Raw genomic sequence first — 57671 nt, forward strand, 5'->3', positions numbered from 1 at the left:
GATGGTAGTGTGGGGTCTCCCCATGTGAGAGTAGGGAACTGCCAGGCATCAAATCAGTAAGAAGCCCATCCTCGCGGATGGGCTTTTTGCGTTTTCAGCCAATGGAAAACCCGCTACGATCTCGCTCGCTATAGCGGGTGCATATCCACTCTTCTGTCGCCCCCGCGCACTTGATTCCGCAGATCTTATCTTCTTAGCCATTGCAGAATAAATGCCGTAATCTGCGGAACATTATTTAAATCGAGCAGCGGTAGTGAAGTTTCCACATAGGTATCGCTGGCCACGGCAATAACGTGCTCATCCACAACAAGATCGTCGACACTATGCCCGCTGTCCTGGCGAAAAAGCAGGATCTTCGCCACCGGTTCATGCTTAAATCCTTCGACCAGAACTAAATCCAGTTTTGAGGCGTCCATTCTGCTGACCAACCACGTCAAATCAGGTTCTTCTGCATCTGGTGTTTCGGTCATTAGCGCCCAGCGCTGCGAACTGGCTACGATAGTCTGTGCTGCCCCGGCTTTGCGCAATTCATAGCTGTCTTTTCCGGGTTTATCGACGTCCATATTATGATGGGTATGCTTTATCAGACCGGGACGCAGGCCTTCCGCACATAATGCCGGGATCAGTTTTTTTAGCAGCGTTGTTTTGCCGCTGCCGCTCCAGGCGGAAATGGCGAGAACGGGGATCATGGTTACTCCTGCATATTCTGCAAATCATCAAGGGTGTTGACGTTAATGAATGCCGATCTCACATCGCTAAAATCGACGCTATGCCCACCGCTGTTGCGCATAAAGACCATCACTCGTCGCTCACCGGCGGCAAGATAGGCGGCCAGCGAGGGAATTAAGCGTCGATGCATCAGGGCGATGGCCGGATGATCCCGCTCTCCATCATGCGCCCAGACGACGGCGGCGGATTTTTTCTGCTGTATAAAGCGCTCAACTAAAAACGCGGGGATAAACGGCGTATCGCAAGGACAAAACACAAACCATTCACCCTCTATCTGCTGCATGATGGATAGCATACCGGCCAGCGGTCCGGGAAAGTCGGTGAGGGTATCGCGATAAATCGGGTAACCACTGGCGTGCCAGCTATCGAGATTACGGTTGGCGCTGATCGCCAGGCTTGTTACCTGAGGAGCCAGCGTATCGGCGACATACCGCCACAATGGTTTACCCTTGAGTAGCTGTAACCCTTTATCCGCTCCCCCCATCCGGGTGGCCCTCCCACCCGCTAACACGACGCCGGTTATTGCCTCGCCTTGCATATGAATATCGCCTCTTTCTTTGTGGGATTGACCCTGTTAACTTGTCCCTATCAAGAGTAAGGAGCATGACCATGAAATGTAAACGTCTGAATGAAGTAATTGAACTCCTCCAGCCTGCCTGGCAAAAAGAGCCCGAACTGAACCTGATGCAATTCTTGCAGAAACTGGCAAAAGAGGCCGGTTACGATGGCGAACTGACCGATCTTTCCGACGATATCCTGATTTATCACCTGAAAATGCGTGACTCGGCAAAAGAAGCGGTTATTCCAGGGATTCAGAAAGATTATGAAGAGGATTTCAAAACGGCGTTACTACGCGCTCGCGGTGTGATTAAAGAGTAAAAGGTTGTAAGTGCTGCCGCGGAACGCGTTATGAGATGATATCCTGAACTATTCGTACGATTATCGGATGTCAGGATGCACGATAAGGCTTTTAATTTTCAGACGCTTCACCCGGATACCATTATTGATGGGCTATTTGATCTGGGTATGCGGGTAGATTCTGGTCTCACCCCGCTTAACAGCTATGAAAACCGGGTTTACCAGTTTCAGGACGAAGATCGCCGCCGCTATGTGGTGAAGTTCTATCGTCCTGAACGTTGGTCTGCTGAACAGATCCTCGAAGAACACCAGTTCACTCTCCAGCTCGAACAGGATGATGTTCCTGTCGCTGCGCCATTATTGTTCAATGACACTACCCTTCATCAACACCAGGGTTTCTATTTTGCCGTGTTCCCGAGCCTTGGCGGACGCCAGTTTGAGTCCGATAACCTCGATCAAATGGAGTCGGTCGGGCGTTATCTGGGGCGTTTACACCAGACCGGGCGCAAACAGCGCTTCGTGGCACGTCCGGAAATTGGAGTGGATGAATATTTACTCGCACCGCGAGAAGTCTTTGAACACGCAAAATTGATACCGGCGGGCCTGAAGGAGAGCTTTCTCCGTGCCGCAGATAAACTGATTGCAGCCGTCATGGCGCAGTGGCATGGCAATGCGGATACGCTGCGCCTGCACGGCGATTGCCACGCCGGAAATATTCTCTGGCGCGATGGCCCGCTGTTTGTCGATTTAGACGATGCCCGCACCGGCCCGGCGATCCAGGATCTGTGGATGCTGCTAAACGGCGATAAAGCCGAGCAGCGCATGCAGCTGGAGATGATCGTTGAGGCTTACGAAGAATTCAGTCCCTTTAATGCCGATGAGCTCGCGCTTATCGAACCTTTACGTGCCATGCGGTTAGTTTATTATCTGGCATGGTTGCTCAGACGCTGGGACGATCCTGCTTTCCCTATCAATTTCCCGTGGTTAACCGGGGAAGATTACTGGCGTGGGCAGATAACAACTTTTCTTGAGCAGGTGAAGGTTCTGCAAGAACCCCCTCTTCAGTTAACGCCAATGTATTAATCTGATATTTCCAGGAGAGAGTTAAAAATGAAAAAAATTTGGCTGGCGCTGGCTGGTATGATTCTGGCTTTTAGTGCATCCGCTGCCCAGATCACCGACGGTAAGCAGTATATCACCCTTGATAAGCCGGTGGCCGGGGAGCCTCAGGTACTTGAGTTCTTCTCGTTCTACTGCCCACACTGCTATCAGTTTGAAGAGGTGCTGCACGTTTCTGATAACGTGAAGAAAAAGCTGCCGGAAGGCGTCAAAATGACCAAGTACCACGTTGAGTTCCTGGGGCCGTTGGGTAAAGATTTAACCCAGGCATGGGCGGTCGCGATGGCGCTGGGCGTTGAAGATAAAGTGACGGTACCGATGTTTGAAGCGGTGCAGAAAACGCAAACCGTACAAACGGTAGCCGATATCCGTAAAGTCTTTGTTGATGCCGGCGTGAAGGGGGAAGATTACGATGCGGCCTGGAACAGCTTCGTGGTGAAATCTCTGGTTGCCCAACAAGAGAAAGCCGCCGCTGACCTGCAGCTGCAGGGAGTCCCGGCCATGTACGTTAACGGTAAATATCAGCTGAACCCGCAAGGGATGGATACCAGCAATATGGACGTATTTGTCGCCCAGTATGCGGATACCGTTAAGCAGTTGGTTGAGAAGAAGTAAAAAAAACGCCGGTCGATGACCGGCGTTGTTGTTTTCAGACGTAATAATCCTACTTTTCATTCCGCCGCATGATTTCCGTCAGCTGGGCGTCTTTCTCTTCCCATAACGTATTTAGCCAACGCTGAAAGCGGCGCTTAAAGTTTTTGTCGTTCACGTAGTCGCCATGCAGATCGTCAGCGACGGGGAGCATATTGACGCGTACTACGATACGGGTCAGGCGGCCGCTTAGCATGTCGAAAAACGGTCTCTGATTGTTCTCCGGGTAGCATAATGTCACGTTCAGCAGCTTATCAAACTGGGCGCCAAGGACGTTTAACGCCATTGCGATACCTGCCGCTTTCGGCGGTAATAAATTACGGTAAGGCGAACGGGTCTGGCGCTGCTTCTCTTCCGTAAAGCGCGAACCTTCGACGAAGTTGACGATAGTGGTCGGGTGCGAACGGAATTTTTCGCAGGAACGACGGGTGGTTTCAACGTCTTTACCGCGACGCTCCGGGTGGCGAATTAAATAGCCACGCGAGTAGCGGCGCATGAAGGGCATATCCAGCGCCCAGCAGGCCAGACCGATAAAGGGCACCCAGGCGAGCTGCTGCTTGAGAAAGTATTTATTCATCGGGATGTGCTTACGGAACAACACGCAAAGCACCACGATATCTGCCCAGCTATGATGGTTGCTGATAAGCAGATACCAGTTTTTTTTATTTAAGCCATCAAGGCCCTGCACGTCCCATTTCAGCCCGGGGTTCAGGTAAAGCAGTATCGCCAATCCCTCACACCAGCAGTACATCATGAAATTGCAGAAACGGGATATCGCACGCCATACCGCAGGAATGGGTACAAGAAGTTTAATCAGCCCGGCGAAGATTATCGGTACGGAACAGATAATGGTGACTACGATGGTAAGGGCGATACTCAGCGGAAGTGTTATCGCAGCGAGTAATCTCGACATAGTTAGTTTATTCAGAAAGTTAGGCTGATAAAGAGCGCAGTTAAACCGTGCAAGAGGCTGATTTTACCAGAAAACGCGGCAAATGACGGGTCTTCGCAGAACAGAAAAACAGGCGGATCTTATATCCACATGGAACATTGAGTCATTAGAATGATATTAAAAACCAGGATCTATGATTAACTATATGATTAATAAGCATTAATTATATTTCCGTTTATTTTGTTTAGGGTGGATCGGCTACTCTGATAAAACTATGCACAAACTTATCCACAGATATCACCACCGCACGATCGACCAGATCGATGAATCTTTTTGGTGAAATGCGGGAAAAATTCAGGTTTTCAGGCGCGTCTGTGGCATCCTTTACCCATAATCTGATAAACAGGCACGGAAATTATGGTTCAGATCCCAGAAAACCCTCTCATCCTCGTTGACGGCTCCTCTTACCTTTACCGGGCGTATCACGCTTTCCCGCCGCTGACCAACAGCGCAGGTGAGCCGACCGGCGCAATGTATGGCGTGCTGAATATGCTGCGCAGCCTGATCCTGCAGTATCAACCGACTCATGCTGTTGTGGTTTTTGATGCTAAAGGAAAAACCTTCCGTGACGAACTGTTTGAGCATTACAAATCCCACCGTCCGCCGATGCCGGACGATCTGCGGGCGCAGATCGAACCGTTGCATGCCATGGTGAAGGCGATGGGGCTGCCGCTGATGGCGGTTCCGGGCGTCGAGGCGGATGATGTTATCGGAACGCTGGCGCGTGAAGCGGAAAATGCGGGCCGCCCGGTGCTGATCAGCACCGGTGATAAAGATATGGCGCAGCTGGTTACGCCGGGCATTACCCTGATTAATACCATGACTAACACCATCCTTGGTCCGGATGAAGTGGTGACGAAATACGGCGTCCCGCCGGAGCTGATTATCGATTTCCTCGCGCTGATGGGCGACTCCTCGGATAACATTCCGGGCGTACCCGGCGTGGGTGAGAAAACGGCTCAGGCGCTGCTGCAGGGGCTGGGTGGGCTGGATACCTTATACGCTGAGCCCGATAAAATTGCCGGTCTGAGCTTCCGCGGCGCCAAAACGATGGCCGCGAAACTGGAGCAAAACAAAGAGGTGGCCTACCTCTCGTATCAGCTGGCCACCATTAAAACCGACGTCGAGCTGGATCTGCGCTGCGAAGAGCTGCACGTCCTGCAGCCGGCAGCGGACGATCTACTGGCGCTATTCAAAAAATATGAATTTAAGCGCTGGATCACCGATGTTGAATCCGGCAAATGGATGCAGGCAAAGGGCGGTAAACCGGCGGCAAAACCGGCAGAAGCTGCCGCTGTCGTTGCGGAAGAGGACGTTGAGGCCGCGGCCACGCTGTCTGCGGAAAACTACGTCACGATTCTTGATGAACAGACGTTGACTGAATGGATCGCGAAGCTGAAGAAAGCGCCGCTGTTTGCCTTTGATACGGAAACGGACAGCCTGGATAATATCTCCGCCAATATGGTGGGCCTGTCGTTTGCTATTGAACCCGGTATTGCGGCCTACGTCCCGGTTGCACATGATTATCTCGATGCGCCGGATCAGATCCCTCGGGAGCGCGTGCTGGAGCTGCTGAAACCGCTGCTGGAAGATAAGAATCTGCTGAAGGTCGGGCAAAACCTGAAATATGACCGCGGCATTCTGGCTAACTATGACATTGAGCTTCGCGGTATCGCCTTTGACACCATGCTGGAGTCCTACATCCTCGATAGCGTGGCGGGACGTCATGATATGGATAGTCTCGCCGATCGTTGGCTGAAGCATAAAACCATTACCTTTGAAGAGATTGCCGGGAAGGGGAAAAACCAGCTCACCTTTAACCAGATTGCGCTGGAAGAAGCAGGCCGCTATGCGGCGGAAGATGCTGATGTCACCTTGCAACTGCACCTGAAAATGTGGCCGAAACTGCAGCAGCATGAAGGCCCGCTGAATATTTTTAAAAATATTGAGATGCCGCTGGTGCCGGTGCTATCCCGCGTTGAACGTAACGGGGTCAAAATTGACCCGGCCGTACTGCATGCCCATTCACAGGAAATCGCTAAACGCCTGATCGAGCTGGAGCAGAAGGCCTACGAGATCGCGGGCGAAGAGTTCAACCTCTCTTCACCCAAACAGCTACAAACTATTCTTTTTGAAAAACAGGGTATTAAGCCGCTGAAGAAAACGCCGGGCGGCGCGCCTTCCACGTCGGAAGAGGTGCTGGAAGAGCTGGCGCTGGATTATCCGCTACCGAAAGTCATTCTCGAGTATCGCGGGCTGGCGAAGCTGAAGTCGACGTATACCGACAAACTGCCGCTGATGATAAACCCAAAAACCGGCCGCGTGCATACCTCTTATCATCAGGCCGTAACGGCGACCGGACGCCTGTCTTCGACCGATCCGAACCTGCAGAACATTCCGGTGCGTAACGAAGAAGGGCGTCGTATTCGCCAGGCGTTTATTGCTCCGCAAGATTACCTCATCGTTTCTGCCGACTACTCGCAAATCGAGTTGCGCATTATGGCGCATCTGTCACGCGATAACGGCCTGCTGACCGCCTTTGCCGAAGGTAAAGATATCCACCGTGCGACGGCGGCAGAGGTCTTTGGCCTGCCGCTTGAGAGCGTGAGTAACGAGCAGCGCCGGAGTGCCAAAGCGATTAACTTTGGCCTGATTTATGGTATGAGCGCATTTGGCCTCGCGCGGCAGCTCAACATTCCGCGTAAAGAAGCGCAGAAATACATGGATCTCTACTTCGAGCGCTATCCGGGCGTGCTGGATTATATGGAACGTACCCGGGCGCAGGCGAAAGAGCAGGGGTATGTCGAAACGCTGGATGGCCGTCGTCTGTACCTCCCGGACATCAAATCCAGTAACGGAGCCCGGCGTGCCGGCGCTGAACGTGCGGCGATCAACGCCCCGATGCAGGGTACCGCCGCGGACATTATCAAGCGCGCGATGATCGCCGTTGATCAATGGCTGCTGAGCGAGAAACCGCGGGTGCGGATGATCATGCAGGTGCACGATGAACTGGTCTTTGAAGTGCATAAAGACGATCTCGACACCGTGGCGAAAAAGGTCCATGAGCTGATGGAAAATAGCACGACGCTGGCGGTGCCGCTGCTGGTGGAAGTGGGAAGTGGGGAAAACTGGGATCAAGCGCACTAAGTATTCAGTGGATAAGGTGATTTTCTGTAAGTAAGCAACATAACTTATAGCGTTTTGTGATGACCATTTGAATTTGCTATGTAAAGAGTGAAAAAAAACTACAAAAAGTGCTTTCTCCGTAACCAAAAGAAGAGTAGAGTTAACGACGTAGGGTACAGAGGTAAGATGTTCTATCTTTCAGACCTTTTACTTCACGTAATCGGATTTGGCTGAATATTTTAGCCGCCCCGGTCATTTATGACCGGGGCGTTTTTTATTGCGCGAAAGAAATGTTTTGCGCGCAGTGGCGGGGAAACGATGCCGCCCGGACAAGGCGCGAGCGCCGCTATCCGGGGGAAACAACGGAGATTATTCCCCGTCGGCGATCTCTTCCTGAGGAGGGATCTCGTTGAACCAGCTATCGAGTTTCTGTCGCAGTTTATCCACGCCGGATTTCTTCAGCGAAGAGAAAGGTTCGACCTGTACATCGCCATTAAAGGCGAGAACCGCTTCGCGCACCATATTCACCTGCGCTTTACACGCCCCGCTGGCCAGCTTATCGGCTTTTGTCAGCAGCACCAGAACCTGAATATCGCTTTCTACCGCCCATTCAATCATTTGCTGGTCAAGGTCTTTCAGCGGATGGCGGATATCCATCAACACCACCAGTCCTTTCAGGCACAGACGTTTCTCCAGGTATTCACCCAGCGCCCGCTGCCATTTGATCTTCATCTCCTCGGGGACCTGAGCGTAGCCATAGCCCGGAAGGTCGACCAGGCGTTTGCCTTCGGCGACTTCGAACAGGTTAATAAGCTGGGTGCGGCCAGGCGTCTTTGAAGTACGCGCCAGGCTTTTCTGGTTGGTGAGCGTATTCAGGGCGCTGGATTTCCCCGCATTTGAGCGGCCAGCAAACGCGACTTCGATGCCGGTATCGGCTGGAAGATGGCGGATATCGGGTGCGCTGGTGACAAAATGCGTCTGTTGATAATTCCAGTTGGTCAAGACAGTCGTCTCCGTTAAATAAGGCTATGGTGGGGAGTATACCTGAACAGCAGAAAAAGACTGTTTTTACCGCATTTCTCTGATGTAAGTAAAAACCACATGCTTTGTGAGACATTGTCCATTCAATATAGGGGAGATTGATGAGAAACGCCCGACATTAACATAATAAAAATATTAAAAATCAAACCATTAAATAAAAAGAAAAATCTTAAATACCAAAATTTACCCGCGGGTTGGTTGTCGATTTCTCTTAACCCGGTAAAGTAATGGGCAACGGCGAGGAAGCCGGGAGGATGAAGACTCAGGATGAGGGGTCAGGAGCGCCAGGAGGCGAAGACCAGGGATGACTGTCAGGATGACAAACGTCTGGAGACGTTTTGACAAGGAAAGGGATGTAACAGGGAACGTTATTCGCCAAAGGAAAGACAGGGTGCGTCGTTGGCGAACAGGGAAAGTGGAAACCCGTTGCGGGTTTGTGAGTGAGGAAAAAGGCGGCAGAGTAATCTGTCGCCTTTTTTCTTTGCTTGCTTTCTGCTAGATTCCGCCTCAATTCTATACTGAAGAAAACGAATCTGAAGATCACACACATGAAAAAACCGACATCCGTACCCCGTGGCAAAATACATCGCAAGACGCGTGAAGAAATGAATCAGGAATCTCGCGATCGTAAGCGCCAGAAGAAACATCGTGGTCACGCGGCGGGTAGTCGCGCAACCGGCGGTGATGCAGTTTCGTCCGGTAATAAGCAGGGCCAACAGCAAGATCCGCGTATTGGTAGTAAAAAACCGATTCCGCTGGGCGTGACTGAAAGCACCCCGGCTATTAAGCAGCACAAACCGAAGAGCGAGAAACCTATGCTTTCACCACAGGCTGAGCTGGATTTGCTGGAAAACGATGAGCGCCTGGACGCGCTGCTGGAACGTCTGGAAGAGGGGGGTTCCCTGAATGCTGAAGAGCAGTCCTGGGTCGATGCCAAACTCGATCGTATTGATGCGCTGATGCAACAGCTGGGTCTGTCCTACGATGATGACGAGGATGAGGAAGAAGAGGAGCGTCAGGAAGATATGATGCGCCTGCTGAAGGGTGGAAACTAACGTTTGCACTCAGTCGGATTCCCGGTCCTGCTTATAACCCTTCTGGTTATATGTTATCTGCTGTGGTTATTCGTTAAACTACGACGGTTGTCGCGGCGTCAGAAATGGCTGCGCAACCGGCTCATTACCCGAGGTGCGGTTGGGCCGGGGCGGCGTACCCGCCGGCGGCACCATCGGAAGGAGTGAGCATGTCTGTGCAGTTAATCGACTGGGATCTGGCCCTGATCCAGAAATATAACTATTCCGGGCCGCGTTATACTTCGTACCCCACCGCGCTGGAGTTTTCCCCTGAATTCGGCGCCGCTGAGTTCAATGAGGCGGTGGCCCGCTATCCGCAGCGCCCGCTATCGCTGTATGTGCATATCCCGTTTTGCCATAAGCTCTGCTATTTCTGCGGCTGCAATAAAATCGTGACCCGCCAGCAGCATAAAGCCGACCAGTATCTGGATGTGCTGGAACAGGAAATTAGCCACCGTGCGCCGCTTTTTAGCGCGCGTCAGGTCAAACAGCTGCACTGGGGCGGCGGTACGCCAACCTATTTGAACAAAGCGCAAATCAGCCGTCTGATGCATTTGCTGCGCAGCCATTTCCATTTTACCGCCGATGCCGAAATCTCGATCGAAGTCGACCCGCGTGAAATTGAGCTGGATGTGCTGGATCATTTGCGATCCGCCGGCTTCAATCGCCTGAGTATGGGCGTGCAGGACTTCAATAAAGAGGTGCAGCGCCTGGTGAACCGTGAGCAGGATGAAGCGTTTATCTTTGCGTTGCTTAACCATGCGCGTGAGATTGGCTTTACCTCCACCAATATCGACCTGATTTACGGCCTGCCGAAACAAACGGCGGAAAGTTTTGCTTTTACGCTGCAAAAAGTGGCCGAGCTCAATCCCGATCGCCTGAGCGTATTTAACTATGCGCATTTGCCGACGCTCTTCGCTGCGCAACGTAAAATCAAAGATGTCGACCTGCCTTCGGCGCAACAGAAGCTGGATATCCTGCAAGAGACCATCGCCTCGCTCACTGACGCAGGCTACCAGTTTATTGGTATGGATCACTTTGCGCGCCCGGATGATGAGCTGGCTATCGCTCAGCGCGAGGGCGTGCTGCATCGCAACTTCCAGGGCTACACCACCCAGGGCGATACGGACCTGCTGGGGATGGGGGTGTCGGCGATCAGCATGATTGGCGACAGCTATGCGCAGAACCAGAAAGAGCTGAAGCACTATTATCAACAGGTTGATGAAACCGGGAACGCCCTGTGGCGCGGTATTACGCTGACCCGTGATGACTGCATTCGTCGCGATGTGATCAAAGCGCTGATTTGCCAGTTTGCGCTCGATTTCGCCGCGGTCGAAGCGCAATGGGAGGTGGATTTCCCGTCCTATTTTGCTGAAGATCTGGCGCTGCTGGCGCCGTTGGCAAAAGATGGGCTGGTGGATGTGGACGAAAAGGGAATTCAGGTGACGGCGAAAGGTCGGCTGCTGATTCGCAATATCTGCATGTGCTTTGATACCTACCTGCGCCAGAAAGCGCGGATGCAGCAGTTCTCCCGGGTCATTTAAGCGCTTCCCCGGCGGGCGTGATGCCTGCCGGGGGAGAGAGCCGTTACTCCATACCCAGTTCTTTTAGCTTGCGCGTCAGCGTATTACGCCCCCAGCCCAGCAGGCGTGCCGCCTCCTGCTTGTGCCCTTGCGTATGGCGCAGCGCGGTGGTCAGCAGCGTCCGCTCCATTTCCGGCTGAGCCTCAGAGAGCAGGTTTTGATGACCGGAACGCAGGGCGCGATCGGCCCATTGCCCTAACAAGGTTGCCCAGCTATCAGGCTGCATATGGGTGGGACTATCCGGAATCGAGGTTTCAAACAGTTCGCTGGGAAGATCCTGAGTCAGAACTTCCTGACCCGCGGCCATCACCGTCAGCCAGCGGCAGGTGTTTTCCAGCTGACGTACGTTACCGGGCCAGGCTAAACGGGTTAACGCGGTTTCGGTTTCCGGATGAAGCTGTTTGGCTTCGACTCCCAGCTCGCGGGCGGCAATCTGCAGGAAATGGCGCGCCAGGCGGGGAATATCCTCACGGCGTTCGCGCAGCGGCGGGAGATGAACGCGAATGACGTTCAGGCGATGGAACAGATCCTCGCGGAACTTGCCCTCCTGCACCCGCTGCTCAAGATTCTGGTGGGTCGCGGCAATAATCCGCACGTCCACCTTCACCGGCGCATAGCCGCCCACGCGGTAGAACTGGCCATCGGCCAGCACGCGCAGCAGGCGCGTCTGCACATCGAGCGGCATATCGCCAATTTCATCAAGAAACAGCGTCCCGCCGTCGGCCTGCTCGAAACGCCCCTGGCGCACGGTATTGGCGCCGGTAAAGGCCCCTTTCTCGTGGCCGAACAGTTCGGATTCGATCAGATCTTTTGGAATCGCCGCCATATTCAGCGCGATAAACGGCGCTTTGACCCGCGGGCTATGGCGATGTAAAGCATGGGCGACCAGCTCTTTACCGGTACCGGACTCGCCGTTGATCAAGACGCTGATGGAGGAGCGCGACAGGCGGCCAATGATGCGAAAGACGTCCTGCATCGCTGGCGCTTCGCCAATAATGTCGGCCGTCGGGCTGGTGACCGTAATATTGCGCGGCTGCTGCTGCTCCTGATAGTGGCTGATAGCGCGATCAACCAGAGCGACCGCTTCATCAATATCAAACGGCTTCGGCAGATAATCAAAGGCACCCTGCTGGTAGGCGCTAACCGCGGCATCCAGATCCGAGTGCGCGGTCATTATGATGACCGGAAGCATGGGGTGACGCTGTTTAATTTGTTTCAGTAGCGCCAGACCGTCCATCCCCGGCATACGGATATCAGACAACAAAACATCCGGGGTTTTGGTGGTGAGCGCATCAAGCACTTCGCTGCCGCTTTCAAACGTTGCACAACTCAAGCCTGCCCCGGTGAGCGCGCGTTCAAGCACCCAACGGATGGAGCTATCGTCATCAACGATCCAGGCTATCCCTCGTTGCATAAACACCTCTACTTCCGAATAGGCAGGTATACCGAGAATTCGGTATGCCCTGGCCAACTGGTAAATTCAATTTTGCCGGAGTGCTGATCGATAAGACTGCGGGCAATGGAGAGCCCCAGACCGGTACCGCCTTCGCGACCGCTTACCATGGGATAGAACAGCGTATCCTGTAACTGGGACGGAATGCCCGGACCGTTATCTTCGACATCAATACGCGCGGTCAGACGGTAGCGGACGCCGTGCAGCGTCAACTGGAAGGCGGTACGGGTGCGCAGGATAATCTCACCGCCTTCTGGCCCCAGCGCCTGCAGCGCATTGCGTACGATATTCAGCAAAACCTGTTCGATTTGGTCAGGGTCGTGCGGAAGCTCCGGCAGGCTAGGGTCATAATCACGGATAAGTTTGACGTTATCCGGCAGCTCCATGGAGACCAGCTTCACAACCCGTTCTGCGACCTTATGAATGCTTTCAGTGACGTGCATGCCGGGATGCTGTGGCCCCAGCAGGCGGTCGACCAGATTTCTCAAGCGATCGGCCTGTTCGATAATCACGTTGGTGTATTCCATGAGCGCCGGGTCAGGCAAGGCTTTACTCAACAATTGCGCGGCGCCCCGCAGTCCACCTAACGGATTTTTAATCTCATGAGCCAGCCCGCGGACTAAGTCCCGCGCGGCGATTTGCTGCGCGTGCTGCAGCTGCTCCTGGCTCAATCGGCGCTGATTATCCATGGGGGCCATCTCCAGCAGGATATAGCCTTCCGGCAGGCGCTGTGCCGTCAGAGACAGGATATGCGAGCGGCCGTCGATCACCAGCGTCACTTCGTTATCGGTAAAGCCCTGGCCCGCCAGCAGGCTTTCCTGCATCAGGCCGATATTCAGGGAAAAATAACTCAACAGCTCAGGGAGCGGCGTACCGAAGAGTTTACGTGAACTTTGCGCCAGCAGCTGCTGTGCGGCCGGGTTCGCGTAATGCACCGCCAGCTCGTCATCGACCAATAAGATACTGTTGATTAAAGAGTTAAGGATCTGCCCAGCATCGGGCTGAGTGCCTGTTGCCATCTGACAGTCTCCTGAAAAGAGTGCACCAATTTAGTGCAGTATAGCTTTTTATGAATAAAAAGCGCATGAGATCAGCATGTTGGTGGAGAAAAAAGCCCATCCTGAGATGGGCTGAAAGTTTCCACGGCAACAAAATATCCCGGATACCCCACGCCACAACACGGAATACCCTGGATTTACAGCAAAATTAGACGCTGTAGTACAGCTCGAACTCAACCGGGTGCGGAGTCATACGGATACGGTCATTTTCTTCCATACGCAGAGCAATGTAAGCATCGATAGCGTCGTTAGTGAACACGCCGCCAGCCGTCAGGAACTCACGGTCCGCGTCCAGCGCGTTCAGTGCTTCTTCCAGAGAACCAGCAACCTGTGGGATCTCTTTCGCTTCTTCCGGCGGCAGATCGTACAGGTTTTTGTCCATCGCTTCGCCCGGATGGATTTTGTTCTTGATACCGTCAAGGCCTGCCATCAGCAGTGCTGCGAAGCACAGGTACGGGTTAGCCGCCGGGTCCGGGAAGCGCACTTCAATACGGCGTGCTTTCGGAGAGGTGACGACCGGGATACGGATAGAGGCAGAGCGGTTACGGGCAGAGTAAGCCAGCATAACCGGCGCTTCATAACCCGGGACCAGACGCTTGTAGGAGTTAGTGGTCGGGTTCGCCAGGGCATTGATCGCTTTAGCGTGTTTGATAACGCCGCCGATGTAGTACAGCGCTTGCTCAGACAGGCCGGCATATTTGTCGCCAGAGAACAGGTTAACGCCGTTCTTGGACAGAGACATGTGGCAGTGCATACCGGAACCGTTATCGCCAAACATCGGTTTTGGCATGAAGGTCGCGGTTTTACCGAAGCGGTGAGCGACGTTATGAACCACATATTTGTAGATCTGAATTTCGTCCGCTTTTTTGGTCATGGTGTTAAAGCGGGTCGCGATTTCGTTCTGACCAGCGGTGGCCACTTCGTGGTGGTGAGCTTCAACAACCAGGCCCATCTCTTCCAGGATCATACACATGGTGGAACGGATGTCCTGAGAGGAGTCTACCGGCGGAACCGGGAAGTAACCGCCTTTCACGCCAGGACGGTGACCTTTGTTACCACCTTCATATTTGGTGGCGGAGTTCCATGCGCCTTCGATATCATCGATAGCGACGTGGGAGCCAGAGATAGAGGCGCCAAAGCGGACGTCATCGAACAGGAAGAATTCTGGTTCTGGCCCGAACAGGACGGTGTCTGCCAGACCGGTAGAGCGCAGGTATTCTTCAGCGCGTTTCGCGATGGAGCGCGGATCGCGGTCATAGCCCTGCAGGGTGCCTGGTTCCAGGATATCGCAGCGGATGATCAGCGTCGGTTCTTCATAGAACGGGTCGATCAGCGCGGTGGTCGCATCCGGCATCAGAACCATGTCTGATTCGTTAATACCTTTCCAGCCGCCAATCGAGGAGCCATCAAACATTTTGCCTTCTTCGAAGAATTCGGCATTTACCTGATGAGAAGGAATCGTGACGTGCTGTTCTTTACCTTTGGTATCGGTGAAGCGCAGATCGACAAACTTCACTTCGTGCTCGTTCAGCATCGTCAAAACGTGTTCAGCGGACATACTTAAACTCTCCCGGATTGGTCATTGTCGTCGTGGTAACGAAAACTTTTTTACTACTTAATGTGGCGTTGTTGCCTTAAAATATATAAAGCGAAATCTGTGCCAACTTTTAAATTAGCGGTAAAACGCTGTATCATGCGCACCATAGTGCAAAAGAACTGCACCACGATGGAAATAATGCACCAAAATAGTGCCTCAGTGTGAACATTGAGCACTATTTTGGTGCAGTTTTTGTTGCAGTGCCCTTTTATCGCTCCGTGAAAGCGATCACAAAGAAACTCTGCAATACTTGTTTGCGGAGGATGTTTGTGATCCTGTTCAGTCCTTCGCTTATTACGTGTACAATAACGCGCTATTTCTAATGCCTGAGGCAAAGTTGTGATCGAAAATCTGCGTAACATCGCCATCATCGCGCACGTTGACCATGGTAAAACTACCCTGGTTGACAAGCTGCTCCAGCAATCCGGTACGTTCGATGCACGTGCCGAAACACAAGAGCGTGTGATGGACTCCAACGATTTGGAGAAAGAGCGTGGGATTACCATCCTCGCGAAAAACACCGCAATCAAATGGAATGATTACCGTATCAACATCGTTGATACTCCCGGGCACGCCGACTTCGGAGGTGAAGTTGAGCGTGTTATGTCCATGGTTGATTCTGTGCTGCTGGTGGTTGATGCCTTTGACGGTCCGATGCCGCAAACGCGCTTCGTCACCAAGAAAGCCTTTGCCCACGGCCTGAAGCCGATCGTGGTCATCAACAAGGTTGACCGTCCGGGCGCGCGCCCTGACTGGGTTGTCGATCAGGTCTTCGACCTGTTCGTTAACCTCGACGCTACTGATGAGCAGCTGGACTTCCCGATCGTTTATGCGTCTGCGCTGAACGGTATCGCGGGTCTGGACCACGAAGATATGGCGGAAGACATGACTCCGCTGTATCAGGCGATCGTTGACCACGTTCCGGCACCGAACGTCGATCTGGATGGCACTCTGCAGATGCAGATCTCCCAGCTGGACTACAACAACTATGTTGGTGTTATCGGTATCGGCCGCATTAAACGCGGTAAAGTGAAGCCGAACCAGCAGGTCACCATCATCGACAGCGAAGGCAAAACCCGTAACGGTAAAGTCGGTAAAGTGCTGACCCACCTGGGTCTGGAACGTATCGACAGCGACATCGCCGAAGCGGGCGATATCATTGCGATCACCGGCCTGGGCGAGCTGAACATCTCCGACACCATCTGCGACCCGCAGAATGTTGAAGCGCTGCCGGCACTGTCCGTTGATGAGCCGACCGTGACCATGTTCTTCAACGTCAACACCTCTCCGTTCTGCGGTAAAGAAGGGAAGTATGTGACCTCTCGTCAGATTCTCGACCGTCTGAACAAAGAGCTGGTCCACAACGTGGCGCTGCGTGTTGAAGAAACTCCGGATGCGGACGCATTCCGCGTTTCCGGTCGTGGTGAGCTGCACCTGTCTGTTCTGATCGAAAACATGCGTCGTGAAGGTTTCGAAATGGCGGTTTCCCGTCCGAAAGTTATCTTCCGCGAAATCGACGGCCGCAAACAAGAGCCGTTCGAGAACGTAACGCTGGACGTTGAAGAGCAGCATCAGGGTTCTGTCATGCAGGCCCTGGGTGAGCGTAAAGGCGACCTGAAAAACATGAATCCAGACGGCAAAGGCCGCGTACGTCTCGACTACGTGATCCCAAGCCGTGGTCTGATCGGCTTCCGTTCTGAATTCATGACCATGACTTCCGGTACCGGTCTGCTGTATTCCACCTTCAGCCATTACGACGATGTTCGTCCGGGTGACGTTGGTCAGCGTAACAACGGCGTACTGATCTCCAACGGTCAGGGCAAAGCGGTGGCCTTCGCCCTGTTCAGCCTGCAGGACCGCGGTAAGCTGTTCCTGGGACACGGTGCAGAAGTTTACGAAGGCCAGATCATCGGTATTCACAGTCGTTCTAACGACCTGACTGTCAACTGCCTGACCGGTAAGAAACTGACCAACATGCGTGCGTCCGGTACTGACGAAGCAACGGTTCTGGTTCCGCCGATCAAGATGACCCTGGAGCAAGCTCTGGAGTTCATCGATGACGACGAACTGGTAGAAGTGACCCCGCTTTCTATCCGTATCCGTAAACGTCACCTGACCGAGAACGATCGTAAACGCGCGATGCGCGGCGCGAAAGAAGACTAATTCTCGCTGCTTGTTGATGCCTGAACCCCGCCTCGATGGCGGGGTTTCTTTTTTTGGCGCAAAGCGCTCACCTCATAGTCAAACCCCTCCTTTCCCGCTACAGTTAATCTTCCACGGTGCGCAAGGAGACACAAATGCTCTATATCTTTGATTTAGGTAATGTGATTGTCGACATCGACTTCAACCGGGTGCTGGGGACATGGAGCGATTTCAGCCGCATCCCGCTCGCAACGCTGAAGCAGGATTTCACGATGGGCGAAGCGTTCCATCAGCACGAACGCGGTGAAATCAGCGATGAGGCCTTTGCCGAAGCGATGTGCCATGAAATGAATATGCCGCTGAGCTATGAGCAGTTTTCCCACGGCTGGCAGGCTGTTTTTGTTGCGCTGCGCCCGGAAGTCATCACCATCATGCAGACATTGCGCGAGCAGGGGCATCGCGTCGTGGTCCTGTCGAATACGAACCGTCTGCATACCACTTTCTGGCCGGATGAATACCCGCAGGTACGTGCCGCTGCCGATCGAATCTATCTTTCCCAGGAGATGGGAATGCGTAAACCCGAGCTGCGGATCTATCAAAGCGTCCTGCAGTCGGAAGGTTTTTCGCCGGCGGACACGGTCTTTTTTGACGATAACGCCGATAATATCGCGGGTGCTAACCAGCTGGGGATTACCAGTATTCTGGTGACCGGGAAGGAGACCATCCCTGACTACTTTGCGAAATAACTATGCTAAAAACCGTTCATCAAAAAGCAAAGCACTGGATCAGGCCCCTCCTGGCCTGGCTAAAACTGCTCTGGCGGCGTATTGATGAAGACAATATGACGACGCTGGCGGGAAACCTCGCCTACGTGTCGTTACTCTCCCTGGTGCCGCTGATCGCCGTGATTTTTGCGCTTTTCTCGGCATTTCCGATGTTTTCCGAGGTTAGTGCCCAGATTCGCCACTTCATCTTTGCTAATTTCATCCCGGCGACGGGGGATGTCATTCAGGGCTACATCGAACAGTTTGTCGCTAACTCCAGCCGGATGACGGCGGTGGGCGCCTTTGGGTTGATTGTGACCTCGCTGCTGCTGATGTATTCGATCGATAGCGCGCTGAATACCATCTGGCGCAGCGCGCGAACCCGGCCGAAAATTTACTCTTTTGCCGTGTACTGGATGATTCTGACGCTGGGGCCGCTGCTGGCGGGGGCAAGCCTGGCCATCAGCTCCTATCTGCTGTCACTACGCTGGGCCAGCGATCTGAACAGCGTGATTGATGACGTGCTGCGTATTTTCCCGCTGATTTTATCGTGGGCGGCGTTCTGGCTGCTGTACAGCATTGTGCCGACGACGCAGGTGGCAAATCGTGATGCGCTGGTGGGATCGCTGGTGGCGGCGCTGCTCTTTGAGGCGGGTAAAAAAGCGTTTGCCTTATATATCACCGCTTTCCCGTCGTATCAGCTGATTTACGGCGTGATAGCCGTGGTGCCTATTTTGTTTGTCTGGGTGTACTGGACGTGGTGTATCGTCTTGCTTGGGGCAGAAATTACTGTCACTCTCGAGGAATACCGCAAACTTAAAAAAGAAGAAACACAACAACTATGATTGCATTAATTCAACGCGTATCCCGTGCAAGCGTTACCGTGGAGGACGAAGTGACGGGTGAAATCGGCCCGGGGCTTCTGGTGTTACTGGGCGTTGAGAAAGACGATGATGAGCAAAAAGCGAATCGCCTGTGCGAGCGCGTGCTTGGCTATCGTATTTTCAGCGATACGGAAGGCAAAATGAACCTGAATGTTCAGCAGGCCGGCGGCAGCGTACTGGTGGTTTCACAGTTCACGCTGGCGGCGGATACTGAACGTGGCATGCGTCCGGGCTTTTCCAAAGGCGCAGCCCCTGACAAAGCGGAAGCGCTGTATGAATATTTCGTTACGCGCTGCCGCCAGCAGGAGATGAATACACAGACCGGGAGATTCGCTGCGGATATGCAGGTCTCGCTGGTTAATGATGGTCCTGTGACCTTTTGGTTGCAGGTATGAGCCAGCTTCCGGGCCGGCTGCGGGTAACAAAAGAGAGTACAGCTATGTATCACCTTCGTGTACCGCAAACAGAAGACGAACTAGAGAGCTACTATCAGTTCCGCTGGGAGATGCTGCGTAAGCCTCTGCATCAGCCTAAAGGGTCGGAGCGCGACGCCTGGGATGCGATGGCGCATCATCAGATGGTGGTCGATGAAGAGGGGAATCTGGTTGCCGTCGGGCGGTTGTATATCAACGCTGAGAATGAAGCCTCCATACGTTTTATGGCCGTACACCCTTCGGTGCAGGATAAAGGCCTTGGGACGCTGATGGCGATGACGCTGGAGTCCGTCGCCCGTCAGGAAGGGGTTAAGCGTGTGACCTGTAGCGCTCGCGAAGACGCGATGGATTTTTTTGCCAAGCTTGGTTTTGTTAACCAGGGCGAGATTACCACACCGACCACCACGCCGATTCGCCACTTCCTGATGATTAAACCGATCGCCTCGCTGGACGATATTCTGCATCGCGGCGACTGGTGCGGGCAGCTACAGCAGGCCTGGTATCAGCACATTCCGCTCAGCGAAAAAATGGGCGTGCGCATTCAGCAGTACACCGGCAAAAATTTCATCACCACCATGCCTGAAGCCGGCAATCAGAATCCGCACCATACTCTGTTCGCCGGGAGTCTGTTTTCACTGGCGACGCTGACCGGCTGGGGGCTGATCTGGTTGATGCTGCGCGAGCGGCATTTAGGCGGCACGATTATCCTCGCCGATGCCCATATTCGCTATAGTCAGCCGATCAGCGGGCGCCCAAGCGCGGTTGCCGATCTGGGCTCGTTAAGCGGCGATCTCGATCGCCTGGCTCGCGGGCGCAAAGCGCGCGTGCAGCTGCAGGTCGAGCTGTTTGGCGATGAGAATCTGGGCGCCATTTTTGAAGGCATTTACATCGTCCTGCCGGCGAAGCCGTTTGGCTCGTATGAAGAGGGCGGTAACGAAGAAGAGTAACGCCCGCCCCTCATCTCATGAGGGCTGGCCTGGCGAGCGGACTCGCCAGGCGATATCCCGCATGGCATCGCGCGCCGCCTGGCTGACGCCTGCCAGCTGAAAGAAACCGTGAATCACTCCGAGGTAGCGCTGGCAGGTACAGGCCACATTTTGCTCCGTCATCCGCTGGTACAGCGTTTCACCCTCATCACGCAGCGGGTCGTATTCGGCGGTCAGAATATGCACGGGCGGCAGACCGCTGAAGTCGTCACGCCATAGCGGGCTGGCCTCAGGGTGCGAAAATGCCGTGGAAGGCAGATACATTTCGTAGCCGCTCAGCAGCGTATCCCGGGTGATGATGTAATCGTTGCCGTTGCTGACGTAGCTGGCCGAACCGGCGGTCGCATCGAGCATGGGGTAAATCAGAATCAGCTGTGCGGGCTGCCAGCCCTGCGCGGCTTTCAGCCGTAGTGCGGTGATGAGGGCCAGATGCCCGCCCGCGCTGTCGCCGGCGAGCGTGACACGCGCTATGTCGATCCCAAGCCGCCCGGCATAGCGGTGGATAATCAAGGCCCCTTTTTCCGCATCATCATGCGCGGCGGGAAAGGTCTCTTCGGGAGCCAATCTGTACTGCACGGCAATCACCCGGCAGCCGCTGCTATACGCCAGTTGCCGAAGCTGCCGATCGTGGGTGGCGAACCCACCGCTGACAAAACAACCGCCGTGATAGTAGATGACGGCTGGCAGCACGCCCTCGGCATTGAGCGGCGATACCACGCGAAAAGTCATGTCTTCGAGCGTGATGTCCTCTACCTGAACGCGGCTTTCAGCCTCTCCGGCCAGCACCGTACTGGCCACATAGCCTGCTCTCCGGTCATCAATATTCTGTTCTCGCGAAGAGGGACGTCCCGCGGCAATAAACTCGTCAACCAGTTGGCTAATGCCTTTTTCCAGTGCCATCTGTCACTCCTTTTTTCTGTATGGATATACAGCCTTATAACCTGGTTGTTAGCAAAAGAAAATCGGGAACGCTGGCGACAGAGAGAGATAGGGTGAGAAAGGGCCACATCGACTCTCCTGTGGCCTTTGCGTGCGAGGCGTTGCGGTATGCCGGGTAACCTGCGTCACCCGGCAATACGGGAGGGCTTACTCTCCTTCACCCGGGAACATAAACGGGTTGATGGAGCTTCTGGCAAAGCCTTCCTGCTCCATGTGGGCGTCCAGCACCAGCGAGGCGAGATCGTCGGCGACGGCCTCCACTTTCGGGTCCTTTTCCTGATACAGGATCTTCAGGTAAGTCCCGCAGTCGCCGCAGCTTTCGGCCTTAACCGCCGCCTGTTCATTATCCAGCGACCAGTAATGCAAATCGCGGCTCTGCTCGCAGTTGCTGCACTTCACGCGCACCACGTGCCATTCGGTTTCGCACAGGTTGCAGTGCAGATAGCGCAAACCCTGCGTGGTGCCAATTTGCACCATGCTGGATACCGGCATCGAACCGCAAACCGGGCAAAACTGGCGCTGTTCGCCGTACTCGGCACGCGCTTTGCCTGGGATCAGGCTCGCCATCTGCGCCCAGTACAGCGATAGAGCGGCCCAGATAAACGGCGCCTTATCGCTACTGACCGAGGCAAAGTCGGAGACGAAAAGGGCGCTGGCCATCAGCTCCAGCTCTTGTTCCGAAGCCTTTTCCAGGTTTTCGATGACCGCCAGCGCCGGGCCGCTCATCTCTGGCTTCAGCTCGGCGATGAGCGAATGCAGCAGCTTATGCCAGTGCTTATCGCGCGGCAGTACGTGAATATCCAGCGGCGGCTTGCCCCGTTCGTTCGCCTCTTTGAGGCGCGCGGTCAGGTCCATCTGTAGCGGATGGTCGTAGAGCACCACTTCCTGGGCGTGAGCAATCAGCGCGGCAAAGCGCAGATAATCGCCCAGCGGGTTGCTCTCCGCCAGTTCGCGCAGACGTTCCGCGCGGCGGTTATAAAGATTTTTCAGCCTGGGGAACAGTAACGGCGGAATGTATTCCGCCGTGCGTTTCTCGCTCGAACCCAGCTCATCTTGCGGGATTATGCGAATACTCATTCAGTCTTGTTTTCCTGTTTCTGGCGAACCTCACGGTACCAGCGGGGGTGATGTTTCTTCGCCCATGTTTTGGTAACCCAGCCTTCCACCATCGCGGTAATGGTGCCTTTCACCCACAGGGCGGCGTAAATATGCACCATGATAACCACAATTAAGGCGACCGCGGCAAATGAATGCAGCATGAGCGCCAATCGGATTACCGGGATTGAGAACGCAGGCGCAAAATACGGACGCCAGATAATCACCCCGCTCACCAGCAGCAGAACCAGCAAAATAATCGCCGCCCAGAATACGCATTTCTGGCCGAAGTTATAGCGCCCGGTGTCACCTACCTCCTCGTTGACGACGATCTTACGAATATTCTTCGCCCAAAAGATATCATCCCGATTGATTAGGTTGTGGTGCCAGTAGCGGAAAAACATGATGATGAAGGAAGCAAACATGATCACGCCAACAAACGGGTGCAGTATTCGCGCCAGCTGCGGTGTCCCCATGATGTGCATCAGCCAGTTGAAGGACGGGAAAAAGAATCCCAGCCCGCTGATTGCCGCCAGCACGAAGCAGAAGGCGGTCACCCAGTGGTTGATGCGTTCCGGCGCCGTGTAGCGCACGATGGTGTCACGTCTTTTCATTTGCGCACCTCGTCATTCTCTTCATGCAGGTTATCTTCTTCCTCGTCTGCGCGGTTCGGACCGACGCCGACATAGTGGAAGATACTGGCGGCGAAGGTGGCGGCAAAACCGACCGCCGCGAGCGGTTTCCAGATGCCTTTCCAGAACTTCACGGTGGCGCTGATTTCCGGGTTTTCCGGCAGACCGTGATACAGATTCGGCTTGTCGGCGTGGTGCAGCACGTACATCACGTGCGTACCGCCGACGCCGGCCGGATCGTACAGGCCCGCGTTATCATACCCGCGGGTTTTCAGTTCGGCGACGCGCTCGCCGGCCAGCACTTTCATATCCTCTTTGGAGCCAAAGTGGATAGCGCCGGTCGGGCAGGTTTTCACACACGCCGGCTCCTGGCCGACGGAAACACGGTCTACGCACAGCGTACATTTGTAGACGCGGTTGTCTTCCGGGTTGAGTCGCGGCACGTCGAACGGACAGCCGGCGATGCAGTAGCCGCAGCCGATGCACTGCTCGGACTGGAAGTCGACAATACCGTTGGCATACTGAATGATCGCGCCTTCCGAGGGACACGCCTTCAGGCAGCCCGGATCGGCGCAGTGCATACAGCCATCCTTACGGATCAGCCACTCCAGTTTGTCGTTCTGCTCCACTTCCGAGAAACGCATCACCGTCCACGATTTGGCGGTTAGATCCGCCGGGTTATCGTACACCCCGACGTTGTGACCGACTTCATCACGGATGTCATTCCATTCTGAACAAGCGACCTGACAGGCCTTACAGCCGATACAGGTGGTCACGTCGATAAGCTTCGCGACTTCCTGCTGGTGGTCCCGCGCCTGCGGCGCGGGAGTGAAACCGTTAGTCGCGGAACGACGAATGATGTCTTGCGATTGATAAGCCATAAGTCGTCTCCGTTACACCTTTTCCACGTTCACGAGGAAGGCTTTAAACTCCGGCGTTTGCGTGTTCGCATCGCCGACGAACGGCGTCAGCGTGTTGGCGATAAAGCCTTTCTTCGCCACCCCTTCATAGCCCCAGTGGATAGGAATACCGATAGTATCGATATCCTTGCCGTCCACTTTCAGCGTGCGAATGCGCTTGGTCACCACCGCCTTGGCTTTGATATAGCCGCGGTTGGAGGAGACTTTGACGGTATCGCCATGGCCGATACCAAGCTTGTTCGCCAGCTTCTCGCCGATTTCCACGAACTGTTCCGGCTGCGCGATCGCGTTGAGCAACGCGTGCTTGGTCCAGTAGTGGAAGTGCTCGGTGAGACGATAGGTGGTACCGACGTACGGGAACCTATCCGCTTTCCCCATCTGTTCCAGGTCGCCGCTGAAGACGCGGGCGGCCGGGTTGGAGACGACATTCGGGTGCAGCGGGTTGGTACCCAGCGGCGTTTCGAACGGCTCGTAGTGTTCCGGGAACGGCCCCTCCGCCATCTTATCGAGGGCGAACAGGCGGCCCATCCCTTCAGGCTGCATGATAAACGGCCCGACATCGCTGCCCGGCGCTGCCGCGCTGTAGTCCGGAATATCCATACCGGCCCATTTGGCGCCATCCCATTTCAGAATCTGACGTTTCGGATCCCACGGTTTACCCTGCGGGTCCGCGGAGGCGCGGTTATACAGGATGCGGCGGTTGAGCGGCCACGCCCAGGCCCAGCCCAGCGTATTACCCAGTCCTGACGGGTCGGCGTTATCGCGGCGGGCCATCTGGTTGCCTTCCGGCGTCCAGCTCCCGGCGAAGATCCAGCAGCCGCTGGAGGTGGTGCCGTCATCGCGCAGCTGCGCAAAAGAGCTGAGCTGCTGGCCTTTCTTCACCACCACCGCGCCGGTGACCGGGTCGGTCAGGTCCGCCAGCGCCTTACCGTTGCTCTCCATCGCCACTTCTTCCGAAGCCGGTTCGTGCGGCGTGGAGTAGTCCCACGTCATATTCAACACCGGTTCTGGCGTCGGGCCGCCTTCTTCGGCGTACATTTTCCGCAGGCGTAAGAAGATACCGGCCAGAATTTCACCATCGGTGGTCGCAATCCCCGGGGCGTCCGCGCCTTTCCAGTGCCACTGCAGCCAACGCCCGGAGTTGACGATAGAACCGTTCTCTTCGGCGAAGCAGGTGGAGGGCAGGCGGAAGACTTCGGTCTGGATTTTCGCCGGGTCAACATCGTTCGACTCACCGTGGTTTTGCCAGAAGGTAGAGGTTTCGGTGTTGAGCGGATCGATGGTCACCAGAAACTTCAGTTTCGACAGCGACTCGACGACCTTGTTTTTATTCGGGAACGATGCGACCGGGTTAAAGCCCTGGCACAGATAGCCGTTCACTTTGCCCTGGTGCATCATGTCGAAGTACTGCAGCACGTCGTAACTCTTATCCCACTTCGGCAGCCAGTCGAAGCCCCAGCTGTTCTCAGCCGTCGCTTTATCGCCAAAGAAGGCCTTCATCATCGAGACGAAGAATTTCGGATAGTTGCCCCAGTAGTTCACCTGATCTTTCAGCAGCGGTTTCGGCGTGTTGGCGGTCAGGTAGGTTTGCAGGTCGGCCTGTTTTTCGCCTGGCAGGTTCATATAACCCGGCAGGCTGGTGGAGAGCAGTCCCAGGTCGGTCAGCCCCTGAATATTAGAGTGACCGCGCAGGGCGTTCACGCCGCCGCCGGCCATCCCCATATTGCCGAGCAGCAGCTGAATCATCGCCATTGTACGGATGTTCTGCGCCCCGATAGAGTGCTGCGTCCAGCCGAGAGCGTAGAGGAATGACGCGGTTTTATCCGGCGCGCTGGTTTCGGCGATGTACTCGCAGACTTTCAGGAAGTCGGCCTTTGGCGTACCGCAGATATTTTCCACGACGTCCGGGGTATAGCGGGAAACGTGCTGTTTCAGCAGGTTCCATACGCAGCGCGGATGTTGCAGAGAGGTATCGCGTTTGGCGAAGCCGTTTTCATCCAGCTCATAGTTCCAGCTGGTCTTATCGTAGCTGCGTTTTTCCGCGTTATAGCCGCTGAACAGGCCATCGTCGAAGCTGTAATCCTCACGCACGATCAGGCTGGCGTTGGTATAGGCTTCGGTGTACTCGCGGTTGAATTTTTCGTTATTCAACAGGTACAGGATAACGCCTGACAGGAAGGTAATGTCAGTCCCGGAACGAATCGGGGTATAGAAGTCGGCTACCGACGCGGTACGCGTAAAGCGTGGGTCGATAACAATCAGCTTCGCGCCGTTGTGAATTTTGGCTTCCATCGCCCAGCGGAACCCTACCGGGTGCGCTTCAGCGGCATTACCGCCCATTACCACGATCAGGTTGGCGTTTTTAATGTCAACCCAGTGGTTGGTCATCGCACCGCGACCAAATGTTGGAGCAAGACTTGCTACCGTTGGTCCGTGTCAGACGCGCGCCTGGTTGTCGACCGCGAGCATACCGAGCGCGCGGGTGAATTTCTGCGTTAAATAGCCGGTTTCGTTACTTGATGCGGAGGCGCACAGCATCCCGGTGGTCAACCAGCGGTTGACGGTGGTGCCGGCGTCGTTTTGCGCAATAAAGTTGGCATCGCGGTCTTCTTTCATCAGCTTCGCGATGCGATCGAACGCTTCATCCCAGCTGATTTGCTGCCATTTGTCGGAGCCTGGCGCGCGATATTCCGGGAATTTCAGGCGGCTTTCGGAATGGATAAAGTCTACCAGTCCCGCCCCTTTCGGGCAGAGCGCACCACGGTTGACCGGATGGTCCGGGTCACCTTCGATATGAAAAATGGATGCTTTGGCGTTTTTTGCACCGTCACCGAGGCTATACATTAACAGCCCACAACCGACAGAACAGTACGTACAGGTGTTACGGGTTTCACGGGTACGCAGCAGCTTATATTGCCGGGTTTCCGCGAGCGCAGCGCCTGGGGCAAAACCCAGCGCTGCAGCCGTTGTGCCTGCCATACCGCCAGCGCAGATCTTAAAGAACTGCCTTCTGCTGACCTGCATGGTTCACTCCTTGTATCGACATTGTCACATGTAGTTATTTACTTTGCGGTAAGGGTCGCAAAGGTTCAGAATTGGGGGTGATCACTCTTTTACTTGAAGGGGTATGTAAAGAATACCACATTGTGTGTATGCCTGTTCCAATACGGTTAAGACAAAGTGAATAAGAACCCTCATCAACAAGTTGGAAATGTGACGAATATCACAGGTTACCGTCAGGTCACGCTCTGGAAGCGCGAGAATTTGCAACATCCTCAGTCTGACGAGTTAGCGGAGGAGGTTCCCGTTGCGCTGGTCTATAACGGCATCTCACACGTCGTGATGATGGCCTCTCCCAGCGATCTTGAACGGTTTGCCGTGGGGTTTTCGTTATCCGAAGGGATTATCGAAAACCGACGAGAGATCTACGGGATGGAGGTGGTGCAGGCATGCAACGGTCTGGAAGTGCAGATTGAGCTCTCCAGCCGCCGTTTTATGGGGCTTAAAGAGCGTCGGCGCGCGCTGGCCGGGCGAACGGGCTGCGGTGTATGCGGCGTTGAGCAGTTAAATGATATCGGCAGGCCGGTGAAACCATTACCTTTTACACAAACCTTCAACCTGGCGCATCTCGATCGCGCGCTGGAGCATCTGAATGATGTTCAGCCGATCGGTCGGGTGACCGGATGTACTCATGCGGCGGCGTGGCTGCGTCCGTCCGGTGAGCTGACGGGCGGGCATGAAGATGTCGGTCGTCACGTGGCGCTGGATAAACTGCTTGGCCGGCGTGTGGAGGAGGGGGACGACTGGCAGCACGGGGCGGCGTTAGTCTCCAGCCGTGCCAGCTACGAGATGGTGCAGAAGGCGGCGATGTGCGGCGTCGAGATTCTGTTTGCCGTTTCCGCCGCCACCGCTCTGGCGGTAGAAGTGGCGGAACGTTGTAACCTGACGCTGGTGGGTTTTTGCAAGCCAGGCAGGGCAACGATTTACACCCATCCGCAGCGGTTAATCGCGGCTTAAATTTAAGTCAGTTTTTTTGAATGATGACAACAAATCCTTCTGCTTTTTGTTCGGCGATGTGAGGGCTATTATTTATCACATCAAGGCACAGCGCCTTATCCAAACAACTAACGTAAAGGGTTTATCTCATGAAAAGCATCAAAACTTTTGTCGCAGTTATCGCTCTGGCCGCTTCTTTTGGCTCCTTCGCTGCGCAGTCTGTCAGCGCTAGCGCGTCGACAATGGACGGTGCAGAAGCGAAAATCGCCGCCCAGGCTCAGGCCGCAGGTGCATCGTCTTACACCATCACCGAAGCCTTCACCGGTAACCGTGTACATATGACGGCAGAACTGAACAAATAAGCGTATTCCAGAGGGAGTATTGCTCCAGTCGAAAGAGCGCCTACGGGCGCTTTTTTAGTGAATACCCGCCAGACGCAGCAGCGCTGTGGCTACGGCCGCCGCGATAATCACCACGATCAGCGGCATCTTACGCCAGGCGAGAAAAACGGCGCAGCCGACCCCCAGCACCCGTGCCATGCCGGCAAAATGTTCACCCTCATAAAAGGTGGTGGCCAGGGCGACCGAAAACAGCAATACCGTTGCGGCGTCAGACAGTAGCGCCTGAGAACGTTCAGAGAGCGCTAAGCGATTGCCGAGTTTCGCCCCGCCGAGACGCATCAAATAGGTCCCTCCCGATAGAATCGCCATGCCGACGATCAACAGCGTGATGTGAGCCATTATTTTTTCCTCGTCATTAAGCCCAGCAGAGAGAGCAGTACCGGCAAGCCTGGCGGGGCAAAAGGCACCGCGGCGAGAGATAACGCGGCACCGCTACAGGCCCGGATCAGGGTCGTGCGGTTTTTAAACGCCGGTACCACCAGGGCCAGCAGAATGGCGGGGAACACCGCATCCAGGCCGATGGTTTCCGGGGCGGGCAACAGTTTGCCGACCATGGCGCCGAGTAGCGCTCCCGCGGGCCATAAAATCGCCACGCCCAGCCCGCACAGCCAGTAGGCGGCTTTACGCTGCTCCGGCGTTTTTTGTGATAAGCCGAACACCACGCTTTCATCATTCATAATGTGGCAGCCCAACAGGCTGGCGCCGCGCTTGCCGACCAGGTCGCGTACCGTGACGCCAAACGGCACATGCCGGGCGTTAACCAGTAAGCCTGCGGCAGCGGCCGCCAGCGGGTTACCGCCGCTGGCTACGATGCCGATAAACATAAATTCCGATGCGCCTGCCAGCACGGAAACAGAGAGCACGAACGGTACCCACATCGGGAAACCATAGGCCATCGCCAGCGAGCCATAGGACATGCCGACGATGCCGACCGCCAGGCATACTAAAAATATCGCTTTTAGCGTGTCTCCTTTGAGACGAGAGAAATATTGCCGCATACATTTTAGCCATATCGAACGAATTTCCATTATAATGAACGCAACACTATCGACTTTCAAGTCGAACGAATCGTTCGATATAAAAAACACGGAGCCGTGTATGACACCGCCAATCAGCCTGATTGCCAAAAGTCTGGTGCGCGAGCGTGCGAGAACCGGTCTCTCGCTGGCAGAAGTCGCGCGCCGGGCGGGGATTGCCAAATCAACGTTATCGCAGCTGGAATCCGCTAACGGCAACCCGAGCCTGGAAACCCTGTGGGCGCTCTGTGTCGCGCTCGATATTCCTTTTGCCCGGCTGCTGGAGCCGCAGACGCAAAAAACGCAGGTATTGCGTCGCGGTGAAGGAACAAAAGTGGTGGCCGAACAGGCCCACTATCAGGCCATCCTGCTGGCTACCTGCCCGCCGGGCGCCCGTCGCGATATCTATTTATTGTTGACCCAGCCTGGCGCTGACCGGGTCTCGCACCCGCATCCGCCGGGTTCGGTTGAACACATCATTATCACCCAGGGGCGGGCGCGGGTTGGCTTGACCGAAGCCCCGGAAGAGCTGGGTGAGGGGGACTACATCTGCTATCCGGCGGATCAGGAACATCTCTTCCAGGCGCTGGAGCCGGATACCCAGGCCATCCTGGTTGCCGAGCAAAACTAGCCTGCTGCCGGGATTTGGGCATGCGGTTTCCGCGGAGGGACGTGGAAGTATGTTGTCGGGCGATGGCGCAGCAAAACGACGTCCCGAAAGCCAGGGCGTCGTTTGTTCAGGCGGTAGATTGTGTGATTCAGTCGAGATAAAACACTTCTTTTAGCTCCGCGCTGAGCGGGCTGTTGTCCGGATTAGCAGGCATCACGTCGCGCATATGTCGCCACCAGCGCTGGCACACTTCGGTACCGGCGACGGCATTCCAGCGCTCTTCCGATTCAATCTCCACCGTGGCGAACAGCAGGTGGCGTGCTTTATCGAGATAAATCGCGTAATGATGCGCCCCGTGGGCCTTCAGCACGTCTTCCAGCTCCGGCCAAATCGGAGCGTGGCGGCGCTGATACTCTTCGTGCGCCTCGGGATGCACCTGCATCACAAAAGCTTTACGAATCATAATGCCTCCAGATACAGCTCACGAACTTCATCGCGGCTGGCGGCGCGTGGATTGCACGGCGCGCAGGGGTCGGCCAACGCCTTGTCCAGCCAGCCTTCGATATCGGTTTTGCTGACGCCGAGCTGGCTGAAGCCCTGCGGAATACCGACGCGTTTGCTCAGCGCGCGGATGGCGTTGATGGCCTCCATGCTGGCGGCTTCATCGCTCATGCTGCGGGTATCGACGCCCATCGCCTGCGCGACGCGGGCAAAGCGGGCGATGGCGTTCGGGCGGTTAAAGTTTTCGATGATCGGCAGCAGGATAGCGTTGCACACGCCGTGCGGCAGGTTGTGGGTTGCCCCCGGTTGGTGGGCCAGCGCGTGGACCAGGCCGAGACCGGCGCTGTTGAATGCCATTCCCGCCAGATATTGACCAAAAGCCATCTGCTCGCGGGCTTCGAGGTTATGCCCGTCGGCAACCGCTTCCGGCAGCCACAGGTTTATCAGGCGAATCGCTTCCAGCGCGTTGGCATCGGTGAGCGGGTGGGCGCCAACGGAAACGAAGGCTTCAATAGCGTGGGTCAGCGCGTCCATGCCGGTGGCGGCGGTGATTGAGGCCGGGATATCCAGCATCACGCTGGCATCGTCCACGGCAATATCCGGGATAATATTGGGGTCGATAATGACCTCCTTCACCTGGCGTTCAGAGTCGATGATCACCGCATTGCTGGTCATCTCAGCCGCCGTTCCGGCGGTGGTGTTGATCGCCACCAGCGGTACGCCGGCGTTTTTCACCTTACCGACGCCGGCGTAGGCGGTGGACGGAGCCGGGTTGGCGGTCAGGATTTTCACCGCTTTGGCGGTATCAATCGGGCTGCCGCCGCCAAAGGCGATAATAAAGTTGCAGTTTGCTTTCCGGTACGCCGTATAGCCCTTTTGCACCAGCGCTTCGGTCGGATTAGGGAAGACGTCATCAAACAGATGATAAGACATCTGCCGGGCGTCCAGCGCGGCGAACAGGCTGTCGAGCAGGCCCATTTTTACCAGATGGCCGTCGGTGACGATCAGCGCCTTGCCCCACCGTTTACCTGCGACCAGATTGACCATATCGCCAATGGCGCCCGCGCCGTGGAGGCTGATTTTGGGTAGTGCCAGCATAAAGCTCATGATAATTCTCCTTGATCTCTATTTTGTGAAATCCGTTTTCCCTCGCCCCGTTCCTCCTGGAAGAGGGCCAGGGCAGGGGGCAATTAACTCCGTCTTCGCTGCATCATCCGCCGCGTAATAATCGGCAGCGAGATCACCACGATCAGCATCGCGCCGATGATGATCGACATCACGATGCCCGGTACGTTGAGCAGGCTCAGGCCGAAGGTCACCAGACCCATCAGGAAGGCGGCGATAATCACCCCCACCATGCTGCCGGAACCGCCGAGAATATTGACGCCACCGAGAACCGCCATGGTGACCACCGCCAGCTCCCAGCCCATTGCCAGCGTTGGACGGGTGCTGCCGAGCCTGGAAGTCAGCAGTACCGCGGCCAGCCCGGCCATCAATCCGACCAGCGCGAACAGCACCAGGTTGTGGCGCTTCACGTTGATCCCGGAAAACCAGGCCCCGGTCGGGTTATTGCCGATGGCGTAGGTCCGGCGGCCGAAGTTGGTCTTGTGCAGCAGGAAGGTAAAGGCGGCGGCGAGGAGGATAAACAGCGCGAACTCGAACGACAGCGCCCCCCACACGTAGCCCTGGCCGAACCACGCGAAGCTGTCCGGATAGTGATTGAGCGCCTTGTCGCCCAGCAGGATGTAGGTCATACCGCGATACAGGCTCATGGTGCCGATGGTGATCACGATCGACGACAGGTTAAAGCGCGTCACCAGAATGCCGTTAAACAGGCCGCACAGCAGGCCGACGCCCAATCCGATGACAACCAGCAGCGACGTGTCTATCCCCGCCGCGGCGCAGAAGCCCATGACCGTTGAACTTAACGCCATCGTTGAGGCCACCGAGAGGTCGATTTCGCGGGCGATAATCAGCATCGCCATCGGCAGCACGATAATCGCTTTTTCGGTGAAGTTAAACGTGGCGTCCGACAGATTCCAGATATTGAGGAAGTAGGGCGACGCCAGGGCGTTTACCGCGAATACCGCCAGGGTGACCGCCAGCAGGAAGCCTTCCCAGCACAGCAGGCGGCTCAGCGGCGACGACGCGACCGGGGCGCTTTTCATCTCTTCAGACATCATCATTTTACTCATGATTTCACCGCCTGTTTCTGCCGGGCTAACGCCGCGTTACGCAGGATTAACCGTCCGTGGCCTCTATTGCCGCGCTCGTTAAGCAGCACCGCAATGACGATCACCGCGCCGGAAATCGCCATTTGCCAGAACGGCGAAATACCGATTACCGGCAGCGCGTTATTGATAACGCCGAGGAACAAAGCGCCGCACAGGCAGCCGAGCACCCGACCGGTACCGCCCATGGTGCTGATACCGCCGATAACGCAGGCGGCGACCACCTGCAGTTCAAAACCGTTGGCGACATCGACGTAGGCGACGGCAAAACGCGAGATCCACAGATAGCCGCAGAATCCGGCCAGCGCGCCGGAAAGGCAGAAGCTGACGAACTGCATTTTTCCGGCGTTAATTCCGGTGTAATACGCCGCCGTGGCGTTGCCGCCTGCGGTGTACAGGGCTCGCCCGGTGCGGCTATAGCGTAAGAAATAGCCGACCAGCAGCAACGCGCCGATGGCGTACCAGCTCAGCAGCGGCAGGCCCAGCAGCGAAGCGCGCGGCAGGCCGAGAAAATCGGCGCTCATCTGGTGCGAGTTAACCCAACCGCCGTCGGAGAGCAGAAAGATAATGCCGCGATAGATACTCATGGTACCGAGCGTAACCACGATGGCCGGAATACCGAGACGCCAGACCAGCAGGCCGTTGATTACCCCCATCAGCAACCCCAGTACGGTGGCCAGAATCAGCAGCGCCCATACCGGTACGCCGGGATAGTGGGCGTTGAGCAGAGCGACGATCATCCCGGTCAGCGCCAGGTTGGCGGCCATCGACAGATCGATACCTTTCGTCAGCAGCACCATCATCTGGCCAAGCGCGAGAATGATCAGAATCGAGGTGTCGTTAAACATTTCCACCAGGTTTTCCGGGGCGATAAACGACGGCGCCCGGCTGCCGATGGCGCCGATCATCAACACGATGACCGCCGCCAGCAGCGCTTCGCGGTGGTTAAGCAGTTGTCGCCACATTACGCTGCCTCCTGACCAATGCCGCTGGCGGCGCTGACGATGGTTTCCGCCGTCGCTTCACCCGCGCGGTATTCGGCAACCATCAGCCCTTCGTGCATCACGATGATGCGATCCGCCATCCCCATCACTTCCGGCAGCTCTGACGACACCATGATCACCGCCAGTCCCTGGCTGACCAGTTCGGACATAAACTGATGTACCGCCGCTTTGGAACCGATATCGATCCCCTTCGTCGGTTCATCAAGGATGATCACCTCCGGATGGGTGGCCAGCCATTTGCCGATCACCACTTTTTGCTGATTACCGCCGGAGAGGGTTTCGACCGCCTGCTGCCAGCTAAAGGCTTTAACCTGTAAGCGCGAGGCGTATTCATCGGCCAGCCGCCATTCGCGCGCGGCGTTAAGCACGCCGCGGGGGTTGAGTTTGCGCAGCTGCGGCAGGCTGATGTTCTGGGCGATCGACAGGGCAATAATCGCCCCCTGCTTCTGCCGTTCCTCCGGGACGCAGACGATACCGGCGCTGATGGCATCGGCAGGCTGACGAAAGCGCATGCTTTTGCCTTTCAGTACGATCTCGCCGGAAGAGGGATGCGAAACCCCGGACAGCGCCTGCATCAGCTCGGTACGCCCGGCGCCGACCAGGCCGTAAAAGCCGAGAATTTCCCCTTTGCGCAGGCTGAAGTTGATATGCGCGAACTCGGTGGGATGGCTGAGGTCTTTCACCTCCAGCACCGTCTCCCCGGGGGGCGAGTCGACTTTTGGGTAGGTTTGAGTGATGGCGCGACCGACCATCATCGCTACCATCCGCTCTTCGGTGATGTCGTTAATCGCGCCGGAGCTGACGTAAGCGCCGTCGCGCAGAATGGTGTAGTAGTCCGCCAGTTCGAAAATCTCGTCGAACTTATGCGAGATAAACAGAATCGCTTTCCCCTCCTGCTTCAGACGCTCAACGATTTGATAAAATTCCAGGATTTCATGCTGAGAAAGCGCGGCGGTCGGCTCATCAAGAATCACCACCTGGGCTGCAAAAGAGAGCGCCCGGGCAATGGCTACCATATGACGCTGGGCGATGCTCAGGGTTTTCAGCGTAGCGCGCGGGTCAATCTGCACCTCAAGACGGTTGAGGATCTCGCTGGCTTTACGGTGCATGGCGGGCCAGTCGAGCTTTTTCAGCAGGCCGGTATGCAGATACTGGCCGGCGAAAATATTCTCGGTGACTGAGAGCTCGTCAAACAGCACGGTTTCCTGATGAATGGCGGTGATCCCGACCTTATGCGCCGACTCCGGATTCGGTAGCTGGATTGGGATCGCTTTATAGAGAATTTCGCCCTCTTCGGGCTGATAAATGCCGGTCATCACTTTGACCAGCGTGGATTTGCCCGCGCCGTTCTCGCCAATTAAGGCGGTGACTTTGCCGGGCCAGAGATCGAGCTGTACGTTCTCAAGGGCACGTACACCAGGAAAAACCTTGGTGATGCCCTTAAGCGACAGCAGAGGAGTGGATGCCGTCATGATAATTCTCCAGTTTTTCCCCTCTCCCGCGCAGGGAGAGGGGAGCGGGGTCAAAAGATTTTTGAGAATTTATCGATGTTGCTGGCATCGTAGACGAACGGCTCGGCCATCGCCCCGTTACCGTCGGCATCCAGCGTCACTTTGCCCAGCTTGCCCATGCTGGCTTCGGTTTTCGTCGCCGTGCCTTTGACTAAGTCGTCGGCCAGATAGGTGGCGGCGTAGCCAAGGTCAATCGGGTTCCAGATAGCGAAGCTTTTGCTGGCGCCGGACTTAATCGCCCCGGCCATTTCCGACGGTAGCCCCAGCCCGGTCACGTAGACCTTGCCGATTTTGCCCTGATCCTTCACCGCCTGCGCGGCGGCAACGATCCCTACCGATGAAGGGGAAACGATGACTTTCAGATCGGGATATGACTTCAGCAGGCCCACCGCTTCGCGGTAGCTTTTATCAGACAGATCGTCACCATAGGCGACGGTGACCAGATCGACGGACGGATACTTCGGCAGCACCTTTTTCATCTCCGCAATCCAGATATTCTGGTTCGTGGAGGTCGGGGTGGCGCTTAACACGGCCACCTCCCCTTTTTCAACATTCAGCGCTTTTAAGGCATCGGCGGCAAGCTTAACGTTGGTTTCGCCAATCAAGGCATTATTGGAGGGATTTAAATGAATCTGCCGCCCCGCCGGGGCGACGCCGGAGTCCCAGGAGACGACCTTAATACCGCGCTGCATGGCTTTTTTCAGTACCGGGACCACGGCGTCAGGATCGTTGGCGGAGATAGCGATCGCATCCACTCCCTGGGCGATCAATCCGTTCAGTACTTCGATCTGCGCTTCCGCCGTGGTGGTGGTCGGCCCGGTATAGATCACTTTCACATCGCCTAACTCTTTGGCCGCTTCCTGTGCGCCGACGTTCGCTGCTTCGAAGAATCCATTTCCCAACGATTTCGCCACCAGGGCGATTTTAACTTCTGCTAAAGCGGAACCGGACAGCGCCAGGGCGGCAACGGTGAGGATCAAGCTTGGTTTTATTTTCATTGCTTTTACTCCACATGATTGAGTTAGCTTCCCGTCGTCTTGCGCCTTGCAGATGCCTTGGCTTGTCGTACCCGGTCTGTCCGTGGACCTCGCCCCTTTGGGACTGCTGCAAGCGGCGTTCAAATCGGCTTCTTGCCGATTTGTCAGCTCCGGGGAGCTGCGACGCCGCCTTCCTGCATGGCGCATATTCAGGGAATGATTTGCAGGCGACAGAGTTCGCCCCGTCTCCGTGAGCGGGGCGCGATGTTGTTATTGATACAGATCTAAAGCGGACTGCATGGGTTGTACCGCAAAGCGTTTGCCCAGCGCGATGAGCTCTTCGCGGGTGATGGTCTGCTTCATGCCGCCCATGGAATAGACTTTCACCAGCACTTCGGCGGATTTTTCGGCGGTGTCGATCAGACCGAAGGTTTCGTCCAGCGTCGGGCCGCTGCCGAAGACGCCGTGGAAGGGCCACAGCACCAGCGAATGCTGGCGCATTTCCTGGGCGGTGGCCTGGCCGATTTCATCGGTACCCGGCACCATCCACGGTAGAATGCCGACGCCGTCCGGGAAGACCACCAGGCATTCGGTACTGCCTTCCCACAGTTTGCGGGTGAACAGATCGCTGTCGTTCTCCAGCACATAGGTCAGGGCGATCAGGTTGGTGGCGTGGCAGTGCATGATTACGCGGTCTTTACCGTGGGTCAGTTTGATGCGCTCGCTATGGGAGAGGAAATGCGCCGGTAATTCCGAGGTCGGTACCGCATCCTCCTCCAGGCCCCATAACACGTGATAACCCGCGCCGTCGCTGTCGACTTTGACCACCCCTAGATTGGCGGCGGGATCGAGCTGGACGTTGCGGAAAAATTTGCCGGAACCGGTCACGATAAACGGCTGGTTCGCCAGCGCCGGCATCGGCTGGCTGAGGGCGATATAGCGCGGCCTGGCGTGAAAATCGGCGGTAAACGGTTCGATATCCGCTTCGTCCAGGCGCAGCGTCAGGTTACCGCCGTTGCGTTCGTCCCAGCCCTTCAGCCAGGCATCGGAAGTGGCTTTAATCATGCCCTGGACGAACCAGGAATGGATGATGTTATGCATAGTCTTGTGTTTCCTGTTCATTCGGTGCGGGGATTGCCCCCACCGTAAATAGGTTGTTTATCTGCCGTGGGTCCTGTGATGGCGTCGCAAACGGCTTATCCGGACGAGCAGAATGCGCCGATCCGTAGCCCGGGTCAGGCGTCAGCCGCGACCCGGGGGAAAATCCGGCATTATCCGCGCTGGCTCAGAACCGCTTTTTCGTAAGCCCGTACGCTATCCAGCCACTGGCTACCGGCCGGGGTGTCATGACGCTGGCAGTACATTTCCCAGATCGCCTGCCACGGCAGGCATTTTTGCTCTTCCAGCAGCGCCAGACGGGCGGTGTAATCGCCATCACCTTCCAGCTGACGCAGCTGTGCCGTCGGTTCCAGCAGCGCGCGCAGCAGCGCTTTCTTCATATTGCGGGTACCGATAACCCATGCCGCGATGCGGTTGATGGAAGCATCAAAGAAATCGAGGCCGATATGTACGCGGTCAAACAGGTTGTGACGGATGATTTCGCTGGCGATCGCCTGGGTTTCATCGTCCAGCAGCACCACGTGGTCGCTATCCCAGCGGACCGGGCGGCTGACGTGCAGCAGCAGGCGCGGGATATAGAGCATGGCGGCGGAGATCTTGTCGGAAATCACCTCCGTGGGATGGAAGTGACCGGCATCGAGGCACAGCGCGGTCTGGCGGCTGGTGGCGTAGCCCATGTAGAACTCGTTGGAGCCGACGGTGTAGCTTTCGGCACCGATGCCAAACAGCTTGCTCTCCACGGCATCGATATGGTGCGCCGGGTCGAGTTTTTCGCTAATCACTTCATCCAGCGCATTCAGCAGACGCTGGCGCGGCGCGAAGCGGTCAACGGTGATGTCCTTCATGCCGTCCGGGATCCAGATATTCATCACCGACGGGGTGCCGAGCTGTTCGCCGAAATACGCCGAGACGCGGCGGCTGGCCTTGCAGTGATCGATCCAGAACTGGCGGATCTCATCATTGGCATGCGACAGGGTAAAGCCGTCGGCGCTCAGCGGGTGTGAGAAACAGGACGGGTTAAAATCCAGCCCCAGTTTGTTGGCTTTGGCCCACTCAACCCAGTTTCTGAAGTGTTCCGGTTTGATTTCATTGCGCGCAACCGGCGTCTGCGATTCCAGATAAAGGGCGTGCAGATTCAGGCGTTTTGGTCCGGGGATCAGGCTCAGCGCCTGCTCAAGATCGGCGCGCAGTTCGCTGGCGTTGCGCGCTTTGCCCGGATAATTGCCCGTTGCCTGGATGCCGCCGGTTAAATTTCCTTCCGGGTTTTCGAAGCCGGCGACGTCATCGCCCTGCCAGCAGTGCATTGATACCGGTAGGCGGTCCAGCTGGCGCAAGGCCTCCTCGACATCTACGCCGACGGTAGCGTAGCGCTGTTTAGCAATCTCCCAGGCTTGTTCAAGTTGAGTGGTCATGCGCAAAGCTCCTTATTCTGTTGCGACTGAAACTGCGCCACGAAGCGGGCAATTTCGTTTTCAGGATTGGGGGTAAACGTGGTGAGCGCAGAGTTGTGGCGCACCACCTGACGGAAATCGTCGACGTTATTCAGCTCATCCAGCGTCATCAGCTGGATACCGATATTGCCCAGCGTAGAGGCCTCGACAGGGCCGGCGACCACCGTGACGCCGCAGGCGTCAGCGCACAGCTGGTTGAGCAGCGCGTTCTGGCAGCCGCCGCCCACGATATGCAGCTGGCTGAACGGCTGTCCGCGCAGCCGGGTGAGTTCGTTGAGCACGCGGGCGTAGAGCAGAGCGAGACTGTCGAAAATGCAGCGCGCCAGTTCGACGGCCTCCATGGGTACCGGCTGCCCGGATTCGCGGCAGGCGGCCTGAATTTCGCCGCTCATATTGGGCGGATTGATAAAACGGTCGTCGTTGCAATCAATCACAAAGCGGCAGGCCGGAAGCCGCTCGGCGCGGGCGATCAGCGTAGAGAGTTCACCGATGTTTTGCTCTTGCAACACCCGCTGTAGCAGCCAGAGCCCCATGATATTTTTCAGCACCCGATAGCGCCCTTCGGCACCGCCTTCATTGGTGATATTGGCCTTCAGCGCTTCGCTGCTGGTGTAAGGCGTTCGGCTTTCAAAGCCCATCAGCGACCAGGTGCCGGAAGAGAGATAAGCGGCGTTCTGAGAGGACAGCGGCGCGGCGATCACCGCGCTGGCGGTATCGTGACTGGCGACAGCGACCACCGGAATGGCGTTCCCCTGCGGACACGTCCAGTGGCCGATCACGTTACCCGGATGACGCGGCGTGCCGAACCACGCGCGCGGCGCCCCGGTCCAGCTCAGCAGGTCGTCATCCCAGCTATCGCTATCAATATTGACCAGCTGGGTGGTGGTGGCGTTGGTGTATTCCCAGTTCATCCTGCCGGTCAGACGGAAGCTGAAATAGTCGGGGATCAGCAGCGCATGCACGGCCTGGCTGACCAGTTCAGGCTGTTGTTCAACCAGTGCGCGCAGCTGATACAGGGTGTTGAAGGGCATAAACTGGATGCCGCTGCGACGGTAGATCTCGGCGCGTCCTATCTGCTCTTCAGCATGCTGCATCAGACCGTGGGTGCGAGCGTCGCGGTAGGAGATCGGTAGGCCGACGCGTTGCCCCTGCTCGTTCAGCAGCACATAATCCACGCCCCAGGTATCAATACCGATGCTATCGATGGCGATTCCCTGTTCGCAGACCTTTGCCAGCCCGCGGCGAATTTCGCCTTCCAGACGGTCGATATCCCAACAGTCATAGCCCGCCACCTTGCGCAGACTATTGGTGAAACGATGAATCTCACGCAGCGTCAGCGCACGCTGCGCGCGGTCGTAGCGGGCAAGCATGACCCGCCCGCTGGAGGCGCCTAAATCAACGGCTACACAATGACGAAAGCTCATGGGGAGATCCTTGTGAAAATCATTGTCAGCAGTCTAAAAAAGTCATGCGCCGCCGACCTTCTTGCCACGGACAGGGAAAATTGGCGGCTGGCAACAAAGCAAAGGTGACCGTGAGAGAGGTCACAATTTCGCTTAATCAGCGGGACGGTCAGGGATGTGATGTTGTCCGCAGTTCCCGATCTTTCCGGCTATTTCTTGAAAATGCGGCAGGCTTTACGAATTTTGCGGTCAAAAATTGAAGGCCGGAATGCTAACCCTTAATTACTATTTGCTTCACTGATTGATAACATTTCTCATTTCGAGGGCGCAGCTATGACCATATTGCACAGTGTGGATTTCTTTAAGTCCGGGACTTCTGCTGTTGCCATTGAGCCACGCCTCCCTCAGTCGGCGTTTCCGGAACATCACCACGATTTCCATGAAATCGTCATCGTTGAGCACGGCACCGGGATCCACGTTTTTAACGGGCAGCCCTATACCATCAGCGGTGGCTCGGTGTGTTTTATTCGCGATCACGACCGTCATCTCTATGAGCACACCGACAATTTGTGTCTGACCAACGTGCTGTATCGCGCGCCGGATGCCTTTCGCTTTCTCAACGGGGTTAATCAGCTGTTGCCCCAGGAGCAGGAGGGAAACTATCTCTCCCACTGGCGGGTGAATCAGACGGTGCTGCAGCAGGTACGGCAGATTGTCGATCGGCTGGACCATGCCGGCCACGAAGCGGATATGCATACCATCGCCGGCCGCGAGATTCTGTTTATGCAGCTGCTGGTGCTGCTGCGTAAAAGCAGCCTTGCGGAAGAGGCGGCGGACAACGAAGCGCGGCTCAATCATCTGCTGGCCTGGCTGGAAGATCACTTCGCCGACGAGGTGTGCTGGGAGGAGGTGGCGGCGAAGTTTTCACTGTCGCTGCGGACCTTGCATCGTCAGCTTAAGCAGCAAACGGGTTTGACGCCGCAGCGCTACCTCAACCGGGTGCGGTTAGTGAAGGCGCGTCACCTGCTGCGCCATAGCGATGAAAGCGTGACGGATATCGCCTATCGCTGCGGATTTGGCGACAGTAACCACTTTTCGACGCTTTTTCGCCGGGAGTTTTCATGGTCGCCGCGCGATATTCGCCAGGGGCGGGACGCTATTCTTCAGTAACGCGAGAGCAGTCAACGTTTTAGCCAGCAAGAACGCCAATAATAAAATGTTTTTTGGCGGTGGAGTTCTTGTCGTGGCCGGTCAGCTGATTCTTCGCAAAGATGAGTTTTTTGCTTCTCCTTCTCAGGCGGTAGCGGTCGCCGATCGTTACCCGCAAAATGTCTTCGCCGAGCATACCCACGAGTTCTGTGAGCTGGTGCTGGTGTGGCGTGGAAACGGCCTGCACGTCCTTAACGATCGTCCCTGGCGCATCACCCGTGGCGATCTGTTCTACATTCGCGCCGAAGATAAACACTCCTATGCTTCGGTTAACGATTTAGTCCTGCAAAACGTGATTTATTGCCCGGACCGGCTGCGGCTGAATTTTGACTGGGCGGCTCATATTCCCGGTCTGTTTGGCACGCCGTGGAGCCCGCACTGGCGGATCGGCAGCTCCGGTATGACCCAGGTGCGCCAGGTGATTACCCAGCTCGAGCAGGAGAGCTCCCGCGGCGATGCGCAGGCGAATAACATGGCCGAGCTGCTGTTTGCGCAGCTGGTGCTGGTTCTCCAGCGTCACCGCTATGCCACCGATAACCTGGCGGCGACCCAAAGCGAAACGCTCCTCGATAAACTGCTGACCGAACTGGCGGGCAGCCTGAACCGGCCTTTTGTCCTCGACCGCTTTTGTCTGCGGGAAGGGTGCGGCGAACGCGCGCTACGCCAGCAGTTTCGCCAGCAGACCGGGATGACGATTAACCACTATCTGCGGCAGCTGCGGATTTGCCACGCGCAGTATTTATTGCAGCATACGGAGCGCTTGATTGGCGAAATCGCCATGCAGTGCGGGTTTGAAGACAGCAACTACTTTTCCGTGGTGTTCAACCGGGAAATCGGCATGACCCCCGGACAGTGGCGGCAACGCAGCCGCGTTGCCGCCTGGGAGGGTTAGTTCGCCATCCCGAGGCCGACGATATTGGCGGCGATAATAATCACCACGCAGCCCAGGCTTAACACGCTGACCGGCCGACGGCCGGCGTTGTTCCACTCCTTCAGCACCAGCCCGACCAGGCCGCCGCACAGCACATAGAAGCTCATATGCAGCATCCAGCTCATGTAGTCATACTGCGCGGGAATGCTGGCGTGACCCCAGGCATAGAAGAAGAACTGCAGGTACCACATCAGGCCGCCAAGCGCCGACAACAGCACGTTGGCCACGATCAGCGGTTTGGCCAGCGAGAAGTCGGCTCTGAGCGACAGACTTTTCACTTTCGCCAGGCGAATAAAGCAAAAGCCAAGGTTGACCAGCGCGCCGCCGCCCATAATCACCACGTAGCTGGGCAGGGCGGTGTACAGCGGATCGACGCCCAATGCTGCCGCGGCATCGTGCATCGGCCGGGCGGCGTTCATCGCAAAAGACATGCCGGCGGAAAAAACACCGCACATCACCGCCAGCATCAGCCCTTTTTTCAGGTTGAAATCTTCGGCTTTAATGCCCATTTTGCGCTCTTTCAGCTGGCCTGCCCGCGTGACGATGGCAACGCCAACCACCGCCACCAGCACCCCGAGCAAGGTCATCTGGCCGCCCTGGGTGTGAATTAATATCGCGAACTGGCCGTTGATAATCGGGGTCATCAGGGTGCCGACAATCAAGGTGATACCAATCGCGATACCGATCCCCATCGACATACCGAGGTAGCGCATCGTCAGGCCGTAATTGATGTTGCCGATCCCCCACATGGCGCCAAACAGAAATACCGGCAGCAGCGTGGAGGCGTTGAAAGAGCGGTAATAGGCCCAGAAATCGGGCAGCAGCATGGCGCTAATGGCCCACGGAAGAACCAGCCAGGAGACAATCCCGCCGATAGACCACATGGTTTCCCATGACCACTGTTTAACTTGTTTGAACGGGGCATAGAAACAGGCTGCACTGGCCGCACCTATCAAATGCCAAAAAATACCCATCGTAATCGCGTGACTCATTGATTTTATCCTCATCTATTTTTTTATCGGATAAATCTTCTTCCGACACGATGAGTGTAAAAATCGGTCAGTTTTTTCACCTTCAGGCTGTTGCCATGTGATGTTGAACCCTGGCAATCAACGGCTTAATTACTTGTTCCAGCTCACAAAAATGCGCCTATGCCTTGCAGTTATAACCTTATTAAAAATACGGCATTGATAAGCGTTTTCAATATCATTTAATTAACTATAATGAACCAACTGCTTACGCGGCCTTAACACTTCCTGCCGCTTGACAATAATGGAGAGGATTATGAGTTATACACTACCAGCCCTGCCGTACGCTTATGACGCCCTGGAACCGCACTTCGATAAGCAGACGATGGAAATCCATCACACTAAACACCACCAGGCCTACGTTAACAACGCCAACGCGGCGCTGGAAAGCCTGCCAGAATTCGCCAGCCTGCCTGTTGAAGAACTGATCGCTAAACTGGATCAGCTGCCGGCCGACAAAAAAGGCGTTCTGCGTAACAACGCAGGCGGCCACGCGAACCACAGCCTGTTCTGGAAAGGCCTGAAAACCGGCACGACCCTGCAGGGTGACCTGAAAGCCGCGATCGAACGTGATTTCGGTTCCGTTGATAACTTCAAAGCTGAGTTTGAAAAAGCGGCAGCGACCCGTTTCGGTTCCGGCTGGGCGTGGCTGGTACTGAAAGGCGACAAACTGGCCGTGGTTTCTACCGCAAACCAGGACTCCCCGCTGATGGGTGAAGCTATTTCTGGCGTTTCCGGCTTCCCGATTCTGGGCCTGGACGTATGGGAACACGCTTACTACCTGAAATTCCAGAACCGTCGCCCGGACTACATCAAAGAGTTCTGGAACGTGGTTAACTGGGACGAAGCAGCAGCGCGTTTTTCCGCCAAAAAATAAGGTTGCATTGTGCTGAACGAGAAGCGAGTCTGATGACTCGCTTTTTTTGTATCGGCACAAGGAGCAGCAGATGCACTATCCGCTAAATGTCTACATCGGTCGCGTCCGCGACTATCCCGGCAGCCGCCCGAGCGCGATTGATAAAATTCAGGTCGATGGCGAGTTAACCCTCGGCGAGCTTGGGCTGGAAGGCGATGAGCAGGCGGAAAAGAAAATTCATGGCGGGCCGGATCGCGCGCTGTGCCACTACCCGCGCGAGCACTATGCCGACTGGATCCGCGAATTCCCCGAGCAGGCCGATCTGTTCTGCTCCCCGGCCTTTGGCGAAAATCTTTCTACCGAAGGGCTGACCGAGAAAAACGTCAATATCGGCGATATCTTCCGCTGGGGCGAGGCGCTGATTCAGGTTACGCAGCCCCGATCGCCATGTTTTAAACTCAATTTCCATTTTGGCATCAGCGATATGGCGCAGCTGATGCAGAACAATGGCCAAACAGGCTGGCTGTATCGCGTGGTGGCGGGCGGGCAGGTCTCCAGCGATGCGCCGCTGGAACGGGTCTCCCGGGTGAGCGACGTGAGCGTTCAGGAAGCCGGGGCGATAGCCTGGCACCTGCCGTTCGACGATGAGCAGTATCATCGCCTGCTGTCTGCGGCAGGACTGTCGGCGAGCTGGACCCGGACCATGCAGAAACGACGTCTGAGCGGAAAAATCGAGGATGCTTCGCGCCGCCTGTGGGGAGAATAATTTCCCCACAGGCGCCAACGCCTTATCCGGGCTACGAGGGTTGCGCAGTTCACCGCGTGTAGCCCGGCTAAGCGCAGCGCGAGCCGGGGATGAACGTATCAGGTGCGCTTATACAGCGGCAGCCAGATCGTCAGGCGTAAACCGCCTAATGGGCTGTCATCGGCTTTGACCCAACCGCGATGCTGTTGAATCGCCGCTTCGACAATCGCCAGTCCCAGACCGGTGCCGCCAGACTCGCGATCGCGCGCTTCGTCGGTACGGTAGAACGGACGGAAAATCTGCTCGCGATCCTCCGGGCTGACGCCCGGACCGTCGTCATCGACGTTAACCGTGATGCCGTCTTTATCCACCGAAAAACTGACCGAAATTTTGGTATGCGAGTAGCGCAGCGCGTTGCGCACGATATTCTCCAGCGCGCTTTCCAGCGCATTGGGGTTGCCGTACAGCGGCCAGGGACCCGGCGGATACTCCACGGTGAAGGATTTGCCAACCTGCTCAGCCTCGAATGCGGCGTTATCCAGCACTTCACCCCATAGCTGATTGGCTTTCACCGTTTCGCTCACCAGGGCGTTGTTCGCCTGGTTGCGCGACATCACCAGCAGGTCGTTGATCATGCTGTCCAGCCGGTGGGCTTCCGTCTCAATACGCTCAAGCTCTTTGCTCTCGCCGCTGCGACGGCGCAGCAAGGCGGTGCCGAGCTGCAGGCGCGTAAGCGGCGTACGCAGTTCGTGGGAAATATCGGACAACAAACGCTGCTGGCCGGTCATCATTCGCTCCAGCGCCGTCACCATCTGGTTAAAACTGGCCCCGGCGGCTAAAAACTCCTGCGGGCCGGCTTCCAGCTCAGGATGCTGACGCAGGTTGCCTTGCGCGACCTCATCGGCGGCATTTTTCAGCTTACGCGCCGGCTTGGCCAAGCTCCACGCGAGCCACAGCAGCAGCGGTGAACTGACCAGCATCGTGACAATCAGCAGCAGTAACGGGCGGTCGAACAGCAGGTTGATAAAATCGGATTGGGAGGTGCTGGCAGGGCGGATAAGATAGAGCTGGTAATTATCTTCCCCATCCCTGACGGAAAACGGCCCGACCATTTCCAGGCGCCCGTAGCGTTTTTTCTGCGGATGATCGGCATTATCGGCCTGGCCGATAAAGTTACGAATGATCTGCATTTCGTTGCGTTCTGCGCCGATAACGCGCCCTTCGCTGGTGACCAGCAGTAAACGCTGTCCCGGCGGGGCCCACTTATCGATGGCGCGGAACAGACGCCGCCACCACATCAGGTCATTTGGCGGATCGGTCGCCAGTTCGGCCTCGACGTGCTGTTCGATCATGGTGCCCTGGCGCTGCTCGCTTTCCAGGAGTTCGGTCATCTGGCGCGAATCCAGCTTGGGCAACATCAGAACCAGCATCAACACCAGCGCCAGCGTGAGCCAGAAAATAGCGAAGATGCGTGCGGTTAAACTTCCAATCATGAAGCTGAAACCATCAGGTAGCCACGGCCGCGCAGGGTTTTAAACCACGGATGACCGTCTTTACGCTCCGGCAGCTTACGCCGCAGGTTGGAAATATGCATATCGATGGCGCGGTCAAATGGCGTCAGGCGTTTGCCCAACACCTCCTGACTCAGATGTTCACGTGACACCACCTGACCAAGATGCTGCGCCAGCAGGTAGAGCAGGGTGAACTCGGTGCCGGTCAGCTCCAGCGTTTGTCCGTCAAAATTGGCTTCCTGACGGCCTGGGTTGAGGCTCAACGCATCAACTTCCAGCGTCGGTGAGCCGGCTTCGGTGGTTTGTTGCTGCTCGCTCCAGTGAGAACGACGCAGAATCGCGCGTATGCGCGCCACCAGTTCACGATCGTTAAACGGCTTAGGTAAGTAGTCATCCGCGCCCAGCTCAAGGCCGAGAACGCGATCCAGCTCGCTGCCGCGGGCAGTTAGCATGATAACCGGGGTCTGGTGTGTCTGACGCAACTCTTTAAGCGTATCGATACCGTTTTTCTTCGGCATCATCACATCAAGTAAAAGTAAATCGATGCTGTCGTCCAGAAGGGCCAGCGCCTGTTCCCCGTCATGGGCCACGAGCACGTTAAATCCTTCCATATCGAGCAGCTCTTTTAACAGGGAGGTGAGCTCCCGGTCATCATCAACTAACAGGATTTTATTCATTGTTTAAATACCTCCGAGGCAGAAATTACGTCATCAAGGCTCGCTAATCCATGACTTTACGTTGTTTTACACCCCCTGACGCATGTTTGCAGCCCGAATCGTAGACTGGCTCTCGTTGAATCGCGACACAAACGTTTTGGGAGTATGTGATGCGCAATGTTATTGCTGCCGTCATGGCCTCAACGCTGGCGCTAAGTGCATATAGCCAGGCCGCTGAAGTCGTTACCAGCGTTAACTGGCTCCCCGGAGACGATGGGGCACAGCGCAGCAGCCAGAGTCATATGTTTGACGGCATAAGTCTAACCGAACAGCAACGACAGCAGTTACGAGATCTTATGCAACGGGCACGCCATGACCGGCAACCCATTAATGTTAGCGAAATGGAGGCAATGCATCGCCTTGTCACCGCAGAAAATTTTGATGAGAACGCTGTGCGCGCTCAGGCCGATAAGATGGCTCAGGAGCAGGTTGCTCGCCAGATTGAAATGGCGAAGGTCCGCAACCAGATGTATCACCTGCTAACGCCGGAGCAGCAAGCGGTTCTCAATGCGAAACACCAGCAACGAATGGATCAGTTGCGTGAGGTTGTAAGGATGCAAAAAGGTTCAGCAACCATGCTGTCGAGTAGTAGCAATACCGTGCAACCCCAGTAGTAAACCCTGTTTTCCTTGCCATAGACACCATCCCTGTCTTCCCCCCTCATGATGAGGGGGTTTTTTTTGTCTGTCATTCAGCTAAACGACTTCTCCCTTGCGCCCCGTCGCAACAAAAGTTCGGGTTATACTAAGCGCATCGCCGGAAAAGGAGCGTTTATGGATCAATCTTATGGGCGGCTGGTCAGTCGTGCGGCCATTGCGGCGACGGTGATGGCCTCCGCGTTACTTTTGATTAAAATTTTTGCGTGGTGGTATACCGGATCGGTGAGTATTCTGGCGGCGCTTGTGGACTCGCTGGTGGATATTGCCGCCTCGTTAACCAACCTGCTGGTGGTGCGTTACTCGCTTCAACCCGCTGATGAGGAACATACTTTTGGCCACGGCAAGGCGGAATCGCTGGCCGCGCTGGCGCAAAGTATGTTTATCTCCGGGTCGGCTCTGTTCCTGTTTTTGACCGGCATCCAGCATCTGGCGCGGCCGGAGCCGATGCAGGCGGCGGGCATCGGCATGATTGTGACCCTGATTGCGCTGGCCAGCACGCTGGTGCTGGTGACTTTCCAACGCTGGGTGGTGAGAAAAACGCGAAGCCAGGCGGTGCGAGCAGATATGCTTCATTATCAGTCTGATGTTATGATGAACGGCGCAATTCTGGTGGCGCTGGGCCTCTCCTGGTATGGTTGGCATCGCGCCGACGCGCTGTTTGCCCTTGGAATTGGCATCTATATTTTATATAGCGCGCTGCGTATGGGTTACGACGCCGTTCAGTCGTTGTTAGACCGCGCACTTCCTGATGAGGAGCGTCAGGACATTATCAATATCGTGACCGCGTGGCCAGGCGTCAGCGGGGCGCACGATCTACGGACGCGGCAGTCAGGGCCGACTCGCTTTATTCAAATACATCTGGAAATGGAAGATAACCTCCCGCTGGTGCAGGCGCACGTGATTGCCGACCAGGTGGAGCAGGCGATTCTGCACCGTTTCCCGGGTTCTGATGTGATTATCCATCAGGATCCCTGTTCTGTGGTGCCGCTGGCGCGACAGGGCGTTTTTTGAGCTTTCGGTTATAGTCTGTAAACTCGATGTAAAATGTGGGGCGGATCGGCATTTTTTGTATAAATTACCGCCATTTGGTCTGACCTGAATCAATTCAGCCAGAAGCGTTTGATATACTATTGCAATTATCGTCGTGCACTCCTGGTGAAGGAGCGCTTCAGGCAACAGGATTATTTTTTGCTTCCTAAGTTCAGAGGTAGTCATGATTAAGAAAATCGGTGTATTGACAAGTGGCGGTGATGCGCCGGGCATGAACGCAGCAATTCGTGGCGTTGTGCGCGCAGCATTAACGGAAGGTCTGGAAGTTTTTGGAATCTATGACGGTTACCTCGGCCTGTATGAAGATCGCATGGTTCAGCTCGACCGCTATAGCGTTTCCGATATGATCAACCGTGGCGGCACCTTCCTGGGCTCAGCGCGCTTCCCGGAATTCCGCGAAGAGCACATTCGCGCCGTGGCGCTTGAGAACATGAAAAAGCGCGGCCTGGATGCGCTGGTTGTTATCGGCGGCGACGGTTCCTACATGGGGGCGATGCGTCTGACCGAAATGGGCTTCCCGTGCATCGGCCTGCCCGGCACCATCGATAACGACATTAAGGGCACCGACTACACCATCGGTTTCTTCACCGCTCTGAGCACCGTTGTTGAGGCCATTGACCGCCTGCGCGATACCTCCTCTTCCCACCAGCGTATTTCTGTGGTGGAAGTGATGGGCCGTTACTGCGGCGACCTGACCCTGGCCGCGGCGATTGCCGGCGGTTGTGAGTTCATCATGGTGCCGGAAGTGGAATACTCGCGTGACGATCTGGTCGCCGAAATCAAAGCGGGCATCGCCAAAGGTAAGAAACACGCCATCGTGGCGATTACCGAACACATGTGCGATGTGGACGAGCTGGCGCACTACATTGAGAAAGAGACCGGCCGCGAAACCCGCGCGACCGTTCTGGGCCACATTCAGCGCGGAGGTTCTCCGGTTCCTTATGACCGTATCCTGGCGTCCCGCATGGGTTCCTACGCGATTGAACTGCTGCAGCAGGGCTTTGGCGGCCGCTGTGTCGGTATTCAGAACGAGAAGCTGGTGCACCATGACATCATCGACGCTATCGAGAACATGAAGCGTCCATTCAAGAATGACTGGCTGGACTGCGCGAAGAAACTGTATTAATTCTGCCGCAACGGCAACAAAAAGGCCTTCTCAGAGAGAAGGCCTTTTTTCATGGGCGGGTCATTCGATATCCAGCGCGTCCTCGGAGAGGATAATCCCGGTATTATCGGCATACAGATGGTCGCCGGAGAAGAAGGTCACGCCGCCGAAATTGACGCGTACGTCGCTTTCGCCGATGCCTTCGCCCGCGGCGCCCACCGGGATGGCGGCCAGCGCCTGGATGCCGATATCCAGATCTTCGAGATCGTCAACCTGACGAACCGCGCCGTAAACCACTATCCCTTCCCACTCATTTTGTACGGCCAGACGCGCCAGGTCGGCGTCAATCAACGCACGTCGGACGGAACCCCCGCCGTCGATCAGCAAGATGTGACCACGGCCGTTCTGTTCGAGCATATCGTATAGCAACCCGTTATCCTCGAAACATTTCACCGTGATGATTTGTCCACCAAACGACGACCGTCCGCCAAAATTGGAGAACAGAGGTTCCACTACGTTGACATCTTCCTGGTAGATGTCACAAAGCTCGGAAGTATCGTATTTCATAGGCTTAACGTTCAGTTGCTGCGAGAGTTTTTAGTATATCTCGCGAATCGCATTGTTGGCAAAATCATCAATTGTTAATTGATATTTGTCAGTTAACCCACCAGCTTGCTGCAAATAATCCCAATGACAAACAGCAGGTTGGTCAGGAGCGCCGCTTTTACCGTACGTTCCAGCATTGGACGCATCGCCACGGGAGCGCGTTCACGCAGCACAAATCGCGCCTGCTTCACCAGCAGCGGCATGGCGAGCAGGAACAGCCAACCCCATGGGTTATGTAGAGAAATCAGATTAAACAGCGCCAGACACAGCGGAGCGCCGATGAGCAGGCAGCTGTGGTAGCGGCGGGCGTTAAGCGGCCCCAGACGCACGGCGAGGGTATTTTTACCGTTCTCCCTGTCGCTATCGATATCGCGCAGATTATTGATATTCAGCACCGCTGCGGCTAACAGACCGCAGGCGGTGGCGGGCAGGAAAATCGTCGCGGCAATGCTGTGGGCCTGCAGGTACCAGCTTCCGACGACGCTCAGCCAGCCGAAGAACACCAGCACGGAGATATCGCCAAGGCCGATATAACCATAGGGGCGAGTGCCGACGGTATAGGTAATGGCGGCGATTATCGATAAGCTCCCCAGCACCATAAAGCCAATAAAATCGGCCATCGTCTGCCAGGCGCAGAACAGCAGCGCCAGCCCGGAAAGACAAATCAGCACCACGGTGACGATCAGCGCGCGCTTCATCTGCGCCGGGGTGATCGCCCCTTTTTGCATCCCGCGCAGCGGGCCGAGACGATCGGGCTTATCGCTGCCCTTAACCGCATCACCGTAATCATTGGCCAGATTGGATAAGATTTGCAGCAGGCCGGCGGTAACCAGCGCCAGCAGGGCTACCCAGGGATCGAAGTACCCCTGCTGCCACGCCAGCGCCGTGCCGACAACAATGGCGGAGAAGGCCAGCGGTAACGTTTTTGGCCGCAGGCTTTCCAGCCAGGCCTGGGTTCGGTTTATCGGTTGTTCAGTCATAATTCCTGGCCAAAAAAATGGGGCTATATAGCCCCATCGATTGTGATGAAAATACATTGAACCGGATTATAGGATAAAACGGCTCAGATCTTCATCTGCCACCAGTACATCCAGATGTTTACCGACATACTCAGCATCAATGGTGATGCTCTGGCCATTCATTTCGCTGGCATCGTAGGAGATGTCTTCAATCAGACGCTCCAGCACGGTGTGCAGACGACGCGCGCCGATGTTTTCGGTGGTTTCGTTCACCTGCCATGCCGCCTGAGCAATACGCTTGATGCCCTCTTGCGTAAACTCGATGTTAACGCCTTCGGTAGCCATCAGGGCTTTGTACTGGACGGTGATAGAGGCGTTCGGCTCGGTCAGGATGCGCTCGAAATCTTCCGTCGTCAGCGCTTTCAGCTCGACGCGAATAGGCAGACGGCCCTGCAGTTCCGGGATCAGATCGGACGGACTCGCTACCTGGAACGCGCCGGAGGCGATAAACAGGATGTGGTCGGTTTTCACCATCCCGTGCTTGGTCGACACGGTGCAGCCCTCTACCAGCGGCAGCAGGTCGCGCTGAACGCCTTCGCGGGATACATCCGGGCCGGAGCTGTTGCCGCCGCGCTTACAGATTTTGTCGATTTCGTCGATAAACACAATACCGTGCTGTTCAACGGCATCGATGGCGTCCTGCTTGAGTTCTTCCGGGTTGACCAGCTTCGCCGCTTCTTCTTCGATCAGCAGCTTCATCGCATCTTTGATTTTCAGCTTACGCGGTTTTTGCTTCTGCCCGCCCAGATTCTGGAACATCGACTGCAGCTGGCTGGTCATCTCTTCCATGCCCGGCGGGGACATGATTTCAACGCCCATCGGCGCAGCGGCGAGATCGATCTCGATCTCTTTATCGTCGAGCTGACCTTCGCGTAGTTTCTTACGGAATGCCTGACGCGCAGCGGACGGTTCCTGAGTCTGCTCCGCCTGGCCCCAGTTATTTTTTGCCGGTGGGATCAGCACATCCAGAATGCGCTCCTCCGCCAGCTCTTCCGCGCGATAGCGGTTTTTATCGATGGACTGCATGCGGACCATTTTGATCGCCGCATCGGTCAGATCGCGGATAATAGAATCCACTTCCTTGCCCACATAGCCCACTTCGGTGAATTTGGTTGCTTCAACTTTGATGAACGGCGCGTTGGCCAGCTTCGCCAGACGGCGAGCGATTTCGGTTTTACCGACGCCGGTCGGGCCGATCATCAGAATGTTTTTCGGCGTGACTTCATGGCGCAGCTCTTCATTCAGCTGCATACGGCGCCAGCGGTTACGCAGCGCGATGGCGACAGAACGCTTCGCCGCGTCCTGACCGATAATATGTTTGTCCAGTTCGCTGACAATTTCGCGTGGGGTCATTTCAGACATGGGAGATCCTTACGCTTTAGAAGCTAATTCTTCGATGGTGTGGAAATGGTTGGTATAGATGCAGATATCGCCTGCAATATTCAACGCTTTCTCTGCGATGTCGCGAGCGCCCATATCGGTATTTTCCAGCAGAGCGCGAGCAGCGGCCTGGGCGTAGGGACCACCGGAGCCGATAGCAATCAGGTCGTTTTCAGGCTGTACCACATCACCGTTACCAGTAATGATCAGCGACGCATTTTCGTCGGCGACGGCCAGCAGGGCTTCCAGCTTGCGCAGCATGCGGTCGGTACGCCAGTCTTTCGCCAGCTCCACGGCGGCTTTGACCAGGTGACCCTGATGCATTTCCAGTTTACGTTCAAACAGTTCGAACAGCGTGAAGGCGTCGGCAGTACCGCCAGCGAAGCCAGCGATCACTTTGTCGTTATAGAGACGACGGACTTTTTTCACGTTACCTTTCATGACGGTGTTGCCCAGCGTGGCCTGGCCATCACCGGCAATAACCACATGGCCGTTACGGCGAACACTAACTATTGTTGTCACGAGCAGACCCCTTGGTTACAAAAGCGGAATAGGGGCCCCGCGGCTGACGCGGGGCAGAATGCAATTATAGATGGGGGGGATTTTTAGGGTTTCAACCCCTGGCGGCGAGACGAATGCAGTTTGCGTGTCCGGCCATTTTCAGACGAGTGATCATATCGTTGGCGCTATCCTTGCCTTTCAGCGGCCCAATCACCACGCGATTCCAGCCATTGTTAGTGGTGATGCGTGAGGAAAATCCTTCAAATGCCAGCTGAGCGCGGACGGTTTCCGCCTGCTCGGCGCCTTTAAAGGAGCCGCATTGAATCATCCAACTGCGATCGTCTTTCTTCTCGACAGGCGCTTTCGGCGCCTCTTCAACGCGAGCGACCGGTGCGGCCGCCTGGGTTTTCGGCTGCGTGGTAGTATGCGCAGGCGTCTGCAGCAGATCCTGATACGGCTGCGTCGTCGAGGCGGTTTGTTTCGGCTGTTGTACCGGCTTAGGCTGCGATACCGGCTGCTCGGCAACCCGCTGCTGTGCGCGCGGCTGCTGGACAGGTGCTGCCTGCTGCTGGGCCTGTTGCTGCTGTTGTACCTGCTGCGCCGCGAGGCGCTGACGCTGCAGCGTCTGCTGGCGCTGAGCCGGCGTTTGTTCGTTCCACGGCACTTCGGTTAGCTGAGTCGGCTGCTGGCGCATATCCGCCTGCATCTGTGCCAGCAGCTGACGCTGTTCGTTGGTCAGCTGTTCCGGCTTCATAACTTCCCCGCCGGCCGTGGGTTCGGTAGGCGCACGGACGCCAGGCTGGCGACTTTCCAGCTCTTTGATATAGCGCCAGCGCTCTTCGGGTTTTGGCGGCAGGCCGTTACCCGCCACCTGACGGTTTTGCAGCGCTTCCGCTTCTTCTTTTTTATGGTGCGTGATGAAGTACAGTCCACCGATAAAGGCCACCAGCACTGCCGCCGCGATCGCAACCATAGTAGGTGAAACCGCCGGAAGGCTGCTTTGTTTATTCCTTGAGCTGCGGGTATTGCCCTTTTTGCGCCGCGAAGAAGCCGGTTGGCTGCGGCGTACATAATCTCGTTGTGCCACTATCGTTTCGCTGTTTTATTCGTTCGTCAGTCCGCCATGTTACTTAAGCGGCGGGCCTTTGACCAGAAGAGCAGGCCCGAAAGCCTGATGGTTATGTTCTGATTTTGCGTGTACTACCGCGTACGATCAGTTCGCAGTCCAGCAATCGTGAACCGCTGTTCACATTATGACCGTGGAGCTGGTCCAGTAATAGCAGCATCGCTTCGCGGCCAATATCAAAGCGCGGTTGTGCAACGGTCGTCAATGGCGGATCGCAAAATTCAGACAAAGAGATATTATCGAAACCCACAATAGACAGGTCGTCAGGCACTTTCAGGCCGCGGCGTTTTGCCAACGACAGGGCACCCAGCGCCATAATATCGCTGTGGCAGAATACCGCGGTCGGCGGCACCGGGAGCGCCAGAAGCTGTTCCAGGGCGTTGGCCCCGGCCTCGTAGGTAAAATTACCGCGCGCAATATAGTGGGGGTCAATGGTTATCCCGCTGCGGCGCAGCGCCTGCACGTAACCCTGGAGGCGGTAATGGCAGAGCGGCATCTCTTCCGGACCGGCGATACAGCCAATGCGCTGGTGCCCGAGTTCGTGCAGATAGTTCACGGCATTGAACGCGGCGGTGAGGTTATCGATATGCACCGTCGGTAGCTCAAGCTCAGGCGCAAATTCATTCGCCATCACCATCGGCGGGAGATTGCGCTGCTCTTCCACACCGGCGTCGAACGGCAGACGGGAGCCTAACAGCAGCATCCCGTCGATCTGCTTGGTAATTATCAGGTCGATAAAGGTTTTTTCCTGCCGGTTCTGATGGGCGCAGTCGCCGATCAGTACCAGATACCCCTGTTCCGCAGCGGTGATTTCGATACCCCGGATAATCTCGCTGAAAAAGGGATCGCAAATATCCGGCACGATGACCAGAATCGTACGCGACTCGTTGCGTTTCATATTGCGCCCGAGCGACTGCGGTAAATAACCGACTTCAAGCGCCGCCTGTTCCACGCGGTTACGGGTGGTCTGCGAAACCTTATCGGGATTCATTAACGCTCGGGACACGGTTGCCGTTGAAACGTTTGCCTTCAGGGCAACGTCTTTCATCGTGGCGGCAACCACCTGTTTTTTGGGCTTCACCTGTTTTCTCCTCGCTGACTGGCGCAGACACATCCCTTGCGATCTGACATCAGCAACATTTTTAGCAGATAGTCGATGTAGAGAGTTACAGAATTTTCATAAAAAACGTGATGGTTGTTGAATTTTTTCGATCCGTCTCGCAAGAGAAGGCTTAACCTTCAATAGGATCGACGTCGAGAACCCATTTTACCTTGCGCGCTTCCGGCAGCGTATTAATCAGCGCCAGCGTACCGCTGACGATATGCTGTAAGCGAACGCGTGACGGATGTTGCAGCAGGATCTGCCAGCGCCAGCGGCCGCCGCGTTTGGGGGCCAGCGCCGGAACCGGGCCAAGAACCCACAGTTTGTCATCGGCCAGCGGGCTGGCCTGCAATAAATTACGCAATTGCTGTAAGAACAGCGGCGCCTGCTGGTTGGTATGATCTTCGGCGCGAATCAGGACATGGCTGGTCCACGGCGGTAGCTGCATGGTCTGTCGTTCCGCCAGCGCCTGTTCGGCAAAGGCGTCGTAGCCTTTGTACAGCAGGGTTTGCAGCAGCGGATGTTCCGGGTGATGGGTTTGCAGAATCACTTCGCCCTGCTTACCGGCGCGGCCGGCGCGGCCAGAGACCTGGGTATAGAGCTGGGCGAAGCGCTCCGCCGAACGGAAATCGGCGGAAAACAGCGCGCCGTCGACATCCAGTAGCGAAACCAGGGTGACGTCCGGGAAGTGGTGGCCTTTTGCCAGCATCTGCGTGCCGATCAGAATGCGCGCCCCGCCGCGATGGATATCGCTGAGGTGCTGTTCGAGTGCGCCTTTACGGCTGGTGGTATCCCGGTCGACGCGTGAGATCGGCACGCCGGGGAACAGCGGCGCCAGCGCCTGCTCCAGTTGCTCGGTCCCCAGCCCGACCGGCACCAGATGCGTCGAGCCGCAGGAGGGGCACTGACGCGGAATCGGGCGCTGGCTGTCGCAGTGGTGGCACCGCAGATGATGCTGCGCCTGATGCAGGGTGTAGTAGCTGTCGCAGCGCGGGCATTCGGCGATCCAGCCGCAGTCATGGCACAGCAGCGCCGGGGCGAAGCCGCGACGGTTCAAAAACAGAATCACCTGATTATCGGCCTGCAAGTGCTGGCGCATGCGGGCAATCAGCGCCGGAGAGAGACCCGCCTGTAGCTGCTGCCCCTTTAAATCCAGCACGTGCTGCTGGGCCGGACGGGCGTTACCCGCGCGTTTCGTTAACTTCAGCTGGCGATATTTTCCCTGACGAACGTTGTATAAGGTCTCCAGCGCCGGAGTTGCCGAGCCCAGAATAATCGGAATTTGCTCGCTGTGAGCGCGCCAGACCGCCAGGTCGCGGGCATGGTAGCGCCAGCCTTCCTGCTGCTTATAGGAGCTGTCGTGCTCTTCATCGATCACGATGACCCCGAGATCTTTAAACGGAGTAAACAGCGATGAGCGGGTGCCGATGACGATCGCCGCCTCGCCGTTTTTGGCTTTCAGCCAGGCGGAGAGACGCTCGCTATCGTTAAGACCGGAGTGCAGGACCTCAACCGGGGCGTTAAACCGCTGGCGGAAACGGGCGATAGTTTGTGGCGTCAGGCCGATTTCCGGCACCATCACCAGCGCCTGGCGGCCTTGCGCCAGCACGTTTTCCAGCACGCTGAGATAAACCTCAGTCTTTCCGGAACCGGTAATACCTGCCAGTAACCAGGTGGAAAACCGGTCGGACGCGCTGTGGATCGCCCCAACGGCGGTGGCCTGTTCGGTGTTAAGGCGCAGCCGTTCGCCGGGGATGGCAAAGTGGGTTCGCCAGTCGGTGAGGGTCGGAGCTTCGCTTGCCAGCTCGCAAAGCCCTTTACCGCGCAGCGCCTGCAGCGCCGCATCGTTAAATTCCAGCTCCGCAACCTGA

At 56.2% G+C, this 57671-nt stretch carries 54 protein-coding genes (1 of these 54 running past the window's edge); 21 read left to right on the forward strand and 33 right to left on the reverse strand.

Annotated elements, in window-relative coordinates:
• Positions 1-185 precede the first annotated feature (185 nt).
• Entirely contained in the window at positions 186-689 is a 504-nt protein-coding gene (mobB, locus tag EDF73_RS25625; RefSeq protein WP_132731764.1) for a molybdopterin-guanine dinucleotide biosynthesis protein MobB, read from the reverse strand.
• Between the two features lie 2 nt (positions 690-691).
• A complete protein-coding gene (gene mobA / locus EDF73_RS25630) occupies positions 692-1267 on the reverse strand; it encodes a molybdenum cofactor guanylyltransferase MobA (RefSeq protein ID WP_132731765.1) in 576 nt (191 codons plus the stop codon).
• 71 nt (positions 1268-1338) lie between these two features.
• Between mobA and EDF73_RS25635 the strand changes: the two genes are divergently transcribed.
• The 3 genes from EDF73_RS25635 to dsbA all read left to right on the forward strand — a co-directional run bounded on the left by EDF73_RS25635 (position 1339) and on the right by dsbA (position 3321).
• Complete coding sequence (locus tag EDF73_RS25635; RefSeq protein ID WP_132731766.1) at positions 1339-1608, forward strand: YihD family protein; 270 nt, start codon at positions 1339-1341, stop codon at positions 1606-1608.
• 75 nt (positions 1609-1683) lie between these two features.
• On the forward strand, positions 1684-2670 hold the full coding sequence (locus EDF73_RS25640; RefSeq protein ID WP_132731767.1) for a serine/threonine protein kinase: 987 nt from the start codon (positions 1684-1686) through the stop codon (positions 2668-2670).
• A gap of 27 nt (positions 2671-2697) precedes the next feature.
• The gene (dsbA, locus tag EDF73_RS25645; protein WP_132731768.1) at positions 2698-3321 is read left to right on the forward strand and encodes a thiol:disulfide interchange protein DsbA; all 624 of its coding nucleotides are present in this window, start codon (positions 2698-2700) and stop codon (positions 3319-3321) included.
• 49 nt (positions 3322-3370) lie between these two features.
• Here the strand turns inward: dsbA and EDF73_RS25650 are convergent, their stop codons facing one another.
• The gene (locus EDF73_RS25650) at positions 3371-4270 is read right to left on the reverse strand and encodes an acyltransferase (protein ID WP_132731769.1); all 900 of its coding nucleotides are present in this window, start codon (positions 4268-4270) and stop codon (positions 3371-3373) included.
• A gap of 396 nt (positions 4271-4666) precedes the next feature.
• Here EDF73_RS25650 and polA point away from each other — a divergent pair, with 396 nt between their 5' ends.
• Positions 4667-7456: a DNA polymerase I gene (polA, locus tag EDF73_RS25660; RefSeq protein WP_132731770.1), complete on the forward strand. Its 2790-nt coding sequence runs from the start codon at positions 4667-4669 to the stop codon at positions 7454-7456.
• Positions 7457-7804: 348 nt separating this feature from the next.
• On the opposite strand, the gene yihA is transcribed toward polA, so the two are convergent.
• Positions 7805-8437, reverse strand: a complete 633-nt coding sequence (yihA, locus tag EDF73_RS25665; protein ID WP_132731771.1) for a ribosome biogenesis GTP-binding protein YihA/YsxC — start codon at positions 8435-8437, stop codon at positions 7805-7807.
• Between the two features lie 587 nt (positions 8438-9024).
• On the opposite strand from yihA, the gene yihI reads away from it, so the two are divergent.
• A complete protein-coding gene (gene yihI / locus EDF73_RS25675) occupies positions 9025-9531 on the forward strand; it encodes a Der GTPase-activating protein YihI (protein ID WP_132731773.1) in 507 nt (168 codons plus the stop codon).
• A 188-nt stretch (positions 9532-9719) separates the two neighbouring features.
• Positions 9720-11093, forward strand: coding sequence for an oxygen-independent coproporphyrinogen III oxidase (gene hemN / locus EDF73_RS25685; protein ID WP_132731775.1), 1374 nt, complete (start codon positions 9720-9722; stop codon positions 11091-11093).
• A gap of 43 nt (positions 11094-11136) precedes the next feature.
• Here the strand turns inward: hemN and glnG are convergent, their stop codons facing one another.
• The 3 genes from glnG to glnA all read right to left on the reverse strand — a co-directional run bounded on the left by glnG (position 11137) and on the right by glnA (position 15201).
• Complete coding sequence (gene glnG, locus EDF73_RS25690) at positions 11137-12546, reverse strand: nitrogen regulation protein NR(I) (protein WP_132731776.1); 1410 nt, start codon at positions 12544-12546, stop codon at positions 11137-11139.
• A gap of 8 nt (positions 12547-12554) precedes the next feature.
• The gene (gene glnL, locus EDF73_RS25695; RefSeq protein ID WP_132731777.1) at positions 12555-13604 is read right to left on the reverse strand and encodes a nitrogen regulation protein NR(II); all 1050 of its coding nucleotides are present in this window, start codon (positions 13602-13604) and stop codon (positions 12555-12557) included.
• A 187-nt stretch (positions 13605-13791) separates the two neighbouring features.
• Positions 13792-15201, reverse strand: a complete 1410-nt coding sequence (gene glnA, locus EDF73_RS25700) for a glutamate--ammonia ligase (protein WP_132731778.1) — start codon at positions 15199-15201, stop codon at positions 13792-13794.
• A 378-nt stretch (positions 15202-15579) separates the two neighbouring features.
• Here glnA and typA point away from each other — a divergent pair, with 378 nt between their 5' ends.
• The 5 genes from typA to fabY all read left to right on the forward strand — a co-directional run bounded on the left by typA (position 15580) and on the right by fabY (position 20411).
• Complete coding sequence (gene typA, locus EDF73_RS25705; protein ID WP_132731779.1) at positions 15580-17403, forward strand: ribosome-dependent GTPase TypA; 1824 nt, start codon at positions 15580-15582, stop codon at positions 17401-17403.
• 134 nt (positions 17404-17537) lie between these two features.
• Positions 17538-18128, forward strand: coding sequence for a glucose-1-phosphatase (yihX, locus tag EDF73_RS25710; RefSeq protein ID WP_132731780.1), 591 nt, complete (start codon positions 17538-17540; stop codon positions 18126-18128).
• Positions 18129-18130: 2 nt separating this feature from the next.
• Positions 18131-18991 (forward strand): virulence factor BrkB family protein, encoded by an 861-nt coding sequence (locus tag EDF73_RS25715; protein WP_132731781.1) that lies wholly within the window; start codon positions 18131-18133, stop codon positions 18989-18991.
• Positions 18988-19425 carry a D-aminoacyl-tRNA deacylase gene (gene dtd, locus EDF73_RS25720; RefSeq protein ID WP_132731782.1) on the forward strand — a complete coding sequence of 146 codons (438 nt, stop codon included), beginning with the start codon at positions 18988-18990 and terminating at the stop codon, positions 19423-19425. Before EDF73_RS25715 ends, dtd begins: the two co-directional genes overlap by 4 nt.
• Positions 19426-19469: 44 nt before the next feature.
• Positions 19470-20411, forward strand: a complete 942-nt coding sequence (fabY, locus tag EDF73_RS25725) for a fatty acid biosynthesis protein FabY (protein ID WP_165905795.1) — start codon at positions 19470-19472, stop codon at positions 20409-20411.
• 15 nt (positions 20412-20426) lie between these two features.
• Here fabY and EDF73_RS25730 read toward each other — a convergent pair whose 3' ends face one another.
• From EDF73_RS25730 to fdnG, 5 genes are all read right to left on the reverse strand, one after another.
• Positions 20427-21350 (reverse strand): alpha/beta hydrolase, encoded by a 924-nt coding sequence (locus tag EDF73_RS25730; RefSeq protein WP_132731784.1) that lies wholly within the window; start codon positions 21348-21350, stop codon positions 20427-20429.
• 186 nt (positions 21351-21536) lie between these two features.
• A complete protein-coding gene (gene fdhE / locus EDF73_RS25735) occupies positions 21537-22466 on the reverse strand; it encodes a formate dehydrogenase accessory protein FdhE (protein WP_132731785.1) in 930 nt (309 codons plus the stop codon).
• Positions 22463-23098, reverse strand: a complete 636-nt coding sequence (gene fdoI / locus EDF73_RS25740) for a formate dehydrogenase cytochrome b556 subunit (protein ID WP_132731786.1) — start codon at positions 23096-23098, stop codon at positions 22463-22465. Before fdoI ends, fdhE begins: the two co-directional genes overlap by 4 nt.
• Positions 23095-23997 carry a formate dehydrogenase subunit beta gene (gene fdxH, locus EDF73_RS25745; RefSeq protein ID WP_132731787.1) on the reverse strand — a complete coding sequence of 301 codons (903 nt, stop codon included), beginning with the start codon at positions 23995-23997 and terminating at the stop codon, positions 23095-23097. Before fdxH ends, fdoI begins: the two co-directional genes overlap by 4 nt.
• Before the next feature lie 12 nt (positions 23998-24009).
• Positions 24010-27060 carry a formate dehydrogenase-N subunit alpha gene (fdnG, locus tag EDF73_RS25750; protein WP_132731788.1) on the reverse strand — a complete coding sequence of 1017 codons (3051 nt, stop codon included), beginning with the start codon at positions 27058-27060 and terminating at the stop codon, positions 24010-24012.
• 156 nt (positions 27061-27216) lie between these two features.
• Here fdnG and fdhD point away from each other — a divergent pair, with 156 nt between their 5' ends.
• Positions 27217-28053: a formate dehydrogenase accessory sulfurtransferase FdhD gene (fdhD, locus tag EDF73_RS25755; RefSeq protein ID WP_132731789.1), complete on the forward strand. Its 837-nt coding sequence runs from the start codon at positions 27217-27219 to the stop codon at positions 28051-28053.
• Positions 28054-28181: 128 nt separating this feature from the next.
• Positions 28182-28394 carry a YdgH/BhsA/McbA-like domain containing protein gene (locus EDF73_RS25760; RefSeq protein WP_132731790.1) on the forward strand — a complete coding sequence of 71 codons (213 nt, stop codon included), beginning with the start codon at positions 28182-28184 and terminating at the stop codon, positions 28392-28394.
• A gap of 54 nt (positions 28395-28448) precedes the next feature.
• On the opposite strand, the gene EDF73_RS25765 is transcribed toward EDF73_RS25760, so the two are convergent.
• A complete protein-coding gene (locus tag EDF73_RS25765) occupies positions 28449-28772 on the reverse strand; it encodes an AzlD domain-containing protein (RefSeq protein WP_132731791.1) in 324 nt (107 codons plus the stop codon).
• The gene (locus EDF73_RS25770; RefSeq protein ID WP_132731792.1) at positions 28772-29431 is read right to left on the reverse strand and encodes an AzlC family ABC transporter permease; all 660 of its coding nucleotides are present in this window, start codon (positions 29429-29431) and stop codon (positions 28772-28774) included. The genes EDF73_RS25765 and EDF73_RS25770 overlap by 1 nt, the downstream gene beginning before the upstream one ends.
• A 100-nt stretch (positions 29432-29531) precedes the next feature.
• On the opposite strand from EDF73_RS25770, the gene EDF73_RS25775 reads away from it, so the two are divergent.
• On the forward strand, positions 29532-30080 hold the full coding sequence (locus tag EDF73_RS25775) for a helix-turn-helix domain-containing protein (RefSeq protein WP_132731793.1): 549 nt from the start codon (positions 29532-29534) through the stop codon (positions 30078-30080).
• A gap of 127 nt (positions 30081-30207) precedes the next feature.
• Here EDF73_RS25775 and rhaM read toward each other — a convergent pair whose 3' ends face one another.
• The 9 genes from rhaM to rhaB all read right to left on the reverse strand — a co-directional run bounded on the left by rhaM (position 30208) and on the right by rhaB (position 40277).
• Positions 30208-30522 (reverse strand): L-rhamnose mutarotase, encoded by a 315-nt coding sequence (gene rhaM, locus EDF73_RS25780; protein WP_132731794.1) that lies wholly within the window; start codon positions 30520-30522, stop codon positions 30208-30210.
• Positions 30519-31667, reverse strand: coding sequence for a lactaldehyde reductase (gene fucO / locus EDF73_RS25785; protein WP_132731795.1), 1149 nt, complete (start codon positions 31665-31667; stop codon positions 30519-30521). The genes rhaM and fucO overlap by 4 nt, the downstream gene beginning before the upstream one ends.
• 83 nt (positions 31668-31750) lie before the next feature.
• The gene (locus EDF73_RS25790; RefSeq protein WP_132731796.1) at positions 31751-32755 is read right to left on the reverse strand and encodes an ABC transporter permease; all 1005 of its coding nucleotides are present in this window, start codon (positions 32753-32755) and stop codon (positions 31751-31753) included.
• The gene (locus tag EDF73_RS25795; protein WP_132731797.1) at positions 32752-33756 is read right to left on the reverse strand and encodes an ABC transporter permease; all 1005 of its coding nucleotides are present in this window, start codon (positions 33754-33756) and stop codon (positions 32752-32754) included. The genes EDF73_RS25790 and EDF73_RS25795 overlap by 4 nt, the downstream gene beginning before the upstream one ends.
• Complete coding sequence (locus EDF73_RS25800) at positions 33756-35267, reverse strand: sugar ABC transporter ATP-binding protein (protein ID WP_132731798.1); 1512 nt, start codon at positions 35265-35267, stop codon at positions 33756-33758. Before EDF73_RS25800 ends, EDF73_RS25795 begins: the two co-directional genes overlap by 1 nt.
• A 50-nt stretch (positions 35268-35317) precedes the next feature.
• A complete protein-coding gene (rhaS, locus tag EDF73_RS25805; RefSeq protein ID WP_132731799.1) occupies positions 35318-36304 on the reverse strand; it encodes a rhamnose ABC transporter substrate-binding protein in 987 nt (328 codons plus the stop codon).
• Positions 36305-36553: 249 nt separating this feature from the next.
• Positions 36554-37384 (reverse strand): rhamnulose-1-phosphate aldolase, encoded by an 831-nt coding sequence (gene rhaD, locus EDF73_RS25810; protein WP_132731800.1) that lies wholly within the window; start codon positions 37382-37384, stop codon positions 36554-36556.
• A 170-nt stretch (positions 37385-37554) separates the two neighbouring features.
• Positions 37555-38814 carry an L-rhamnose isomerase gene (gene rhaA, locus EDF73_RS25815; protein WP_132731801.1) on the reverse strand — a complete coding sequence of 420 codons (1260 nt, stop codon included), beginning with the start codon at positions 38812-38814 and terminating at the stop codon, positions 37555-37557.
• A complete protein-coding gene (rhaB, locus tag EDF73_RS25820; protein ID WP_132731802.1) occupies positions 38811-40277 on the reverse strand; it encodes a rhamnulokinase in 1467 nt (488 codons plus the stop codon). Before rhaB ends, rhaA begins: the two co-directional genes overlap by 4 nt.
• A gap of 312 nt (positions 40278-40589) precedes the next feature.
• Here rhaB and rhaS (EDF73_RS25830) point away from each other — a divergent pair, with 312 nt between their 5' ends.
• Positions 40590-41426, forward strand: coding sequence for an HTH-type transcriptional activator RhaS (gene rhaS, locus EDF73_RS25830; RefSeq protein WP_132731804.1), 837 nt, complete (start codon positions 40590-40592; stop codon positions 41424-41426).
• Between the two features lie 73 nt (positions 41427-41499).
• The gene (rhaR, locus tag EDF73_RS25835; protein WP_207896694.1) at positions 41500-42357 is read left to right on the forward strand and encodes an HTH-type transcriptional activator RhaR; all 858 of its coding nucleotides are present in this window, start codon (positions 41500-41502) and stop codon (positions 42355-42357) included.
• On the opposite strand, the gene rhaT is transcribed toward rhaR, so the two are convergent.
• Complete coding sequence (gene rhaT / locus EDF73_RS25840) at positions 42354-43388, reverse strand: L-rhamnose/proton symporter RhaT (protein WP_132731805.1); 1035 nt, start codon at positions 43386-43388, stop codon at positions 42354-42356. The two genes, rhaR and rhaT, sit on opposite strands and share 4 nt — an antisense overlap.
• Before the next feature lie 292 nt (positions 43389-43680).
• Here rhaT and sodA point away from each other — a divergent pair, with 292 nt between their 5' ends.
• Both sodA and yiiM read left to right on the forward strand, forming a co-directional pair.
• The gene (gene sodA, locus EDF73_RS25845; RefSeq protein ID WP_132731806.1) at positions 43681-44301 is read left to right on the forward strand and encodes a superoxide dismutase [Mn]; all 621 of its coding nucleotides are present in this window, start codon (positions 43681-43683) and stop codon (positions 44299-44301) included.
• A gap of 70 nt (positions 44302-44371) precedes the next feature.
• A complete protein-coding gene (gene yiiM, locus EDF73_RS25850) occupies positions 44372-45046 on the forward strand; it encodes a 6-hydroxyaminopurine reductase (protein WP_132731807.1) in 675 nt (224 codons plus the stop codon).
• A 98-nt stretch (positions 45047-45144) separates the two neighbouring features.
• On the opposite strand, the gene cpxA is transcribed toward yiiM, so the two are convergent.
• The gene (cpxA, locus tag EDF73_RS25855; RefSeq protein ID WP_004869367.1) at positions 45145-46518 is read right to left on the reverse strand and encodes an envelope stress sensor histidine kinase CpxA; all 1374 of its coding nucleotides are present in this window, start codon (positions 46516-46518) and stop codon (positions 45145-45147) included.
• Positions 46515-47213, reverse strand: a complete 699-nt coding sequence (cpxR, locus tag EDF73_RS25860; RefSeq protein ID WP_004203671.1) for an envelope stress response regulator transcription factor CpxR — start codon at positions 47211-47213, stop codon at positions 46515-46517. Before cpxR ends, cpxA begins: the two co-directional genes overlap by 4 nt.
• A gap of 149 nt (positions 47214-47362) precedes the next feature.
• On the opposite strand from cpxR, the gene cpxP reads away from it, so the two are divergent.
• From cpxP to pfkA, 3 genes are all read left to right on the forward strand, one after another.
• Positions 47363-47866, forward strand: coding sequence for a cell-envelope stress modulator CpxP (gene cpxP, locus EDF73_RS25865; protein ID WP_132731808.1), 504 nt, complete (start codon positions 47363-47365; stop codon positions 47864-47866).
• 159 nt (positions 47867-48025) lie between these two features.
• Positions 48026-48922 carry a CDF family cation-efflux transporter FieF gene (gene fieF / locus EDF73_RS25870; protein ID WP_132731809.1) on the forward strand — a complete coding sequence of 299 codons (897 nt, stop codon included), beginning with the start codon at positions 48026-48028 and terminating at the stop codon, positions 48920-48922.
• 202 nt (positions 48923-49124) lie between these two features.
• Entirely contained in the window at positions 49125-50087 is a 963-nt protein-coding gene (pfkA, locus tag EDF73_RS25875) for a 6-phosphofructokinase (RefSeq protein ID WP_132731810.1), read from the forward strand.
• A gap of 60 nt (positions 50088-50147) precedes the next feature.
• Here the strand turns inward: pfkA and rraA are convergent, their stop codons facing one another.
• The 7 genes from rraA to priA all read right to left on the reverse strand — a co-directional run.
• Positions 50148-50633 carry a ribonuclease E activity regulator RraA gene (gene rraA, locus EDF73_RS25880; RefSeq protein WP_004869382.1) on the reverse strand — a complete coding sequence of 162 codons (486 nt, stop codon included), beginning with the start codon at positions 50631-50633 and terminating at the stop codon, positions 50148-50150.
• Positions 50634-50725: 92 nt separating this feature from the next.
• Positions 50726-51652, reverse strand: coding sequence for a 1,4-dihydroxy-2-naphthoate polyprenyltransferase (menA, locus tag EDF73_RS25885; protein WP_132731811.1), 927 nt, complete (start codon positions 51650-51652; stop codon positions 50726-50728).
• Positions 51653-51718: 66 nt separating this feature from the next.
• Positions 51719-53053: an HslU--HslV peptidase ATPase subunit gene (gene hslU, locus EDF73_RS25890; RefSeq protein ID WP_132731812.1), complete on the reverse strand. Its 1335-nt coding sequence runs from the start codon at positions 53051-53053 to the stop codon at positions 51719-51721.
• Between the two features lie 9 nt (positions 53054-53062).
• The gene (gene hslV / locus EDF73_RS25895; protein WP_095105382.1) at positions 53063-53593 is read right to left on the reverse strand and encodes an ATP-dependent protease subunit HslV; all 531 of its coding nucleotides are present in this window, start codon (positions 53591-53593) and stop codon (positions 53063-53065) included.
• Positions 53594-53684: 91 nt separating this feature from the next.
• A complete protein-coding gene (gene ftsN / locus EDF73_RS25900) occupies positions 53685-54659 on the reverse strand; it encodes a cell division protein FtsN (protein WP_132731813.1) in 975 nt (324 codons plus the stop codon).
• A 91-nt stretch (positions 54660-54750) separates the two neighbouring features.
• A complete protein-coding gene (cytR, locus tag EDF73_RS25905) occupies positions 54751-55779 on the reverse strand; it encodes a DNA-binding transcriptional regulator CytR (protein WP_132731814.1) in 1029 nt (342 codons plus the stop codon).
• Positions 55780-55930: 151 nt separating this feature from the next.
• Positions 55931-57671: the 3' portion of a primosomal protein N' gene (gene priA / locus EDF73_RS25910; protein ID WP_132731815.1), read on the reverse strand. The gene runs 455 nt beyond the window's last position; 1741 of the gene's 2196 nt are visible here — the last part of the coding sequence; its start codon lies off the right edge, out of view — the gene reads right to left on this strand; the stop codon is at positions 55931-55933.

The organism is Klebsiella sp. BIGb0138 (assembly GCF_004342285.1).
Taxonomy (GTDB): domain Bacteria; phylum Pseudomonadota; class Gammaproteobacteria; order Enterobacterales; family Enterobacteriaceae; genus Klebsiella.

Bases quoted from the DNA above. Each gene is read 5' to 3' on its own strand.
- EDF73_RS25760 (WP_132731790.1), top strand. From the start codon at position 28,182: ATGAAAAGCATCAAAACTTTTGTCGCAGTTATCGCTCTGGCCGCTTCT.
- EDF73_RS25795 (WP_132731797.1), bottom strand. From the start codon at position 33,756: ATGTGGCGACAACTGCTTAACCACCGCGAAGCGCTGCTGGCGGCGGTC.
- rhaS (WP_132731799.1), bottom strand. From the start codon at position 36,304: ATGAAAATAAAACCAAGCTTGATCCTCACCGTTGCCGCCCTGGCGCTG.
- glnG (WP_132731776.1), bottom strand. From the start codon at position 12,546: ATGCAACGAGGGATAGCCTGGATCGTTGATGACGATAGCTCCATCCGT.
- rhaS (WP_132731804.1), top strand. From the start codon at position 40,590: ATGACCATATTGCACAGTGTGGATTTCTTTAAGTCCGGGACTTCTGCT.
- dtd (WP_132731782.1), top strand. From the start codon at position 18,988: ATGATTGCATTAATTCAACGCGTATCCCGTGCAAGCGTTACCGTGGAG.
- EDF73_RS25730 (WP_132731784.1), bottom strand. From the start codon at position 21,350: ATGGCACTGGAAAAAGGCATTAGCCAACTGGTTGACGAGTTTATTGCC.
- fieF (WP_132731809.1), top strand. From the start codon at position 48,026: ATGGATCAATCTTATGGGCGGCTGGTCAGTCGTGCGGCCATTGCGGCG.
- mobB (WP_132731764.1), bottom strand. From the start codon at position 689: ATGATCCCCGTTCTCGCCATTTCCGCCTGGAGCGGCAGCGGCAAAACA.
- fdoI (WP_132731786.1), bottom strand. From the start codon at position 23,098: ATGAAAAGACGTGACACCATCGTGCGCTACACGGCGCCGGAACGCATC.
- rhaB (WP_132731802.1), bottom strand. From the start codon at position 40,277: ATGAGCTTTCGTCATTGTGTAGCCGTTGATTTAGGCGCCTCCAGCGGG.
- EDF73_RS25635 (WP_132731766.1), top strand. From the start codon at position 1,339: ATGAAATGTAAACGTCTGAATGAAGTAATTGAACTCCTCCAGCCTGCC.
- hslU (WP_132731812.1), bottom strand. From the start codon at position 53,053: ATGTCTGAAATGACCCCACGCGAAATTGTCAGCGAACTGGACAAACAT.
- rhaD (WP_132731800.1), bottom strand. From the start codon at position 37,384: ATGCATAACATCATCCATTCCTGGTTCGTCCAGGGCATGATTAAAGCC.
- glnA (WP_132731778.1), bottom strand. From the start codon at position 15,201: ATGTCCGCTGAACACGTTTTGACGATGCTGAACGAGCACGAAGTGAAG.
- cpxP (WP_132731808.1), top strand. From the start codon at position 47,363: ATGCGCAATGTTATTGCTGCCGTCATGGCCTCAACGCTGGCGCTAAGT.
- EDF73_RS25640 (WP_132731767.1), top strand. From the start codon at position 1,684: ATGCACGATAAGGCTTTTAATTTTCAGACGCTTCACCCGGATACCATT.
- EDF73_RS25765 (WP_132731791.1), bottom strand. From the start codon at position 28,772: ATGGCTCACATCACGCTGTTGATCGTCGGCATGGCGATTCTATCGGGA.
- menA (WP_132731811.1), bottom strand. From the start codon at position 51,652: ATGACTGAACAACCGATAAACCGAACCCAGGCCTGGCTGGAAAGCCTG.
- EDF73_RS25650 (WP_132731769.1), bottom strand. From the start codon at position 4,270: ATGTCGAGATTACTCGCTGCGATAACACTTCCGCTGAGTATCGCCCTT.
- fdhE (WP_132731785.1), bottom strand. From the start codon at position 22,466: ATGAGTATTCGCATAATCCCGCAAGATGAGCTGGGTTCGAGCGAGAAA.
- rraA (WP_004869382.1), bottom strand. From the start codon at position 50,633: ATGAAATACGATACTTCCGAGCTTTGTGACATCTACCAGGAAGATGTC.
- rhaT (WP_132731805.1), bottom strand. From the start codon at position 43,388: ATGAGTCACGCGATTACGATGGGTATTTTTTGGCATTTGATAGGTGCG.
- fdxH (WP_132731787.1), bottom strand. From the start codon at position 23,997: ATGGCTTATCAATCGCAAGACATCATTCGTCGTTCCGCGACTAACGGT.
- fabY (WP_165905795.1), top strand. From the start codon at position 19,470: ATGTATCACCTTCGTGTACCGCAAACAGAAGACGAACTAGAGAGCTAC.
- rhaM (WP_132731794.1), bottom strand. From the start codon at position 30,522: ATGATTCGTAAAGCTTTTGTGATGCAGGTGCATCCCGAGGCGCACGAA.
- EDF73_RS25775 (WP_132731793.1), top strand. From the start codon at position 29,532: ATGACACCGCCAATCAGCCTGATTGCCAAAAGTCTGGTGCGCGAGCGT.
- EDF73_RS25770 (WP_132731792.1), bottom strand. From the start codon at position 29,431: ATGCGGCAATATTTCTCTCGTCTCAAAGGAGACACGCTAAAAGCGATA.
- polA (WP_132731770.1), top strand. From the start codon at position 4,667: ATGGTTCAGATCCCAGAAAACCCTCTCATCCTCGTTGACGGCTCCTCT.
- EDF73_RS25790 (WP_132731796.1), bottom strand. From the start codon at position 32,755: ATGAGTAAAATGATGATGTCTGAAGAGATGAAAAGCGCCCCGGTCGCG.
- dsbA (WP_132731768.1), top strand. From the start codon at position 2,698: ATGAAAAAAATTTGGCTGGCGCTGGCTGGTATGATTCTGGCTTTTAGT.
- hemN (WP_132731775.1), top strand. From the start codon at position 9,720: ATGTCTGTGCAGTTAATCGACTGGGATCTGGCCCTGATCCAGAAATAT.
- cpxR (WP_004203671.1), bottom strand. From the start codon at position 47,213: ATGAATAAAATCCTGTTAGTTGATGATGACCGGGAGCTCACCTCCCTG.
- EDF73_RS25715 (WP_132731781.1), top strand. From the start codon at position 18,131: ATGCTAAAAACCGTTCATCAAAAAGCAAAGCACTGGATCAGGCCCCTC.
- rhaA (WP_132731801.1), bottom strand. From the start codon at position 38,814: ATGACCACTCAACTTGAACAAGCCTGGGAGATTGCTAAACAGCGCTAC.
- cpxA (WP_004869367.1), bottom strand. From the start codon at position 46,518: ATGATTGGAAGTTTAACCGCACGCATCTTCGCTATTTTCTGGCTCACG.
- pfkA (WP_132731810.1), top strand. From the start codon at position 49,125: ATGATTAAGAAAATCGGTGTATTGACAAGTGGCGGTGATGCGCCGGGC.
- EDF73_RS25800 (WP_132731798.1), bottom strand. From the start codon at position 35,267: ATGACGGCATCCACTCCTCTGCTGTCGCTTAAGGGCATCACCAAGGTT.
- yihX (WP_132731780.1), top strand. From the start codon at position 17,538: ATGCTCTATATCTTTGATTTAGGTAATGTGATTGTCGACATCGACTTC.
- yiiM (WP_132731807.1), top strand. From the start codon at position 44,372: ATGCACTATCCGCTAAATGTCTACATCGGTCGCGTCCGCGACTATCCC.
- sodA (WP_132731806.1), top strand. From the start codon at position 43,681: ATGAGTTATACACTACCAGCCCTGCCGTACGCTTATGACGCCCTGGAA.
- glnL (WP_132731777.1), bottom strand. From the start codon at position 13,604: ATGGCAACAGGCACTCAGCCCGATGCTGGGCAGATCCTTAACTCTTTA.
- mobA (WP_132731765.1), bottom strand. From the start codon at position 1,267: ATGCAAGGCGAGGCAATAACCGGCGTCGTGTTAGCGGGTGGGAGGGCC.
- fucO (WP_132731795.1), bottom strand. From the start codon at position 31,667: ATGAGCTTTATGCTGGCACTACCCAAAATCAGCCTCCACGGCGCGGGC.
- yihI (WP_132731773.1), top strand. From the start codon at position 9,025: ATGAAAAAACCGACATCCGTACCCCGTGGCAAAATACATCGCAAGACG.